Source organism: Marinomonas pollencensis (assembly GCF_003387375.1).
GTDB classification, from domain to species: Bacteria; Pseudomonadota; Gammaproteobacteria; order Pseudomonadales; family Marinomonadaceae; genus Marinomonas; species Marinomonas pollencensis.
The window spans coordinates 1-40,458 of the sequence record NZ_QUNG01000020.1; the positions used below are offsets into that span (position 1 = coordinate 1).

35 protein-coding genes are annotated in these 40,458 nt (G+C 44.3%); 19 read left to right on the forward strand and 16 right to left on the reverse strand.

Annotated elements, in window-relative coordinates; translation table 11 throughout:
- Positions 1–652: 652 nt before the first annotated feature.
- Together DFP81_RS17385 and DFP81_RS17390 are read left to right on the forward strand one after the other, a co-directional pair.
- Entirely contained in the window at positions 653–1,618 is a 966-nt protein-coding gene (locus tag DFP81_RS17385) for a transposase (RefSeq protein WP_115899159.1), read from the forward strand.
- Positions 1,619–1,863: 245 nt separating this feature from the next.
- Positions 1,864–2,172 (forward strand): DUF1840 domain-containing protein, encoded by a 309-nt coding sequence (locus DFP81_RS17390; protein WP_115899160.1) that lies wholly within the window; start codon positions 1,864–1,866, stop codon positions 2,170–2,172.
- A gap of 411 nt (positions 2,173–2,583) precedes the next feature.
- Here DFP81_RS17390 and DFP81_RS17395 read toward each other — a convergent pair whose 3' ends face one another.
- Positions 2,584–4,077 (reverse strand): hypothetical protein, encoded by a 1,494-nt coding sequence (locus DFP81_RS17395; RefSeq protein WP_115899161.1) that lies wholly within the window; start codon positions 4,075–4,077, stop codon positions 2,584–2,586.
- 143 nt (positions 4,078–4,220) lie between these two features.
- Between DFP81_RS17395 and DFP81_RS17400 the strand changes: the two genes are divergently transcribed.
- Complete coding sequence (locus tag DFP81_RS17400) at positions 4,221–5,240, forward strand: phosphotransferase (protein WP_115899162.1); 1,020 nt, start codon at positions 4,221–4,223, stop codon at positions 5,238–5,240.
- 29 nt (positions 5,241–5,269) lie between these two features.
- On the opposite strand, the gene hrpB is transcribed toward DFP81_RS17400, so the two are convergent.
- Both hrpB and DFP81_RS17410 read right to left on the reverse strand, forming a co-directional pair.
- A complete protein-coding gene (hrpB, locus tag DFP81_RS17405; protein ID WP_115899163.1) occupies positions 5,270–7,786 on the reverse strand; it encodes an ATP-dependent helicase HrpB in 2,517 nt (838 codons plus the stop codon).
- 48 nt (positions 7,787–7,834) lie between these two features.
- Positions 7,835–8,131, reverse strand: a complete 297-nt coding sequence (locus tag DFP81_RS17410) for a 2Fe-2S iron-sulfur cluster-binding protein (protein ID WP_115899164.1) — start codon at positions 8,129–8,131, stop codon at positions 7,835–7,837.
- A 109-nt stretch (positions 8,132–8,240) separates the two neighbouring features.
- Between DFP81_RS17410 and DFP81_RS17415 the strand changes: the two genes are divergently transcribed.
- From DFP81_RS17415 to DFP81_RS17435, 5 genes are all read left to right on the forward strand, one after another.
- Positions 8,241–9,128, forward strand: a complete 888-nt coding sequence (locus DFP81_RS17415; RefSeq protein ID WP_115899189.1) for an AEC family transporter — start codon at positions 8,241–8,243, stop codon at positions 9,126–9,128.
- A gap of 44 nt (positions 9,129–9,172) precedes the next feature.
- Positions 9,173–9,724: a mechanosensitive ion channel domain-containing protein gene (locus DFP81_RS17420; protein WP_115899165.1), complete on the forward strand. Its 552-nt coding sequence runs from the start codon at positions 9,173–9,175 to the stop codon at positions 9,722–9,724.
- An 83-nt stretch (positions 9,725–9,807) separates the two neighbouring features.
- Positions 9,808–10,083 carry a hypothetical protein gene (locus DFP81_RS17425; RefSeq protein WP_115899166.1) on the forward strand — a complete coding sequence of 92 codons (276 nt, stop codon included), beginning with the start codon at positions 9,808–9,810 and terminating at the stop codon, positions 10,081–10,083.
- A 115-nt stretch (positions 10,084–10,198) separates the two neighbouring features.
- The gene (locus DFP81_RS17430) at positions 10,199–11,026 is read left to right on the forward strand and encodes an ion transporter (protein ID WP_115899167.1); all 828 of its coding nucleotides are present in this window, start codon (positions 10,199–10,201) and stop codon (positions 11,024–11,026) included.
- 111 nt (positions 11,027–11,137) lie between these two features.
- Complete coding sequence (locus DFP81_RS17435; protein ID WP_115899168.1) at positions 11,138–12,340, forward strand: methyltransferase; 1,203 nt, start codon at positions 11,138–11,140, stop codon at positions 12,338–12,340.
- Positions 12,341–12,697: 357 nt separating this feature from the next.
- Here the strand turns inward: DFP81_RS17435 and DFP81_RS17440 are convergent, their stop codons facing one another.
- Both DFP81_RS17440 and DFP81_RS17445 read right to left on the reverse strand, forming a co-directional pair.
- Positions 12,698–13,600, reverse strand: a complete 903-nt coding sequence (locus tag DFP81_RS17440) for an EamA family transporter (protein WP_115899169.1) — start codon at positions 13,598–13,600, stop codon at positions 12,698–12,700.
- 116 nt (positions 13,601–13,716) lie between these two features.
- Positions 13,717–14,523, reverse strand: coding sequence for a helix-turn-helix domain-containing protein (locus DFP81_RS17445; protein WP_115899170.1), 807 nt, complete (start codon positions 14,521–14,523; stop codon positions 13,717–13,719).
- A 239-nt stretch (positions 14,524–14,762) separates the two neighbouring features.
- Between DFP81_RS17445 and DFP81_RS17450 the strand changes: the two genes are divergently transcribed.
- Positions 14,763–16,181, forward strand: a complete 1,419-nt coding sequence (locus tag DFP81_RS17450) for a Na+/H+ antiporter NhaC family protein (protein ID WP_115899171.1) — start codon at positions 14,763–14,765, stop codon at positions 16,179–16,181.
- Positions 16,178–16,894, forward strand: coding sequence for an aspartate/glutamate racemase family protein (locus DFP81_RS17455; protein WP_115899172.1), 717 nt, complete (start codon positions 16,178–16,180; stop codon positions 16,892–16,894). The genes DFP81_RS17450 and DFP81_RS17455 overlap by 4 nt, the downstream gene beginning before the upstream one ends.
- Positions 16,895–16,943: 49 nt before the next feature.
- Here the strand turns inward: DFP81_RS17455 and DFP81_RS17460 are convergent, their stop codons facing one another.
- The 5 genes from DFP81_RS17460 to DFP81_RS17475 form a co-directional block, all read right to left on the reverse strand.
- Entirely contained in the window at positions 16,944–18,221 is a 1,278-nt protein-coding gene (locus DFP81_RS17460; RefSeq protein WP_115899173.1) for an O-acetylhomoserine aminocarboxypropyltransferase/cysteine synthase family protein, read from the reverse strand.
- 229 nt (positions 18,222–18,450) lie between these two features.
- Positions 18,451–19,137: a hypothetical protein gene (locus DFP81_RS17465; protein WP_115899174.1), complete on the reverse strand. Its 687-nt coding sequence runs from the start codon at positions 19,135–19,137 to the stop codon at positions 18,451–18,453.
- A gap of 154 nt (positions 19,138–19,291) precedes the next feature.
- The gene (locus tag DFP81_RS18535; protein ID WP_281272050.1) at positions 19,292–19,426 is read right to left on the reverse strand and encodes a hypothetical protein; all 135 of its coding nucleotides are present in this window, start codon (positions 19,424–19,426) and stop codon (positions 19,292–19,294) included.
- A gap of 1 nt (position 19,427) precedes the next feature.
- Complete coding sequence (gene cydB, locus DFP81_RS17470; RefSeq protein WP_115899175.1) at positions 19,428–20,423, reverse strand: cytochrome d ubiquinol oxidase subunit II; 996 nt, start codon at positions 20,421–20,423, stop codon at positions 19,428–19,430.
- Positions 20,423–21,838: a cytochrome ubiquinol oxidase subunit I gene (locus tag DFP81_RS17475; RefSeq protein ID WP_115899176.1), complete on the reverse strand. Its 1,416-nt coding sequence runs from the start codon at positions 21,836–21,838 to the stop codon at positions 20,423–20,425. Before DFP81_RS17475 ends, cydB begins: the two co-directional genes overlap by 1 nt.
- A gap of 402 nt (positions 21,839–22,240) precedes the next feature.
- On the opposite strand from DFP81_RS17475, the gene DFP81_RS17485 reads away from it, so the two are divergent.
- Both DFP81_RS17485 and DFP81_RS17490 read left to right on the forward strand, forming a co-directional pair.
- Complete coding sequence (locus DFP81_RS17485; protein ID WP_245959208.1) at positions 22,241–24,136, forward strand: sensor histidine kinase; 1,896 nt, start codon at positions 22,241–22,243, stop codon at positions 24,134–24,136.
- Positions 24,137–25,504 (forward strand): sigma-54-dependent transcriptional regulator, encoded by a 1,368-nt coding sequence (locus tag DFP81_RS17490; protein ID WP_115899179.1) that lies wholly within the window; start codon positions 24,137–24,139, stop codon positions 25,502–25,504. It abuts the gene before it with no gap.
- A 133-nt stretch (positions 25,505–25,637) separates the two neighbouring features.
- Here the strand turns inward: DFP81_RS17490 and xseA are convergent, their stop codons facing one another.
- Entirely contained in the window at positions 25,638–26,990 is a 1,353-nt protein-coding gene (gene xseA / locus DFP81_RS17495; RefSeq protein WP_115899180.1) for an exodeoxyribonuclease VII large subunit, read from the reverse strand.
- Positions 26,991–27,084: 94 nt separating this feature from the next.
- Between xseA and guaB the strand changes: the two genes are divergently transcribed.
- The 3 genes from guaB (at position 27,085) to DFP81_RS17510 (ending at position 30,739) form a co-directional block, all read left to right on the forward strand.
- The gene (gene guaB / locus DFP81_RS17500; RefSeq protein ID WP_115899181.1) at positions 27,085–28,551 is read left to right on the forward strand and encodes an IMP dehydrogenase; all 1,467 of its coding nucleotides are present in this window, start codon (positions 27,085–27,087) and stop codon (positions 28,549–28,551) included.
- Positions 28,552–28,683: 132 nt separating this feature from the next.
- Complete coding sequence (gene guaA, locus DFP81_RS17505) at positions 28,684–30,261, forward strand: glutamine-hydrolyzing GMP synthase (RefSeq protein WP_115899182.1); 1,578 nt, start codon at positions 28,684–28,686, stop codon at positions 30,259–30,261.
- A gap of 139 nt (positions 30,262–30,400) precedes the next feature.
- A complete protein-coding gene (locus DFP81_RS17510; protein ID WP_425453676.1) occupies positions 30,401–30,739 on the forward strand; it encodes a tyrosine-type recombinase/integrase in 339 nt (112 codons plus the stop codon).
- A 26-nt stretch (positions 30,740–30,765) separates the two neighbouring features.
- On the opposite strand, the gene DFP81_RS17515 is transcribed toward DFP81_RS17510, so the two are convergent.
- The 4 genes from DFP81_RS17515 to DFP81_RS17530 all read right to left on the reverse strand — a co-directional run bounded on the left by DFP81_RS17515 (position 30,766) and on the right by DFP81_RS17530 (position 34,527).
- Positions 30,766–31,209 carry a hypothetical protein gene (locus tag DFP81_RS17515; protein WP_115899183.1) on the reverse strand — a complete coding sequence of 148 codons (444 nt, stop codon included), beginning with the start codon at positions 31,207–31,209 and terminating at the stop codon, positions 30,766–30,768.
- Positions 31,202–32,530, reverse strand: a complete 1,329-nt coding sequence (locus tag DFP81_RS17520) for an AAA family ATPase (RefSeq protein WP_115899184.1) — start codon at positions 32,528–32,530, stop codon at positions 31,202–31,204. Before DFP81_RS17520 ends, DFP81_RS17515 begins: the two co-directional genes overlap by 8 nt.
- Before the next feature lie 211 nt (positions 32,531–32,741).
- Positions 32,742–33,674, reverse strand: coding sequence for a sce7725 family protein (locus DFP81_RS17525; protein WP_115899185.1), 933 nt, complete (start codon positions 33,672–33,674; stop codon positions 32,742–32,744).
- Positions 33,640–34,527 carry a sce7726 family protein gene (locus DFP81_RS17530; protein WP_147299462.1) on the reverse strand — a complete coding sequence of 296 codons (888 nt, stop codon included), beginning with the start codon at positions 34,525–34,527 and terminating at the stop codon, positions 33,640–33,642. Before DFP81_RS17530 ends, DFP81_RS17525 begins: the two co-directional genes overlap by 35 nt.
- Positions 34,528–34,555: 28 nt before the next feature.
- On the opposite strand from DFP81_RS17530, the gene DFP81_RS18395 reads away from it, so the two are divergent.
- The 3 genes from DFP81_RS18395 (at position 34,556) to DFP81_RS17545 (ending at position 37,193) form a co-directional block, all read left to right on the forward strand.
- Positions 34,556–35,224, forward strand: a complete 669-nt coding sequence (locus tag DFP81_RS18395; protein WP_220343035.1) for a hypothetical protein — start codon at positions 34,556–34,558, stop codon at positions 35,222–35,224.
- Positions 35,225–35,319: 95 nt separating this feature from the next.
- The gene (locus tag DFP81_RS17540) at positions 35,320–35,763 is read left to right on the forward strand and encodes a DUF6932 family protein (protein WP_115899186.1); all 444 of its coding nucleotides are present in this window, start codon (positions 35,320–35,322) and stop codon (positions 35,761–35,763) included.
- Positions 35,760–37,193, forward strand: a complete 1,434-nt coding sequence (locus DFP81_RS17545; RefSeq protein WP_115899187.1) for a helix-turn-helix transcriptional regulator — start codon at positions 35,760–35,762, stop codon at positions 37,191–37,193. Before DFP81_RS17540 ends, DFP81_RS17545 begins: the two co-directional genes overlap by 4 nt.
- 108 nt (positions 37,194–37,301) lie before the next feature.
- On the opposite strand, the gene DFP81_RS17550 is transcribed toward DFP81_RS17545, so the two are convergent.
- The gene (locus tag DFP81_RS17550; RefSeq protein WP_115899188.1) at positions 37,302–39,893 is read right to left on the reverse strand and encodes an AAA family ATPase; all 2,592 of its coding nucleotides are present in this window, start codon (positions 39,891–39,893) and stop codon (positions 37,302–37,304) included.
- 184 nt (positions 39,894–40,077) lie between these two features.
- Here DFP81_RS17550 and DFP81_RS18275 point away from each other — a divergent pair, with 184 nt between their 5' ends.
- On the forward strand, positions 40,078–40,254 hold the full coding sequence (locus DFP81_RS18275; RefSeq protein WP_181903131.1) for a hypothetical protein: 177 nt from the start codon (positions 40,078–40,080) through the stop codon (positions 40,252–40,254).
- Positions 40,255–40,458: the final 204 nt, after the last annotated feature.

Consider the following 40,458-nt stretch of genomic DNA (forward strand, 5'->3'; position numbering starts at 1 on the left):
ACCGTGTGGGGCTCTTATGAAGAAACGCATGTGAGAGTAGGTCGTTATTAAGGCTCTTTTATCTAGGACAGGCATAGTTAAAATCTAGCAATCATGCGCCTTACAGGCTTTTTGAGATGCAGAGATGGTCTGGTGTAGATTGGATAAGCTTGTGGGCACTTTTATCTAGGACAGGCATAGTTAAAATCTAGCAATCATGCGCCTTACAGGCTTTTTGAGATGCAGAGATGGTCTGGTGTAGATTGGATAAGCTTGCCCCACTAAATACTCTCTTCTATCTAGAAATATATTCAAGACAGGCACCTATAAAAGCTAACGAATACAGTGCCTTAAGTTTTTCATCGAGGTTAATTACGCCAGATGTGCAGGGTCGGCCTCCTTAAACAGTCGTACAGCCTTCAATTAGCCACAACACTTGTCGTTTAAGGACTCTGACCCTCATCGTCACTGACAAGTTTGCTGGCACCTAATGCCCTTGATAGTAGGCCTAGGTACTCTTTTATTTATGACAGGCACAGATAAAAACCACTATTTTATCTAAGACAGGCACAGATAAAAACCAGCAACCACAAGCCTTCAAGGCCTTTTTCGGTTTATTCCCCGTATCTCTTCTATACTTAATGTTTGTTTTCTCAAGGAAGAGGAACGAGTTATGCCAATGCCCCGATGTCAGCAAGTCTGCTTAGACGACACCCCGTATTACCACTGTGTTGCTCGATGTGTGCGGCGCGCATTTTTGTGCGGTGAAGACCCGCAGACCGGCGCCAGTTACGAGCACCGACGAGGCTGGGTCGAACGGCGTTTGTTGTTTCTTGCCAGTGTCTTTTCGATTGATGTGTGTGCTTATGCGGTGATGAGTAATCATCTTCATCTGGTGCTTCATATTGATTCAGAGAGAGTGAAAAATTGGTCTGTCGTTGAGGTGTTGGAACGTTGGCATAAGCTGCATAAAGGCACGACCTTCACTCAACGATACCTCCTTGGGGGCGCACTGCCTGCGTATGTGATTGCGCTAGCAGAAGCCGCTGCAGAAATCTATCGTGAACGTTTAATGGACCTAAGCTGGTTTATGAAAGAGCTCAACGAACCCATCGCTCGGCGAGCCAATTTGGAAGACGAATGCACCGGGCACTTTTGGGAGGGGCGCTTTAAATCCCAGGCATTGCTTGATGAAACAGCGCTGATGGCGTGCATGGCTTATGTGGATTTAAACCCAGTCAGGTCGGGCATCAGCGACAGACCTGAAGACTCGGACTTCACCAGCATCAAGAAGCGTATCGCGGCCGCGAAAAGCTCGAATCAACCGACAATCTTATTTCCATTTGTCGGCAATCCTAGACAGGAAATGCCCAATGGTTTGCCTTTCAAACTGACAGATTATTTGGAGTTGGTCGACCTGACAGGGCGCATAGTAAGAGAAAGTAAGAAAGGCTCGATTGATGCTTCTTTGCTTCCGATCTTACAGCGACTGAATATATCCTCTGAAAACTGGCTTTGTATTGCCACTGAATTTGAAGCGAGAACAGGTAGAGTTGTTGGCCAAGAGTTATCTATTGACCAGTACTGTGACTCCCACCAAAGAAAGCGGCATCGTAAAAGTACTCAGCTGCTCATTTAAGTAAAGTCGTCCATTAGACTGGCGTTTATCAGCTTCTGGCTGAGGCGTCTCTATAGTCAAAAACAGCCAAATAGCCTTGTTATTGATGAATAGTGTGATATTTGAACACAGAATCGCTCTTTTATGGTTTATATTTTGTGATGAGAGTAATGAATGTATTTGGTGGAGCGCTCTATACATTGGTTTTACTGGCTTCATGAAGTGCCTGTCTCAATTGTTCCTTTTACGCTCAAGGAGGTTTCTTTATGTTGATCAAATTTTATAGTGAAGAGTCAGCACCTTTTGTCATGTTTGATAGTGCTGCTAGTCAACTGCTTACCATAATGGGTCATACTGATAGTAGGGAGGGTTCGGTTAGTACTGAGGCACTAGACTCTGCTTTGAACCGCTTAGTTCAAGGTGTTGCTAACGAAGAGGATAAAGTAGCGAGCGCTCACTCGAACGACTGTGATGAGCCGCAAGAAGTCTCGCTATCAGCTCGTGCGGCACCACTGATTGCTATGTTACGTCGGGCCAGTGAAGCTGGCGGTTACGTGATGTGGCGCCCAGACTAACACTAGTACTATGATATATTAATAAGACAGGCATTTAGAAAAGCTAACAAATACAAGGGGTTTGGACTTTGTTTGTTTATCCCTCTCTCTTTAATATCTAATTTTTGTTGGTGTCAGGGAAGAAAGAACGAATGATGCCAATAACAATGCTAGTGCCAAGACGCCAGCAAGTATGATCAGGCATTTTGTCTAGTTTTGAGTGTTTACTTCGACTACCTTGCTCATTTTTTAGAGTGGGGCTTTCGCAGGTGCATTTCTACAATACTGGATTGTTATGCACAAAGCCTAGTAGCACTTTTTTGCTGTTAATAACTTAGGCGCTTATCCACTGCAGCTTGGCTTTATAAGGCAAAAAAATGGCCTCACCTGGGTGAAGCCATTAGGTATAGTTTCTATTGTTCAAAAGAGTGTTTAAGAGGGTTCTTTAGGCACTAGATTGTACTCATCATCTTTTGCATAGATACGCTGCATATAGATGCCGGCAATAGCAAGGAAAACACCTGTTACAGCGCTAATGAAAGCCAGAGAGGAAAACCAAATCAAGGCGACTAATCCAACCATAGATTTTGGTACTTCGATGGCTTGATCTTTATCACTAATATAAGCCGCAAGGCGATAAATTTGGTTAGAGTTAACTAAACGATTAATATCGTGTCGGATAAGACTTTGTTGTTGTTGGATTTCGTAAATGTCATCATCAATGGCTTTAACTTCCACTTGAATTTCGTCATATTGAGAGAGTTGCTTATCTTTTTCCTGTGCGGCTCTAGTGACAGTTGAATTACGGTTTTGGCCTGCCAACTGTAGAACTCTTGCATAACTGTTTTGATAAGCAGAACGTTTTTGTTCAATGTCTTGTACTTTATCTAGAATTTGCTCTTCTAGATAAGCCATGCGTTCACGACCTAGGTCGATGCGCTTTTGGTAATCTCTACCGAGTACTTGCAGTTGGTCTTGCAGCTGCTGTTCGCTTTGAGTTTGTTTCGCCAAGGCATCATCGCCAATGGTGCGATCAGATACGGTATAAAGGCGGTCTTCTTTTTCTGAAATCAATCTGCGATATTTATTCTCAACCTGGGTTCGAGTGAAAAAATTAGCTTCCTCCATTTTGACTCGCATTTCTTCTTTTAGCTGATTTAGCTCTGCTTGAAGTTTAGCTCTATCTTCTTCTGATCCGCTTACATAACTATTGAGAAGTCCTCTTAAGCGTTGCTGTAATACATCCCGCTCTTTGTCCCACGCATCGTATATCTCTCGTTCTTTTTTATTTAATTCAGCTATTTCTGCTTGGTATTGTTGAGTAACTGAGTCTTCTGAGCCCAATTTAGCGATTTGACTATTAACATGCGCCCGTTCTCTTTCTAACGTAATGTAGTATGAGTCATTGGCTTTTCGGATGCTGGTTTGGTAATTCTCGTCGACTTCCATTGGATGGATAATATCGATGTCAGCTTTGCGACGGTTTAAAACATCGACTTTGTCTTGTAGTAACAGAGCTTCATTCTTCCTATCATCAATAATGATGTTGAGTCCTGAGAAGTTGCGTTCGAAGCCGTTGAGCATAGTCTCGAAAGTAATGGTGGCGAGCATGATTAAGCCAACGAAAAATAATAAGCGCCAAGAGCGATGTTTAGCGTACATCATAGCCGTAGCTACGGGGATTTTAGCCGCTTCTACTACCGCGACTAAAACAAATGGCAAAGCAGCGACTAAAATGCTGCTGTAGTCGCCAAAGTGAAGTTCTCGATCTGTTTTATCTAGTTGTGTGTAAACTGAAAAAGAGACGATGATAGAAATTAAGAACCCAATACTGACCGCTAGGATTTCAACAACCCAAGCGAATTTGACGAGTCTTACACCGATATTAAAAAGTTCTCTATTTGAAAGCTTGTTATGGGGTTCCATGTAAAATTATCCAGACAGACTAGGTTAAATGACAATCGCTAACTTTTTCTCGAAAGTAATGCGCTCAGTATTTTCGTACCATATTATGACAATCCATAAGAAAATCGTCAGAAACTTGCATATTATTAGCACAGAGCATACCAATGATCCCAGATATTTTTATTAAGAGGCAGTTAAATGCCCAACATGTTAGCTATTTAACCAGAATACAATCGCTGTGGAGTGGCTATGGAGAAATTGCAAAATATCAGGTTAACAGTGGTGAGCAAACGAAAACTGTCATTTTGAAGCATATAAAAATACCCGATTCTGTTACTCATATACGTGGCTGGCATTCTGAATTAGCGCATCAAAGAAAGGTAAAGTCGTACCATGTAGAGGCTGCATGGTACCAACATTGGGCAAGTCGTTGTTCTGATGAATGTCGCGTAGCTGATTGTTATGGTGTGTATTTTAGCGAGGAAACGGGGAATCAATATTTATTGCTGGAAGATTTGGATGAAGCGGGTTTAGCAAATCGTCATACTCAACTGGCGGTAGAAGATTGCTTGGTATGCCTTAATTGGCTTGCTTATTTTCATGGGAGTTTTTTGCATCCGGTGGGTCAGCAGAGCCTTCCTGAGTCAGACTGGCCACAAGGATTATGGCCGACAGGGACTTATTGGCATTTGGCCACGCGCCAAGATGAATGGCGGGCTATGGAAGACGGCCTTTTAAAACAAAAGGCTAATGCTATAAGTGAGTGCTTACTAAAAAGCAATTATCGCACTTTAGTTCATGGCGATGCCAAAGTCGCCAATTTTTGCTTCTCAGAAGATGGACGGCAAGTTGCAGCGGTGGATTTTCAATACGTTGGAATGGGGATAGGCGTGCAAGATGTGGCCTATTTTTTAGGCAGTGCGCTATCTGAAGAAGACCTAAATACGGCTTTGCCGTATTTATTAGAGCATTATTTTGCTGAGCTAGCACAAGCTATCGTGGCTCGAGGCGAGTCGCAAGACCTTGCGACTGCAGTCCTTGAGGAGTGGCAGTCGTTATTTACTCTAGCATGGGCTGACTTTCATCGTTTTATTGCAGGCTGGTGTCCTGATCATAAGAAAAACAACGCATTTAGTCGGGCTATTACCGCGCAGGCTCTGGCAGAACTGACCGCCGAATATTAGTTCTACTTGATCATTCGAAGTTGCTTATATTACTGGCCTAAAGCACGTTTCGTTTTTGCCGTCGCCTGTGCACTCATTGGATCATCAGGCCAGGGATGCTTAGGATAGCGGCCGCGCATTTCTTTCTTCACTTCAGGGTAAGCTTCACGCCAGAAAAAAGGCAAGTCGAGCGTAACGGCTAACGGTCGCTTCGCGGGGGATAGCAGCTCTAATTTGAGGCTTTGCCCAAGCACAGTCGGAGAACGGCTCATACCAAATACTTCTTGTAGCTTCACGCTTAAGGTGGGCGGCTGTTTACTATAATCGATAGTGTGCTGATTTCCAGAAGCGACGGATAATTTTTCTGGCACCATATCAGCGAGTCGTCTCTGCAGCGCCCAAGGGAGACTGTCGAGTAATATTTGTTTCAAAGCGAGTTTATTTAAGGCCGCTTGAGTGGTGATGCCTTCAAGATAAGGTCCGAGCCAATCATCGAGATTTGCCAGCAACCCGGTATCGCTCATATCAGGCCACTGCTCCTGTTTATCGTACTGAGCAGCAAATTGCAGACGTGCTTTCAATTGCAGGCTGTCATTATCCCAAGGCAGTGAGTCTAACCCGGCCTTGCGTATCTGAATGAGCATGGCGTCACGAATCTGTTCTGGCTTAAGCTGACTAGCTTTTTTACGCTGGATACAAAGTTTACCAATCCAATTTTGCAGCTCACTAATCAAACGGCCTTCTTGTTTCGACCACTCCAAATGATCTCGTGCTAAAAATAGATGCGGTAACAGGGTTTTTGAGAGGGCTATATCAAGTGGTTGCGACAGAAAGATCCGATCTGCTTCTTGACCTTGATGGCCACCGATATCGAGGGCAACAAGCCAATCAGATTGTGCATTGGTGTCGTATTTATCTAAGGTCGCGATACGACCATTCGCGAGTTTGAAGCGGACTTTGTCGGCTTGTTGGTCAAGGCGCATGCCGATGCGATCAGCAAAAGCGCCGGCTAACAATAAACCTAATATAGAAGAATCTGGTACTGAGATGGCCGTACTGTTTAGGGGCAGTTTTTGACTGCGTGTTAGCCATTGCTTATAAGACTGTTGATAAATAGCTCTAGGACGTCGAGTCGCGGCTGAAATAGCGTGATTCAACCATTCTAAGCGATTCGAAAAGTCACTCGATTGCTGAGTAAAAGGGTCGCCTTCGGATAGCAGGGCACAGGCTTGGCAAGCCACTTCACTTTGCTGCCAGCGTTTACCTAAAATAAGCAGCTGCGCCAAGCGAGGGTCTAAACCAAGTTTTGCCATATTCTGCCCGTGTGCTGTCAGTTCGAATCTGTCTCCCTCTAGCGCATTAAGTGAGCGCAGTAAATCGACGGATTGTTGCCAATGGCTTTCTGGCGGTGGCGTCACCCAATCTAACTCCAAGCGCTCTTGTGCTCCCCATTTTGCTACTTCTAGGGTTAATGGGCTGAGATCGACACATTCTATTTGAGGTTGCGCCTGCGGTGCCAAGCGCGATTGTTGCTCTTCGCTCCACCAACGGATACAGATGCCGGCTTCGGTGCGCCCCGCACGGCCCATTCTTTGTGTGGTTTCGGCTTGTGTCGCACGGCGAGTATGTAAGCGAGTGGTGGCAGTGTTCGCATCAAAGCGGGCCTCCCGACTCAAACCGCTGTCGATCACAATACGGATACCGTCAATGGTCAAACTGGTTTGGGCAATGGCGGTGGCTAACACTATCTTTCGCTCAGGTGCTATGGCAGGTTGAATCACAGCCTCCTGCTCTTTTAGACTTAGCTCGCCGTAGAGGGGACGAATTTTAGCTTCTGGATCACTGCCTAAACGTTGCTGTAACTGAGTGGCCGCTTGGCGGATTTCTTTCTGACCCGGTAGAAAAACCAATATGCTGCCGGTGTGTTCACGATAGGCCTGATAGGTCAGGCGCACGACTTCGTCCACTACCTCGGTGGTTTTTAAGGACTTATTAGCATAATGGGTTTCGATTGGAAAACCACGACCATGGCTGGTCAGAGTGGGGCAGCCTAAGCGTGATTCTAATAAAGCCGTGTCTAGAGTCGCCGACATGACGAGCAGTTTTAGAGGGTCATCATCACGATACAGCTCGCGAGCTTGCAAACATAAAGCAAAAGCCAAATCAGAATGAAGGTTTCGCTCATGAAATTCATCAAAAATCACCAGAGCGATATTATCTAAGCTTGGATCATCTTGCAGCATACGTGTTAATACACCTTCGGTGACCACCAGTAGCTGTGTGTCGTTACTTTCCTTACCCTCGTGCCGAATACGATAGCCGACACGTTTACCTAATGGTTCCTGCAATGAATCAGCAAGTCGTTTGGCGGCTGTTTTCGCCGCCAAACGCCGAGGTTCTAGCATCAAAATTTGACGCCCTTGTCGCCACGCTTCATTCATCAACTCTAGAGGTACTACCGTGGTTTTACCTGCGCCGGGTGCGGCTTCTAAAATGGCTTCATGGGACTGATTCAGTTGCGCTTTTAACGTTGGGATTAAATCGTATATGGGCAGAGAAGAGGACATAACAAGGCTCGTAAAATGACTCATCTCATGATACTTGTTTTTTGTCTGTTATCGAACCTTCACTTTGGGCTCTGCGATGGTTATGTCTGACTGGCAACGAGCAATACAAGGTAAGAAGTAGCCCTGAGCTAATTCTTTTTGGTTTAAGCCCCTTGGCTGCTGTTGCCCATAGTCGACTTCACCACTGAGTAATGGCGTTAAACAAACACCACATACGCCATTAGTGCAGGCGTGTTTAATGGGAATTTCATGCCTTATAAGCACCTGTAGAACGGTTTCATCTTGGGAGATCGATAAGTTCTGTGACGTGCTAGGGAAGGCAAGATGAATTTGTCTATTTTTCATTTTTACTTATCCTTTATAACCCATGGTTTATTATTAGTCGTTGCCTTAAATATTGGTGTTTCTCGCTAACAAAGGTAAGCTAGTGGCCTTTCAAATCGTGAGTTGGCATATGGACACGTCAGAACTATTCCTACAGATTCTAAATACCGTTTTTCCGTTAGTCAGTATAGTGTTAGTTGGATTTTTATACGCTCGTATACGGCCAACGGACATGACAGTGGCTAACCGATTAAATATGAGTGTGTTTATTCCTGCTCTCATATTTTCAGTGATGGCTGCCAAAGAGTTCCATATTGCACAATATCAAGGTCTTATTGTTGCCGCTGCCTGTGTTGTGTTGGGCTCAGGGTTATTGGTATGGCCTCTGTGCCGATGGTTGGGTGTGTCGGCTAAAACTCTCGTGCCGCCGATGATGTTTAATAACAGTGGTAATTTAGGCATTCCTTTATTAGTTCTTGCATTTGGCGAGAAAGCCTTACCGATCGCAGTGGTGCTGTTTCTCACTGAAAACTTACTGCATTTCACCGTTGGCATGTATTTATTAGACCCAAAAACCAAGCTGACTAATATTCTAAAAATGCCCATGATCATTGCCACCATTTTAGGCTTGATTTGGAGTCTACAAGGCTGGACTTTAGTCCCTGCCATTAGTGTTTCGGTTGATATGCTTGGGCAAATATCTATTCCCCTGATGCTGTTTGCACTTGGAGTGCGAATGACAGAAGTCGATTTAAGCCACTGGAAGCTAGGTGTGATTAGTGGCCTGTTATGCCCTTTAAGTGGGGTGATCATCGCGTTTATTTGGCAGCTAATGGTAGGGTTATCGGCAGAAAACTTTGCCTACTTATTAGTCTTCGCGTGTTTGCCGCCTGCAGTGCTGAACTACATGGTCGCCGAGATTTATCAGCAAGAACCTCATAAAGTTGCTTCTATGGTGTTAATTGGTAATTTAATGAGTCTAGCAATTGTGCCATGTGTGCTGTTTTATGCATTATAGCGATGTTATTCCGTTTAACATGACAAAGAGATAAAGAGAAAACCATGATTCTACAAATTGGATTAGTCATCCTGCTTATTATTGGCTTTGTGATTATTAGTCGCATAATTAACAATAGTATTGTTTTGTTCGGTAAGAAAAAAGCCGTTGCAGATGTGCGTGTTAGTTATGTGATTAAGATGCTGCAGTTGGGGCTAATTGCCATTGGCGTATTATTAACTTGTTTGATACTTGGTGTCGGCTATGGGCAGTTAGAAGTGTTCTTTTCATCTGTCTTTGCTGTGGTTGGTATTGCTTTATTTGCCCAGTGGTCAATTCTCAGTAATATTACCGCGAGTTTGATTATATTCTTTGGCTTCCCCTACCATGTGGGTGACTGGGTAAAAGTGGTGGATAAGGATGAAGAGATTTTAGGGCAAATCATCGATATCTCAAGCTTCCATGTCATTATCCAAAGGTTATCTGGTGACGTCGTTACTTACCCAAATAGTTTGATCTTACAGAAGCCTGTGATTCGCTTTGCGGATGAAAAAGCGGCGCGCCATATGAGTCAATATATGGAAAAATTAACGGATCAGCAAGACACTCAGTCCTGAACAAAAATCAACCAATGTTTTTGGTTGTACCGAGTTTTGTGTCATAATTGATCTCTCTGATCCATCATATTAGAGAGTAGGCTATGCAATCTGATCCCAAAGCGTTGTTAAAGAAGAACGATGAGCTAATTCAATCTGATGTGCTTAAAGTGAAATCCCATGTCCAGCGCGCTCAAGATGATTGGGTTTTGCATACCTTAATGATTGAGGGCTACGATGTGCCTTTTCGTTTTAAACGTCAGGGCAAGTACCGTACGTTACGTGGTGCGCGCGTTAATCTCACCTATTATCCCACTCAAGAAATGGTGGCTGGTATACCTGTCGAAATCATGAAAGTGGTTCGAGTTAAACGGAGCTAGTGCTTTTTTAGCTAACGCAATAAAACGATTATTTTCTTCTGGTATGATGAACTTCGCAACGGCTTGACGGTCTTTCATGTCGAGTTATTTTGAGTTTATTTAGGTAGAGAAGTTAATGGAAATGAGTCGTTCAGGAAATGCCTTCGCGCTGGTAAAGCGGGTAGAAAAAAGCGTTTGGTTCCAAGGTTTTATCATCAGCATCATCATTATTGCTGCGCTCACCGTAGGCGCCAAAACCTACTCTTTACCTTCTGGGGTGGAGCTGGCGATTAACTACCTGGACACCTTCATAACAGTCTTCTTTTTAGTGGAAATTAGCCTCAGATTTTTGGCGTGTGATGACAAATGGCGCTTCTTCAAAGACCCTTGGAATATTTTTGATACCGTGATCGTGATCGGCAGCCTAGTGCCCATGTCAGATACAGATATGGTGCTGGTGGCGCGCTTACTTCGAGTTTTTCGTGTTTTACGTTTGGTTTCTATTATTCCTGACTTACGCTTTTTGATTAATGCCTTGATCAAAGCGATCCCGAAAATGGGCTACATTGCTCTGCTGATGTTTATTATCTTCTATATCTTTGCCGCAGTAGGTTCGATCTTCTTCGAGCATATTAACGACAAGTTATGGGGCGATATTGCCATTTCTATGCTGACTTTATTCAGGGTTGCGACGTTCGAAGATTGGACAGACGTCATGTATGAAACCATGGATGTGTATCCATTAAGTTGGATTTTCTACGTGGTGTTTATCTTTTTGACCGCGTTCGTTTTCTTGAACATGATGGTAGGTGTCGTACTGGATGTAATGACACGTGAAACCGCCGAGAAAGAACATGATGCCCAAGAAAATAACCACCAAGCTCTAGTGACACAAATTAGTGAGCTGCAACAACAGGTGGCACGTTTAGCGGATAAAATAGAGGCACAAGACAAACAGAAATAATCAGTGAGAGGCGCCTATCTAGGTTGAGCTTTGCTATGACAATAGGCAAAATAGCGCGCCTCTGGCACCCTGAGAAACAGGTCGTGCTCGCTTCCCTTGAGACTATCTAAAATGGCGCTCCAAGACGATTTTATACAGCTTGATAGATGGTTGAAAAAGCATCAAGCACTGTGGCAATTCGATTCCTTCGCACAATTAGCCATCCCATGGGAAGGCGCGTACCCTGAGCTCGCTCAATATTTGCAACGGGTGGACTTCACCCAGTTAGACAATGTCGACTTCTATCATGCCGTTTATTTGATGGAGCCGAGCTTAATCACGCCATTAGATTGGCAAGATAACCAACGGTTAAACGCCCCTCAAAAAAGCATCCCATCTCGACGTGTACCAAGCTATTTTTCGACCGGTATCAAAGGCAGAAAATGGGCACAAATAGACGCTTTCGTTCGTCAGACACCTCTGGCCAAAAATTATCTTGAGTGGTGCGCAGGCAAAGGGCATTTAGGCAAATTGCTTGCCTATCAAAGTGGCCACCCGGTGCACAGTATAGAGTGGCAAAAAACACTCTGTGAGGCTGGAGTAAAAGAATCCCAGCGGTTGCAATTAGAGCAAAAGTTTAGCCAGGTTGATGTATTAAAAGACGCAGGAGTTGATGCCCTAAGTAACACGGATTGTGTAGTGGCACTGCACGCCTGTGGTGATTTACACCGGCGTTTACTGAAGCAAGCGACGGCGGCAAAAGTGGGCCAATTGTGCCTTTCTCCTTGTTGTTATCACCTAACCTCAGACGCTGTTTATCAGCCATTATCACAGCTCGCTACCAGTTCTCTACTGAGCTTACGCAAAGCGGATTTAAAATTGGCTGTGAAAGAGGTCGCCACTGCTGGAGAAAGAGAAAAACGGCTTAGAAAATTAGAGCTGACTTATCGCCTAGGCTTTGATTTATGGCAACGCGAAGTGCGTTGCAAAGATGAATATCTTCCTTTGCCTTCAGTACAAAAGTCGCTGTTAACACAAGGCTTTGACCGCTTTTGTGAATGGGCAGCAGACCAGAAAGGGCTAAGCGAAGCCTTAACTCAAACGCCTATTGCTGACTTTGAAAACGGTGGAGAGCAACGCTATCAAGAGGTGCAAAAAATTGAAGCGATTAGTCAGTTATTCCGTCCTGCCCTAGAGTACTGGTTGATACTGGATCGCGCACTTTTCCTTGAAGAACAAGGCTATCAAGTAGAAATAGGCCGTTTCTGTAACAAAGAGCTAACGCCTAGAAACTGGTTTATTAGGGCTCAAAAAGACACCCCCGAGTGTATCTAATAAAGGCTTCAAGCCAGCTGTTGTTTTGTGTTGGCTCGAAAATTTCCCCTAGCCGGCGTCTCACCAATAATCGCCGTACAATACAGAGTCAAACTAGCCAGCTCACTGACTGGAGTAATCCTTTTCCCGGCGGCCAGCTCGCGTGCCGTTTCTGATAAATCGAACCCTATTACAGAGAAGGAATGATTCACCAACCGGTCTGCTATCTTGTGTCATATTTTGCCATTATCGCAACATTTAATAACAGAGGCAGGAAGCTAAGCAGAATAGTTTGGGTTGAGTTTATTGAAAGGACTTAGGAAAGAGAGCAATCAGTGAAGCCCAATGATTGAGCTTCACTTTCTCGTTTTGTGCTGGCTATAGCACTTCTTGTGCTTTGCGTTTACGTGCCAGTAGGCGCCCACCTAAGGTGTTGAGTATTAGTCCTAACAAGACAACCAAGATGCCAACCCATTGCATTGGGCTTATGTATTCTGATAGCAAAATAGCCGAAGAGGTGAGACCAACCACGGGCACTCCTAGGGTTAATGGCGCAATCGTAGCAGCGGGATAGCGCGACATTAGGTAACTCCATAACCCATAGCCTGCGACAGTCGCAAAGACGGATAAGTAGGCTAAGGTTGCCATGGTTCCCCAGTTAATGGCGTATAGGCTCTGTTCCATGGCATCGGGTCCATCGATAAACCATGAACAGATAAAAAATGGTAAAGGTGGAATCCAGCAGCTCCAAATGACCAAATTGACGTTGGCGTGATAGCCTTTCTTACTGATGACCTTGGTGCTGATATTACCTAATGCCCAACAAGTAGCAGCGACTAAGGTTAAGCCAAAACCAATCAAGGTCATGCTGGAGTTGTCATTTTCAAGGGCGATGGTCGCCAGACCACCGGCGGCAATAGCAATGGCAATAACTTGATAAGGACGAACGCTTTCCTTTAAGAATACAACCGCAAATAACAGAGTAAAAATAGCTTGTGACTGCAGAACTAAGGAGGCCAAACCGGCAGGCATACCAAACTCCATCGCGGAAAATAAGAAAGCGAACTGCCCGAAACTAAGTGGTAGGGCATATAAAAACCACCATTTAAGCGGCGTCTTTGGGCGTTTGAAAAAGAGTGATCCAATAACAGCGACCATCAAAAAGCGTAATCCACCTAACATCATAGGAGGAAGGTCATCTAACCCCCAGCGTATCACAACGAAGTTGAGCCCCCACGCGATAATAATAGTGAGAGCGATCAACAAATCCCTAGGTGTCATTGAAAATTCCTTGTCCTTAAGATGGCTTGAATCGTTAGCTTACGTTGTTTACCGACAAGCGCCAATGTGCAGATTAGAAAAGAGTGCAGAATACAGGTTGGGAGTGAGTCGAAATGCTAAGATTTTGCCCTAAACTGCCAATGGTCATTGCTTCCTTTATTGTTAATCATGTCGACAATGTGCTCGCCAATTTCTCTATCTTGGGGCTCATAGAGCCGACATTTTGTGAGTGTTTTACGCAAATCGATATTAGTGCCTAGGTATTCCATTAGTATCCTTGAACTGCATGGCATGCGTTCGTCACTGGCAGAGACACCCATGCGCAAACCGTGTAGCCAATGAACGCGATTTTTAAAGGTAGGATAGAGAATGGTCTGGGTTATTTCATTAACCGTAAGAGATTCATAGTCCATCATAAAGATGCGATCAGATAAGTAATACGCCATGCCAAGATATTTACAGTGGCAAACTTCATTGTTTGCTTGCCCAGTTAAACGCTCGGTACGTTGATAGACGACTGTATCACCTTGTTTTGTTAGGCAAACTAAGGATTTTAATATTTTTCCTTGGTTCCCCATCGAATAATAATATTCAAAGTAATACCCCAAATATTTATCAAGATGGGAACCTGAACGCTCTTCTAGTTGCTTAAAGTGAGCCTGTTTAGTGTCACCTTGCTGCGTTATTTGCCTTGGGTTGGATTCAACCAGTTGCTGAAATTGTTGATGAGGAAGGTGCAGTTCATGTTCCGCAATATCAAAGAACTCACAAATACGTCTTAGTGTATTGGCGGCTGGCCGATGCCGACCGCTTAAATAACGATTGAATTGAGAGCGACTAATACCCAACCGTTGAGACACTTCGCTAATGGATTTGTAATAGCTGCATAGCAATCTGAGATTCAGGGCAACATCTTCGTTCATGAGTTTTAGCCTAATAAAACAACGATCAATAAGCATAACAGGGTAATTATGCTTTGATAAAGACGCAGTTTGGTGTGATTTATGAGACAAAATGAGCCAATTTAGGCTGGGTTGTCAAATGTCGTGGCTTGTCCCCATTTGCTCTACTTAAAAACAATGAACGCCAGAGTACGGGCTTTAGCACGTAATCATAGTGGTCATTAACATTATAAATAAGAGCAAATACAAAAGGACAAACAATGACAGAGCAAAAAAAGTTAACCTTCTATGGTGGGCCATGGGTTTCCTTCTTGCCCATATTAAGTTTTGTGGCCGTGGCTATTTATGTAGCAATCGCCCTTGATGAAGCCACTATACAAGGTATGTGGGTGGGGATTCTCGCAGGCCTATTAGTGACCTTCTTATTGGCTAAAGATAAATCGGTTTACACGGAAACCATTATGTCAGGGATGGCGAGTAAAGTGGCTATCGCTCCCGTAGCCGCTTGGATATTTGCCGGTATTTTCGCTACCGTACTGCGTTCATCCGGTTTAGTAGACGGCATTTTATGGGCAGCCTATCACACAGGAGCTACAGGGACGGCTTTTGTTGCCGTCAGCTTTATTGCTAGCGCACTTTTTGCTACTGCAGCTGGGACAGGCTTTGGCACCATAGCGGCAGGCATGGGAGTGTTATATCCAGCGGGAGTATTGCTTGGAGCTGACCCCTTGCTTATGGCGGGTGCGATTGTTGGCGGCGGAGCCTTTGGTGATAACTTAGCGCCTATTTCAGATACAACTATTTCATCCGCGGCAAGCCAAAACACCGACATTGGAGGCGTGGTACGTTCACGTTTAAAATATTCACTGGTTGCAGGTGCGATTACCTTAGTGCTGTTGGTGGTATTTAGCTTGCTGCAGAGCGGAGCGTCTGGGCGTGTTCCATATGAGCAATTGGCTGAGCATATGAATCCAAAAGGGTTAATTATGCTGCTTCCTGCGTTAGTCGCTATTTATGTAGCGATGAAAAAAGGTGATGTGATTTTTGCCACTAGCGTTGGCATTCTATTGGGAATGTTAGTCGCCGTACTGTCCGGCTTGAACACGGTAGAGTCCTTTATTTCAGTTAAGGATGGTGCCTTAATCAATGGCGTAGCAGGCTGGATGGCTGACCTGTCGATTCTTGTTTTACTGTTAGCTGGTGGTATTCGTCTGATGTTAGATGGCGGCGGCAGTGATAGGCTTATTGCGATATTGAAGAATCTAGTGCGAACCCCTAGAGGCGCTGAGGCATCTTCTGCCATATTGTCGCTTTTCTTATCTGCCATGATGAGTATTAATGCTCCTGCTATTTTAGCGGTGGGACTTTCTTACGCAAAGCCGGTCGGCGAGCGCTTTAAATTACATCCTTATCGTCGCGCCAATATTATCGATAGCATGGCCTGTACCCTAGTTTATTCTTTACCTTGGTCTGCTGCATTATTGTTTGCGTCGGGTTTATCCGTGAAAGCATCTGAGGCTTTTCAAGGCGTACCTCCATTAACACCGCTTGAAATGACCCCTTGGATTTTCTATGCCTGGGTATTATTAGCGGTAATGACATTTTCCATAATGACCGGCTGGGGACGACGCTTTATGGACGGCTCAGAAGAGCAAAAGGATGGGGAGGTGATGTCATGATGGATTTTGTTGTTAGAGCGAGAACCAAGATTGGCATTATTACTGGGTCAGGCCCAGACGCGGGTTTAGATTTGTGGCAGAAGGTATTGCGGGCTAATAAGCAGATGATAGGAGACCATTATAGAGGGGATCTTGATGCGCCTTTTGTGAGTATTATTTCTGAGCCTGTGCTGGGTCTCTCGATGGAACTTGAGAAAAACGATGCTCAGGTGTGGTCTGCCTTATCGGATGTGGCGAAAGAGCTAGATCGACAAGTGGATTACTATGCTATTGCCTGCAATACATTGAACTATTACCAATCCCAACTTGGTGCTCTGAGTCTGCGTGCTCAGTTGGTCTCTTTTAGTGAGGTGGTGAAGCAAAAACTGCTCGCTGATGGCATTCAAAAAGTTGCATTGTTAGGGGCTGATTCCGTGACCGATTTAGGTGAATGGTCCCCTTATCGGCAATTGACTGAAGTGGCGGAAGTAGAAATACCTAAGTCTGACGGAGGTTTGCATCAATTAATTTATGATGTAAAAACTTTTGGCGGCGAACGTAAGGATATTATCGATAGATTTTCTACCTTGGTAGAAGGGTTGGAAGCCGACATGGTGTTATTAGCCTGTACCGAGCTGCCTTTAATTCCCATTAAGAGTAAGAAGTCGCTTATCGATGTCACGGATCTTGTAGCTAATGAGTTAGCCAAGCTCTCTTTATCATCCTCGCGCTAACTATTAGGTCGCTTCATTGAAGCGACCTTTTTTAACACAGAAATTCTCGCTAAGCTGTTACCGCGTCCAACGCCTGGCTAATGTCTGCAATAATATCGTCTATATTCTCAATCCCAACAGAAATGCGAATCAAGTCGGTGCTGACACCTGCTTTGGTCAGTTCCTCTTCATTCAGCTGGCGGTGTGTTGTCGTGGCAGGATGGCAGGCTAATGATTTCGCATCACCAATGTTCACCAGTCGTAGCACCATTTGTAAGGCGTCGATAAATTGCGTGCCTGCTGCTAAGCCGCCTTTTATACCAAAACTCAATACGCCAGATGCCTTGCCGCTGGTAATACGTTGGCTCAAGGTGTGGTATGGGCTATTAGATAGACCAGCGTAATTTACCCAGTTTACCTTATCGTGATTCTGCAAATAAGTGGCTAATTTTTCCGCATTAGAACAATGACGTTCCATACGTAAGCCTAATGTTTCTAAGCCTTGCATGATCAAAAAGGCGCTGTGTGGAGACAAAGCAGAGCCAGTGTTACGCAGTGGCACCACTCGACAGCGACCTATGTACGCCGCAGCGCCAAGTGCTTCAGTATAAACCACATTATGATACGAAGGGTCTGGCTCATTCATCATTGGAAAGCGTTCTTTATTGGCGACCCAATCGAATTTACCTGAGTCGACAATCATGCCGCCAACTGTGGTGCCATGACCGGCAATGTATTTGGTTAGCGAGTGCACCACAATATGAGCACCTAACTCAAATGGACGACACAAAAATGGCGTCGCCACAGTGTTATCCACAATCAGAGGAATGCCGTGTTTGTTGGCGATGGCTGCCAGTGCTTCGATGTCTACAATATTGCCCGCTGGGTTGCCAATGGACTCACAGAAAATAGCGCGAGTATTTTCGTCAATAGCGGCTTCAAAACCGGCAAAGTCATCCGCAGAAATCATACGTGCTTCGATACCACGGCGCGGAAAACTGTGGGCAAAGAGGTTGTAAGTGCCGCCGTACAGTTGACTGGTACTAATGATGTTAGAGCCTACTTCACAAATACACTCAATCGCATAGGTAATCGCAGCCATGCCAGAGGCAACACCTAACCCAGCAATACCACCTTCCATAGCCGCAACACGCTGTTCAAGCACATCAGTAGTCGGGTTCATAATACGAGTGTAAATATTACCCGGTACTTTTAGGTCAAAAAGGTCTGCGCCGTGTTGAGTATCGTCAAAGGTATAAGACGTTGTTTGGTAAATGGGAACAGCGGCGGCTTTGGTGGTTTCTTCAGAGGTATAACCATGATGAAGCGCAAGAGATTCTAATTTCATTGTAAGCAATCCTAGTCTTATTATTGAAGGGATCTAACGACACCATATTAACGCGCGATGGCGTTGAGAAAAAACAAATATTGCTCATGGTATATGACCTTCTATTCAAACTTGGGTATTTAAATGAAGTATGTACACAAGAGCCTATATGAGGCGGGAACAATGCTGATAAAACGCGTCACCAAAAGCGGCTTAGGGTTAGGATTAGCATTGTTCACAAGGAAAGTTATTAGCTTTGAGGTAGAAGCGTCGCATCAAAGGACTCGTAATTCTCCAACACGCCAAACCAAAAAGAGGAACTGATCATCTTAAATTTGCGTTCAAGCTTGTCACTGGCTAATGTTTCTATTTGCCAAAGAATGCCAGAAGCTTGTGGGAAATCATCGCCATTGAGTTGTTCTTCATAAAGGCGATGCATCAAGCCATTTTCATCCAGTCCACATGATAATAAACGCACTAAATTGGCGGCTAGATCGCTATCAAGCTGCTCTAGATCGACGGCATTTTTAGCATGGACAGTGATGGTGAAATCGACACCAGTCGGTTGTGCAAAGGTGCCATTAAACGCACTACGTAATAAGCCATAGGCATTAAAGAACCGCTCATGGAATTGGCAGTCTGAGTATTCTTCCCATAATCTATCATCGGCCATTTCATGGCTCAACTGATCGATTTTACCGGCGGTTACATCGTCAGAAAAAAGTGATGTTAATACAACATTGGCCGCGTCGGCGGGAGGTAAATCGCTTAAAGACATAAGACACATGTCTTTAAGATCGGCATCGGTTAACTCTTCTAAGCCATCGTCCAATTCCATTTGGGTCATAAGCGTGAGGTATTGTGAACGACTCCAAGCATTGGGAATGGCTGAAATCTTGTGAAATGAATCTAGTTCAATAGAGAATTTTGCAGACATGTGTGCCTCCAATAAAAAAGTCGCAGAAACGTGACTTTGTAGTAGCCAAGCTAAACCGTATTGACTTTTTATACAAGAAAGCTGAGCGTAAAAGGAGCAACAGGCGATGAAAAAAGCGGCCCGAAAGCCGCTTTATTATTGACGCTCTATAACATTAAATAAACAGCAGTACTGCTAAGTTCATTACTCTTGAAATGAGCAAAAGACCGATAAAACCAACTAGGTAGAGCAGGCAGAACCATTGCCAAGGTTTCAGTTTATCGGCTTTGGCTTTGAGTGTTTTCCACATATTAGTAACCCTCCTGATAATCTTCGACTTTGCCGGCAAAAACTCGATATCCCCACAGCGTATAGATGCAGATGACGGGGATAAAGATACACACGCCTGGTAATAAGAATTGCAAGCTGGTGGTTGGCGATGCCGCTTGCCATAAGGTCAACTGGCGTGGGATTAAGTAAGGGAACACGCTAACGACTAACCCCGCTAAGCCCAACAAGAACAACAAAATACCACACCAGAAAGGGCGCGATTCATGGCGATGGTTGTGCAAATCCTTCCAAGACACAAAGGCCGCAATGGCACAAAAAATAGGCAAGGGTGCTAGGAATAAAAAGTGACTGTCAGAGAACCAGCGCGCTTTAATCTCAGGCTGAGTCAAGACGGTCCAAATACTCACAACTGCCATAGCGATCATCACCATGATCAACAAGACTTTAGCCAGTTTGGCTGCGTGTGCTTGGATCACTCCACGGGATTTCATGTACAAGTAGCATGCGGCTAACATAGCGTAGCCCGCCATCACGGCAAATCCAGTAAAGATGGTGAACGGCGTGATCCAGTGCAAACTAGACATGGCTTCACTGCCTTCAGGGATTCCTTGCACTATGGTGCCCAAGACTAAGCCTTGGCAGAATGCTGCCACCGCAGAACCTGCGCTGAACGCAAAATCCCAATAGGGGCGTGAACGATCAGACTTAAAGCGGTACTCAAAGGCTACACCGCGGAAAATCAACGAAAACAGCATCAGCATTAGTGGTATATAGAGGATAGACAATAGTCCAGCGTAAGCGGCTGGGAAGATGCCATATAACAAGGCGCCTCCCATCACTAGCCAAGTTTCATTGCCATCCCAAACGTGTGAAATAGACAGCATTAAGTGGTCGCGCTCCCCTGGCTTGTCAAACCAGGGGTATAAGATGCCAATGCCCAAATCAAAACCATCAAGGCAGACATACATGAAGATGCAGAATCCCAGTACTAAGAAATAAAATAAAGGTAAGTCCATTACTTCTCTCCCTCGTGATCTTCATGTTTCAAGTTTTTCACCCATGCCAAGGCATAGCCAGGTGCGTTCATACCAATTAGGTGTTTTTCCAGAGTCGCCATTTTAGGTGGCCCTTTACGAATCAATTTGCGCATAAAGTAGAGATACACAAGCGATAGTAAGAAGTAGATCACCCCAAACATGGTCAACGAAAACAGCACTCGCTCAGCAGGGAGAGGGGACACCACATCTGCAGTGCGAACTAGGTTATACACAACCCAAGGTTGGCGTCCTACTTCGGCCACATACCATCCGGCAATGGTGGCGACCACACCCATTGGCGTAAAGAAAGTCACCGCACGTAAGAACCATTTATTCTCATACAGTCTGCCTTTGCGGCGTAACACCAAGGCCGCTAGAGCGATGGCTACCATGCCCATACCAAGCCCAACCATCACACGGAATGACCAAAAAATTAATGGAACATAAGGACGATCTTCTTTTGGAAAAGCTTTCAAACCAGTTACTGAACCATCCATTGTATGGGTCAATATCAAACTACCCAGATGTGGAATTCCTAATGCGTAATCGTTCTCTTCAGTTTCCATATTAGGCATGGCAAACAAGAGTAATGGCACTTCGCTTTCTTGGGCTTCCCAAATGCCTTCAATGGCAGCCAGTTTTGCTGGTTGGTGCTCTTTCACTTCTAAGCCAGATTCATCGCCCACTTTGACTTGCAAGATAGTCAGCACTAAAAGCATCCACATGGTCATGGATAGGCCTTTTTTGGAGAAATTCATGTGCTTTTTCTTTAACAAATAAAACGCGCTTACCCCAGCGACTAACAATGAAGCTGTAATCATGGAAGCTAAAAACATATGAGTCAGGCGGATGGGGAAAGAAGGGTTAAAAATAACCTGCATCCAGTTGTCTACATGGAAAACGCCATCGACCATCTTGTAGCCCTGTGGTGTTTGCATCCATGAGTTGGCCGCCATAATCCAAGTAGAAGAAATCCAGGTGCCGATGGCGACAACCAGAGTCGAAACAAAATGGACTTTGCGACCGACTCGTTGCCAACCAAACAACATGACACCCAAGAAACCAGCTTCAAGAAAGAAGGCTGTCAGTACTTCATAGGCCAGTAGTGGCCCCAATACAGGTCCGGCGATTTCAGAAAATTTAGAAAAGTTAGTGCCAAATTCATAAGACATAACGATCCCACCGACCACGCCCATCCCAAAGGTGATGGCGAACGGTTTGATCCAAAACTTGGCTAACTGCAAATAGCGTGGATCATGGGTCTTTAGCCAGAGCCCTTCCCAGATAGCGATCAAGGTTGCCAAGCCAATGGTTATGCTTGGAAAAATAATATGAAAGCTGACGGTAAAAGCGAATTGAATACGCGATAGCATCGCTGAGTCAAAATGTTCCATAGTGATACCTAAGTAAAACAAAAGACGAGATGGAGTAGGGCAACACACGCCGCTCTACTCCTAGCCTAAGAGCGCCCTAAATTAAGACTTCTTTAGAAACAGCTGTTTAACGGCAAGAGGAGAAATGGCTAGGCAAAAAATGCTCGCCAGCGTGATGATTTCAGTCATAAAAGAGGCAGTATTCATGGTAAGTACCTTGTTAATTGCAGTGATATTGATGTAGATCAATTTATCTATGGCATTGCAAGGCAGAGGCCAACTTTTTATATTTTTTAAGTTGTTGATTTTTAAAGGTTTAAAAAATAACTTTGAATAAGCTGTCAACAAAGTTTACGATTGCAATCTCCTTCTGGTGTCAACGAGGTTTACAGTTTGGCGATATCTTTGATGTTTGAAGTGTCAATGTTAGTTTCTAGCGTGTGCGGCCTATTGGTGGCTACGTGGCTGCTTTGGCGCGCACAAAAGCAAGGCGAACTTCAGGCGCTGGCAGGCTTTGCCATTATGATGGCGATTTGGTGCTTTGGTCATGTGGCTCTGTTTCAGGGTTATCAACAAATGGGGATCCATATTATTTTGGCGAACCCATTAATGCCGACCTTCTTTTTGCATTTTGCTATTCGATTTGTCTATGCCGGTACGGTTAAAGAGCGATGGCTGAAGCGCTTGGCGCAGAAGCTGCCATGGTTTTACGTAGTGAGTATTGCGGTCGTACTGCAAAGCTGGTGGGTGGGAGCAGGGGCGGCAAGCCAAACATTAGACACGCGCTCTTTCTTTATTTTCACGGATGCCGGTGCCTTCAATCTGGCGTATACCATTTTGATGGGAATGCTTGCCCACGGCGTTCTGTTGTTTGGCTGGTATCGTCATACGGGCAATAAAAAGCGCTCTATTCTGGCCATGTTTGGGGTGGGTGCCTGGGGCTTGTTACTGGCCACCAGTTTTGTTTTTCCGTCTTTTGGCATTAGTTGGTTTCCTTACCCAATGCTGCTGTTGCCAACGTATTTGCTGTTGCTTGTGTATGCAGTAGTGCGTTATCAGATTTTGTCTGTCAATGCCTTTGCTAACCGAGCCTTACTGTGGCTGGCTATGATGTTGGTGATTCTATGCTTAATTTCTGTAATAAGCGTGGTATCAGGACGTGTTGGATTACAGGCTTTAGCCAATGTGCCTAGCTGGCAATTATGGCTCTACTCACTAGTGACCTTAGTCGTCTCGGCATTAATTTATCAGCCGCTAAATCGTTTGATTTCTCGTCTTATCTACCCAGGAGCGGTACTCAACGAAGGCGTTTTAGAGACCTGGTCAACACAGTTAAAAGATGCCCATGATTGGGCAGAATTGATTGAAGTAGGTGAGCGTTTACTCTCTTCTCAGATAAGGCAAAGCATAACAATAAAAGTAGAAAATCAGCATAAAGAAACACATCAAGAAAGCAGCGCATTGGCGCTTATTGTGAATCGTAATGAGCAAGGTTGGCACTCTGTTCTAGTGGGTTGGAATGACGCCAGCCCAGGTATGCGTTTAACCGCCGAAGTGTTTGGTTCTTTATTTTCGACTAGCTGTGGTTTGTTGGAGCGTTCTCTCGCTTTGGCGGTAGCTGAGCGGAAGCGCTTAGATGAGCAGCATCTTGTTGAGCTCGGCAGCTTATCGGCGGCGGTGGCCCATGAATTACGTAACCCACTCAACATTATTTCTATGGCAGCTTATGACGCGCCTGCAGAAACACGCCAGCATATTCAAACTCAACTGAAACGAGCAGACCGATTAGTCAGTGACATGTTGGTTTACTCTGGTGGGTTAGCTTTGCAGAAAAGTAAGGTGCCTTTGCATGCGCTGGTGGCGAGCATTGTGGCGCAATCGAACTTGGCTGACATTAAATGCCAGCTAGACATAGATGAAACCATCGAATTGACCGCAGATTATCAAAGAGTGCAGCAGGTGTTTGTTAACCTAATAGATAACGCGGTGGCGTTTTTGCGTAATCAAGCGGATGGCAAATTGGCCATTCAGGCACGAGTCAGTGCCGAGGCTGTGGTGATACAGGTGCATAATAATGGCCCTAAAATAGACGAAGCATTAACCGGTGAAGTTTTGTTTCAGCCATTTGTCACAAAACGTGCTGGTGGCAGCGGCCTTGGTCTTGCCATTGTACGGCGCATATTAGACGCTCACCAAGGTCGTATTTTGCATCGCTCTGATGCCGGCTGGCCTGTGACCTTTGAACTCTCTTTTCCTTTAGCTTCGTCGACTTCTCGCGACGAGACAGTGTCTGGCACAACGCCAGTAATAGGCAATTAAATGACGCAAAATAAAATTCTCTTAGTCGACGATGAACCTGCTTTTCGTGAATTAGCAAGCCGCTGGTTAGCGGGCCAAGATTATCAAGTAAGAACCGCAGGCAGCCTAGAAGAAGCGCGCCAGGCGATGGTAGGTTTTGATGCAGACTTGGTGCTGCTTGACCTGTCCATGCCGCCGCATTTTGACCCTCAAATTACACTGGAATCCATGGTGGACTTTGAGGGCCGCCCAGTGATTATTATTACCGGTCATGCGGACCGAGATTTAGCCTTAAAGGCCGTATCTCTAGGAGCTTGGGACTTTATTGCTAAACCCATCGACCCAGAAATGCTGGCCGTGGTAGTGCGTCGTGCCATTACCAAAACAACGTTAGAAAGGGAGTTGAATCAGCTTAAAAAAGCAGGCCAGTCTGCCTCAGGTGCCGCCGCTTATATTGGTCACTCTGCTAGCTCACAGAAGGTGCGAGCTTTGATCGAGCGTATTGCACCAACCGATGTGCGAGTGCTGGTCACGGGGCCTTCTGGTACCGGCAAAGAAGTGATTTCCCGCACTCTGCACGAGCTAAGTCATAGATCCAAAGCACCTTTTGTCTCGGTTCATTGTGGCGCGATTCCTGACGAACTGTTAGAAAGTGAACTATTTGGTTATGTGAAAGGCGCTTTTACCGGAGCAGAGAAAGACAAAGAAGGTCTATTAAGCCTGGCCAATGGCGGCACCCTGTTCTTAGATGAAATCGGCGAAATGCCTCTCACCATGCAGGTGAAAATGCTCCGTGTTTTACAAGAAGGTACCTTTTACCCTGTCGGTGGACGCGAGCAAAAACATATCGATGTGCGAGTCATATCAGCAACCAATGCTGACCTAGTGGAAAAAGTGCGAGAAGGCAGCTTTCGGGAAGATTTGTATTACCGGATCAAGGGCGTCAACATCGAGACACAATCCCTTGCCGAACGCCATGAAGACGTGCCCGTTTTGTTACAGGCTTTTCTCGCCAATTTGAGAGAGAAGCAAGACAAAACGTTGCAATTAAGCGCCGAAGCCATGCAATGGTTCCGTCAACAGGCTTGGCCAGGCAATGTACGTGAGCTGAAAAACGCCTTAGAAAGTGTCGCCTCGATCTGCCCTGCAGGGCATATCACCATGGACGATATTCATTTGCTGTACCCATCGACTGGCGCATATGCTGCCCCAGCCATAGGGACAACGCCTGACAGTGACGCCACCTTAGATGAACAAGTACGCGCACTGGAAATACGATTGATTCAAAAAGCCCTCGCCACAACCCAAGAAAACCGCACCCAAGCCGCAAAACAACTCGGTCTATCGCGCCAAGGCTTGATCAAGAAAATAGAACGATATGGGTTGTGAGGGCTTCTGGCTTATAATTTAAAGAAACCAACAGGTAAAGCGACTCTTCGCGCCTGCGCGTGGAGCGTACCTGTTGGTTCTGTTTAGGCGCCTAAATAAGTGCCTAGATAAGCGCCTAAAAAGAGAAGCCACATTAGCCGATGGCTTTCGTCCCCGCCACGGTACAGTCGATTTCCCCGTCTTGCACTCGAACCTTAATAGAGTCGCCTTTTTCTATCTCGTTGACCGAACGAATGACTTGTTTGTCTTTAGAGGCAATAGCGTAGCCACGCGACAAGGTATTGAGTGGGCTGACCAGGTTGAGCTTGTCGATGAGGCGAGCAAAGCTGGTTTGTTTGCTGGTTAGGGTGTTGTTTAATGCCAATGCTAAGCGCGCGTCTATATCGCGTAACTTTTCTTTGTTTTGCTCTATGCGTCGCGCGGGTGTGCTCTTTTGCAATCTGTGCTCAAGGTTTTGCGTTTTGACTTTGTGTTGTTGGATTGTCCGTTCAAGGCTCTGTTGCAAGCGGCGCTTGAGTTGATCCAATTGATTCTGCTGTTGATCGATACGCTCTTTAGGGTGACGAATACGCTTGATCATGAAGTCCAGCTGTTGCTGGCTTTGTTCCAAAATGCGCGACATACGTCGAGTGAGCTGGCTTTCTTGCTGGGTTATTTGGCGAATCAGCTGAGCCTTGTCAGGGCTTAATAGTTCAGCAGCGGCCGTTGGGGTGGCTGCGCGAACATCGGCGACAAAGTCGGCAATGGTAAAGTCCGTCTCATGGCCAACGGCAGAAACAATGGGTGTTGTGGCCTGAAAAATCCTGCGTGCTAGCGCTTCGTCATTAAAGCTCCATAAGTCTTCTAATGAACCACCGCCACGACCGAGAATAATGGCATCAAAATAACCGCTGTCATCGGCTCGGTTGAGCTGCTTTAAAATGTTCTTCGCCGCGTCTTGGCCTTGTACCAGTGAGGGCAGGATAGTTAACTCTGTCAGAGGGAAACGACGACGAAAAGCAATAATCATATCGCGTACAGCGGCGCCCACCGGTGAGGTAATGATGGCGACGCGCTCAGGTTGAACGGGCAGTGCCTTTTTGTGCTCAGGAGAGAATAGCCCTTCTGCTTGTAACGAGTTTTTTAATCGCTCAAAGGCTTGTTGTAAGGCGCCTTCGCCGGCAGACTCCATGCCTTCTACGCTGAGTTGACAATCACCCCGTGGGCCATAAAAAGTCACGCGAGCTCGTAGGCGTACTTTATCGCCATCTTTGGGCTGGAAGCGCACAGCACTGTTCTTGCTTTTAAACATAGCGCAACGGATTTGTGCTCGGTCGTCTTTAAGCGAAAAGTACCAATGACCCGAGCCAGGTTTGGCTAAATTGGAGATTTCACCTTCGACTAATATCCAAGGTAAGCTGGCTTCGAGAAGTTGTTGAATTTGTCGGTTTAGTTGCGAGACGGTAAATGCGGTTTCTTGTGCAGGGCTAGTTGTAAATTTTTTCATCAATCTCTCGTGGTTTTGATTTACCGAATGCGACTATTGGAGTAGAATTACTTGCCATCTTAACTCCCCTTGTTGGCATTGGAAACTCCCCATTATGTTACGAATCGTGCAAGAAGCTTTAACGTTTGATGACGTTTTGCTCATCCCCGGCTATTCCGAAGTTCTTCCTAAGGATGTTAGCCTTAAAACGAAAATCACAAAAGACATCGAGCTGAATATTCCGCTTACCTCTTCTGCGATGGATACCGTTACCGAACACCGCATGGCAATTGCTTTGGCTCAAGAAGGGGGCATAGGCATTGTCCACAAAAACTTGACCATCGAAGAGCAAGCGCAAGAAGTGCGTCGTGTTAAGAAATTTGAAAGCGGTATCGTTCGAGACCTTGTTACGATCAATCCTGAAGCCAGCGTTCATGAGCTAATGGCTTTGACTGCTGAAAACAATATTTCTAGCGTACCTGTTGTTCAAGGTACGGATCTAGTCGGTATTGTTACAAGCCGTGATGTTCGTTTCGTTAAAGATTTCGATAAGAGTGTTGCTGATATTATGACGCCAAAAGAGCGTCTAGTAACGGCACTTGAAGGCGCATCTGCTGGCTCTATCCGTAAGTTACTTCATGAAAACCGCATCGAAAAAGTATTGATCGTTAACGATCAGTTCGAACTACGCGGCATGGTAACGGTTACCGACTTCAATAAAGCAACGACTTACCCGAATGCATGTAAAGATGCAGAAGGCCGTCTACGTGTTGGTGCCGCAGTTGGTACTGGTGCGGACACTGGCGATCGCGTTAAAGCATTATCTGATGCTGGCGTTGATGTTATCGTTGTTGATACTGCCCACGGTCATTCAAAAGGCGTAATCGATCGCGTTCGTTGGGTAAAAGAAAACTTTCCTCACATCCAAGTTATCGGCGGCAACATTGCAACAGCAGAAGCGGCGATTGCATTGGCTGATGCGGGTGCAGACGGCGTTAAAGTAGGTATCGGCCCAGGCTCTATCTGTACGACTCGTATCGTTGCTGGTGTGGGTGTTCCACAAATCAGTGCGGTTGCGAACGTGGCAGAAGCGATGAACCCACGCGGCATTCCTGTTATTGCTGATGGTGGTGTTCGTTTCTCTGGTGATATCAGTAAAGCCATTGCAGCAGGCGCGAGCGTTATCATGGTAGGTGGCTTATTGGCCGGTACTGATGAAGCGCCAGGCGAAGTTGTATTGTTCCAAGGTCGTTCTTACAAAGCTTACCGCGGTATGGGCTCGCTTGGTGCGATGTCTCAAACTCAAGGTTCTAGTGACCGTTACTTTCAAGAGTCAAGCAGTGTTGAGAAGTTGGTTCCAGAAGGCATCGAAGGTCGTGTTGCTTCTAAAGGACCAATGGCGTCTGTTATCCATCAGTTGATGGGCGGCGTACGTTCTTCTATGGGTTACACTGGCTCTGCCGATATTGAGACTATGCGTACGAAAACACAGTTCTCAAAAATCACTGGTGCTGGTATGCGTGAAAGCCACGTTCATGACGTGACAATCACCAAAGAAGCGCCAAATTATCACGCGGGTTAATCGCGGATAAATTGTCAGCGAGATGGGGCGTATATTACGCCCCATCTTTATTTGATTGCTCTTACTATTATTCATTACTCTAGTGTCAAAAGAGAACGTCTTATTGAATTAGGGTGAAAGGACAGGCTAACAATGTCGCAAGATATCCACGCTCATAAAATACTTATTCTTGATTTTGGTTCACAGTACACGCAATTGATTGCGCGCCGCGTGCGTGAGATCGGTGTTTACTGTGAAGTCCGTGCTTTTGATATGGAAGATCAAGAAGTTATCGACTTCGATCCTAAAGGTATCATCCTTGCGGGTGGCCCTGAATCTGTGCCTGAGCCTGGTTCGCCACGCGTTCCTGAAGCTGTGTTCACCTTGGGTGTGCCAGTGTTTGGTATTTGTTACGGCATGCAAACCATGGCGGAACAGTTGGGCGGTAAAGTTCAAGGTTCTGAAATTCGCGAATTCGGCTATGCGCAAATCCGCAAACATGACGGCCCTGCGTTATTCGAAGGCATTCAAGACCACGAAGCAAACAATGGTGTTGCTATGTTGGATGTTTGGATGAGCCACGGTGACAAAGTAGTCGAAATGCCTCAAGACTTCGTTTTGATGGCGTCGACTGACAGCTGCCCAATCGCAGCAATGGCTAACGAAGCGAAAAAATTCTACGGTGTTCAATTCCACCCAGAAGTCACTCACACACTACAAGGCGGCAAGATCCTTTCTCGCTTTATCGTTGATATTTGTGGCTGTGATACTTTATGGACACCTGCCAACATTGCGACAGACGCGATCGAAAGAATGCGTGAGCAAGTGGGCGACAAACAAGTTCTACTCGCGCTATCTGGCGGTGTGGATTCTTCTGTTGTGGCGGCGCTATTGCACAAAGCCATCGGCGATCAATTGACGTGTGTATTCGTAGACAACGGCTTGCTTCGTTTACACGAAGGCGATCAAGTGATGAAGATGTTCGCAGACAACATGGGCGTTAAAGTCATCCGTGTTGATGCTGAAGACCTTTTCTTGGGCCGTCTAGCGGGCGAAGCTGATCCTGAGAAGAAGCGTAAAATCATTGGTAACACCTTTATTGAAATTTTCGATGAAGAGTCTTCTAAGCTGAACGACATTGAGTTCTTGGCGCAAGGTACTATTTACCCAGACGTTATCGAGTCTGCAGCGTCTAAAACGGGTAAAGCGCATGTCATCAAGTCTCACCACAACGTGGGTGGCTTGCCAGAAGACATGAAGATGCAACTGGTTGAGCCGCTACGTGAATTGTTTAAAGACGAAGTGCGTAAGCTAGGTGTTGCACTTGGTTTGCCACACGACATGGTTTACCGCCACCCGTTCCCAGGGCCAGGTCTTGGTGTGCGTATCTTGGGTGAAGTGAAAAAAGACTACGCCGACATTCTTCGTCGTGCGGACGCTATCTTCATCGAAGAATTGCGTCGCTCAGGTTGGTACGAAAAAACCAGCCAGGCTTTTGCTGTCTTCTTGCCAGTGAAATCCGTTGGTGTGGTAGGCGACGGCCGTCGTTATGAATACGTGGTAGCACTTCGTGCGGTTGAAACCATCGACTTCATGACAGCGCGTTGGGCTCACCTTCCATACGAATTGTTGGAAACGGTATCTGGTCGTATCATCAATGAGATCGAACACATCTCACGCGTGACTTACGATGTATCGTCTAAACCACCGGCTACCATCGAGTGGGAATAATTCAGCGCTAGGTAAGCCCTTGCACTGAACAGCAATAGACACTCTAAAGCCCGCTATCTAGCGGGCTTTTTTGTGTCTAACGGCCAAATAATTTGGCACTGTCTAGCAGCTTCAAGCACGGTTTGACCTGGGTATAGCGTTGAAGACCTTTGCTGGCGGCTCAGAATATGTTTTACCGTCTCACTACGACACCGACCAACCCATGAGTAACGCCACGATTAACCTGGTGCTGAAATACACCTTCCAGGCTGCCCAGAAAGATGGCATACCGATGGAAAAGTTCGGCCCACACGACCTACGCCGCACAGCAAGCACCTTGCTCCATGAAGCGGGCTATTATAACAGTGACTGGATTGAGAAATGCCTAGCTCACGAACAGAAAGGTGTTAGAGCCATTTACAACAAAGCCGAGTACCGCGAGCAGCGCGCGGCTATGTTGCAGGATTGGGCGGATATGATTGATGAGTGGGTTAGATAGTTATCAAGTCCGAATAAATATCCTTGTCAGGTATGTTTTTTTTCAGATATAGAAAATCTATGTAGGCTGTCTAGAAAAACAATATAAAATGTATTCTCAGATAGATATCCTGCTACCCTGGGAAGTCCCCCCATACCTTCAATTACACCCCATGCAACGTTTGCATCTACATAAGATGGGACAAAAAAATCTGACTTCTCAGGGAATCCAGACGAGTAAAGCTTGATTTGTTGTTGTGTGCAAGCTTCTGAACGGGTGAGTTTGGATAACTCATTTAATCTTCGCAGTAATATAGTGAGTAAAGACTTATTATGCCAAAGATCAAGGGTTTCGCATTTCCCTTTAGGTTGAGTTTGATCTAGGTCTTTGAAGCTAAATGTTAGTAGCTCTCTAGCTGCTATTACTTTCCGCTCATCCCTTGTCTCTTCTCTACGGTTTCGAGGAGATTTTTTGCTTCTATCTTTAGCCATTGAGCTTTTCTCCTAACTCGGAGATATCTTTGAATAGAGGAATCGCCCCATATTTACCCTGAAGGTAGTCTTTACTGTAGCTGTTTCCTTTTCTGGCATAGTGCTCTTTATATTCAACTAGTGAATAAAGTTCAGATTCATGTCGTTCATTTTTTTCGACAAACCAGATTTGATCTCTTCTAAATAACTCTTTAGTTAATAGGTTTGTGTCGTGACAAGTTAATATTATTTGGCTAGATCCGAAACTTTTCTTGTTGTATAAATCTATAATGAACTTGCAAAGTAAAGTATGGAATTTGTTGTCGAACTCATCGATTATGAGGATTTTATCATTTGCCATGACGTCATAAATTGGGCCGAGAAGATATATTAGCTTCTGAGTTCCTTCTGACTCCATAGATAAGGGTATTGAGTACATCTCTCCGTTACCCCCTTTTTTAACTACTTCGATACGCTTTTCTTTTATTTTGTTTTTTTCTAAAAAGCCTTCTAGTTTGCTAACAACATCTAGTAACTCTTCATTCTTAATGCTTTTGTTTTTTTTATTTATGGGGAATTCTTTATCAAACTCAACAATATTTATTGAGTCAATTTGAAATGATTTGAGGATATCTAAGGCCCAAGCTCTAAATGATTCGTCTTTCTCAAAGAGGTTGGTTGTGAAGTCTCTAAAGCCAAATTCTCTTAGTCCTGATATTGTATTAACCTTTTTGAACCAGTTAAATACAATGTTTGACTTTTCACCATCAAATTTAGCTAGAACTGAAACAAATGGGACAGAGGTTTTTGTCTTCTCAATTACTATCTCATCACCTTCTTTTCTTGTGAAGATTTTGGCTTCTGAGAAAGAGCGATTATTGAATTCTAAGGTTTGTTTTTTTCTATGAAATAATAGTGTTTCTCGAGACGACTTTGTCCAGTACAGCCATTCTTCATCTATGCTGTCATTTTCAATGGAAATTCCATACCTGTATAGGTTTCCTTCAGCAAGAAAGCTGACCTCAAATTCACTTGGGAAGTCAAAAAAATCCTTTTTAAGTAAAAATGGGATAATATTCGATGTTGTCTCGTCACTATTTGTGTCAAGTGACCTAACCAAAAGTGATTTTAGTGCACCAATTGCCATGACTACGTTGGATTTCCCGGAACCATTTGCTCCAAAGATTGCGGCACTTTTGAGTATCTCTTTTATTCCAAACTGATTGATCTCATAGGTGTTATCTAGTTCTACACGCTCTTTAGTAGATGTAGATGCAACCATACTGAACTCTTGCATCTGATTAAATGAGGTGAAATTTTGAACTGAAAAGTCTACTAACATACCTTGGATTCCTAAATTTAGGTGTTTACTAAGGCTGAATCTATCACTTATGTTTAATTTTTGCAAAAAATTAACATTTTTTTGCTCTTAGTGATGTGTTTCTTTTGCGATTGAGCGTAGATGGGCCTGTCATGGCTGAGTTGTGCTTCCAAAGACTTGGTAAAATTCATAGGAGGCACCCATTTAAGATGCTCCCTATGATTAAGTCTAGCTAAAGAAAATTAGCGATTGTTTCAATATGGTGCATCATACTTAACTTCTTAGGCACAGCTAGTCCTGGGTAGCTTCGGTTTTGATGTATATTTATGTACTCTTGAAAACCTAAAGTGTTTTGATCAATGCTTGGCTTTGCATTTGCGAAGTCAATCATTTCCTGCAGTGCTTCTTTAAATTTACCTGCAGGGTCACTCTGGTCATTAGGATTTTTAATTGACAAGCTATGTTTCACATACATGTTTTTATTTGAGTTATCTATGAATGTGATATGGATAGCAATAACAAAAGCTGGCCCACCAGATGTTGACCAAACATTATCAATTGTTAAGAAGTCTCCAAAGCCAATTTGGTGCTGAATCAAAGGCTGCTTAAAAGTCAAATGAGCATCTGAGAAGAATTGCGGGGTTCTACTATAGTCTGCGTTACGCTTTTTTGATGGAAATGAACTTTCAATAATGACGCTATTTGGAAGGGAATTACTGAAAGAATGAGAGTAGCTAGTAATACCCCGAATTATATTTGCTACTGATCTTGATGTGTAACTATTTATGTTTGATGGTATGTCTTCTTCTATTAGTAACGAAAAAGATATTTCATCTGATGCCAGCTGCTGCAGAAGTTGTTGGGTGTGCGCTAGGTTCTGGTTGCTTATCCTAATACACGGGATGAAGGATACAGAGTAATTATTTGAAATTTCAGTATACAACGAATCAGGAGAATCGCTTGCAAGATCCCCTACTTGAGGGTTGACTATGATGTGGGGGGTTACTGAATGGTTATTTAATACCTCAACAGCAGAGCATAGTCTCTTAATATCATCGGTTACAGGCTCAATGATCGGACGAACTTTTTTAGGGTTAAGTCTAAGAGCGACTTCTTTTAGGGCCAGAAGCTCATACTGTTTGCCCCTCATGTATGGGAAGTACATTACACATCTCCTTGTTCAAATTATTTAAACGCGATAAATAAAATAAGATAGAGTCCTTTTCTTTTGTGTGAATATTATAACTAATTCCAAGGTTTTTCATTGATCTTGGTAGCCGACTCACGAAGTTATGATCATTTTTCCTATAACGCTTAAGAACCTTTTTAAAATACTCGTTTGCATCCGCATTATTGGCGTTGCAGAATATTTCCTTACACTGGCTGAATAGGTCTGTTGGAGAGCATGATGGTATATAGCCAATAATAAGTTTTGCAATCTCAGTATATTCTTCTTTTCGCAGTGTGTGGAACATTAAATCGGTATCAAAATTTGTGTTTAAAGGGGCTTCAATTTTTCGGCTTAGCTGCTTTCTTTCGTTTAAAATTAATATCCCAAACTTAGGCATAGACTCATGTATTTCGAGTAACTTGGCAAGGTGTGTCTCGTGAGTCACTACGTATGTTTTATCAAATGATGAGGTATAAGAGAGAAGCTGCTCTGGAAGCCGTTTTAAAGAATCAAATTTTGTTTTTATTTCATAACAGGTTGAATGGCCATTGATGATTACACAATCAGCTTTGCTTGAGCCGATTCGTAACTCACTTAACATGCTTGCAGTGTTAAGTGAGTGAGTCCCCAACAATATATTGTTAGCAATTATATTCTTTACCACATATTCATTCGGATAATGCTTACATAGCAATTTATAGGACTCTTCGAATATATCATGAAGAGTCTGTGCAGCTTTCAACGAAGGGAACTCACTGGTGATCCTTTGCACTAGCTCAAGGTCACCTGCAGCGACCTTTGAGATATTTGAGCTGGTAAAAATTTTTGCGAGCTGCCTGTAATTCATTGCTTCATACCATAGTGAGCTCCTAGAAATGCTCGTTACTAAATATACATTTCAGTCTAGGACACCAAATTCCAAATTACGACCCATAAAGGCTCAACCCCATCAAACATCATATCAAGATGAATTCTTTTCTGATACAGGTGAAACGCCTTTTGCTCAAGCCGCTGGCTTCTCTGGCGGCGAGTATCACGCTCCTGGTGAAGAATCTGTGCCTGAGAGTAACAGCGAAACCACTTCCAGCGAGCAGGCTCATACATCAAGTGGCTTTGTGGCTAGTGCGGCCAACGCGGGCCGAGTGGCTGCCGGTACCGCATCAGCACTTGCCAGAGGTATGGGTTCTAAAGCAATGGGTGGTTTCCAGAACAAAGTCAGCCAAACCGCCGGTGGCCGTTTGGCCTCATCTATCCGCGAAAGCATGGACACAGGCAGTGATTCGATGGGAGACCAAGAAGAGGAAGGCTCCAGCGATGGACTATCGCCATCTTTCGGCGGCCAAGAAGGCTGGATAAACCAAAGCGGTGGTTTTAGTGAGCTATCTGAATCAGACCAAGAAGAAGCTCGCCAGGCCCACGCCGACAGGCAAGAACGCGACCCTGAGAAACACACGTTTGATGTAGAGGATTACGTTGACTACGCCCAAGAGAAGCAAAGGGAACGGAACGAAGAGATAGCGAGTTTTGTGGGGAGGAACCGTTGAGTTGGTTACATATGACAACAGGTAAACCTATTGACTTAGGTTGCTTACTTAGGTAAAAGAGCTAAACTTTTATTACACAACAATAAAGTTGGGTTATGATTCCGGATTTTAATGATAATGGTAATCTGCCAGCAGGCATTCATTACTGTTCCGCTCAGGAGCTCTTCGGCCGATTCGGCTATAACGCTAAAAGAGCGTGGCTACTAGACGGGCTTAGCTTGTTAATTAAAAACTTAGAAGCTGCAGGATGCACTCTCATTTATGTCGACGGTAGTTTCGTGACGGAGAAGGAGTTTCCTGGCGACTACGATATGGCTTGGAGTATTGCAGGTGTTGATCCCAGTAAGCTTGATCCCTGTTTACTACTCTCATCGGATAAAGACCGAGACGAGATTGAGCTTAGATATAGAGGCGATGTTTTTCCTGCAGAAATCCCCGAAGGTCGAAGCGGAAAGACCTTCCTTAATTTTTTTCAAGAAGATAAGAATACAGGTGAAAAGAAAGGGATTGTGGCAATTAAAATTGGAGGTAAGCAATGATTAAGAACTCAAAACAACTAGCTCTTACGCGGAGTAAAGTTAGAGATTTTGATGCTGCTATCCAAGAAATCGGTGAAGGCAGTAGCGATATTCATCCTCTGTTAATGCAGGCTCAAAAAAATGCTCTTATATTTCAAAGAGATGATTTGGTGCGTGATATTGAAGAGTACGAACAGCTTCTTTCTGGTGAGTTTGCTGTTTTTGATGTCGATAACATCGCCGACTTACCAAAAGCCCTTATTCGGTCAAGAATCTATCTAGGTCTAACGCAAAAAGACTTAGCAGATAAGCTTGGGATGAAAGAGCAACAAATACAGCGCTATGAAAACTTAGAATATTCTTCTGCGAGCTTTTCGACCTTGCTATCAGTGATTAATGCTTTGGATTTAAAGGTTACTGAGGATGTTTTTTTACCAAAGGCGTCAAGAACGCAAAACCTTTTAATTAGTAAATTATCCGATGCGGGCCTAGATAAAGCCTTTATTGAAAAGCGTATTGCTCCAAGAGATATAATCAATTTTGATTGTGATACTTGGGTTGATCGTGTCTGTGAGAAGGTTAAAGCTATCTTTGGATGGAGCAAAGAGCAGCTATTAGGAGATGAGTCACTATCGATGGGACGTGATGGGGCTTTAGTCGCTAGGTTTAAAATGCCTGCAAGTGCTAATCAACAATATGCAAGTGCGTATACTCAGTATGCCTATACTGTTGCAAGATTAGCTGCTAAATATTTTGATAAACCAAAACTTAAACTTTCGGATGATCCTTATGTTGTTAGACAAGAGGTGCAAGAGAAGTATGGTGATCTTAGCTTTGAATCTCTTTTATCCTATGTATACAGTAAGGGCGTTATTGTATTAGGGTTGAATGACTCTGGCGCGTTCCATGGTGCTACATGGAGAATTGAAAGTCGAAATGTAATAGTCGTTAAGCAAAAGACTTCACACTCCTCTCGTTGGTCCTTCGATCTATTACATGAGTTTTATCATGCTACGCAAAAGCCTAGCTTGTCAGAGTTCTCTTTGATCGAGCTCAGTGAAACTAGTGATGAAAGACGGTTAGATGCTGAAGAACTGGAGGCAAACGTATTTGCTTCAAAAGTTCTTTTGGGCCTAGACGCTGAGGAATACGTACAAGAATGCTTTGCAAATGCTAAAGGGAATATCGCTTGGCTGAAAAATTCTGTCATTCAAGTATCTAAAAAGTATGACCTAGATTGTGGTGTATTGGCTAATCAGGTTGCCAACGAGCATGATATTATGGAGAGGAAAGCAGGAAGGAAATCCACTTGGTGGGGAACTGCCCATAACTTGCAGAGCAACAATTCTAGTCCGCGAGAAATATGTAATTCAATTCTTAAAGAAAACATCTCGGTAGAGTCTATGAATGATTTCGATCGAGAGTTCTTTGAACAGGCTATATATAACTAGGCCAGGATTTTTATTGCAAAATCCTTTAAAAATATACAGTTATATAGATAGTTAAAGCCCGCTTATCAGTGGGCTTTAACTTATTTAATAGACATTAGTTTATGTCTTCTAGGTTCTTTTTCGATTCTGTTGTAACTCGTCGAGAAAGTCTTGAATAGCTTTTAAATCAGACTCGATTTCCTCAATTGTTGGGTATGGGGTCCCCATAGCAGGAGCACTGTCGTGGCCTGTAAAATAAGTACTACACTTACTCATCGCATTATCAACTACTGAAATATCTGCAGCGGATATATCAACAAGGCGTGACAGGCGTTGCGTATAAACTCCGCGCTCAAACCTATTGACTACCTTATTTAGTAGTTTCTCTTCCACTAGACGCTCCCATGCCTCTCTTAATAAGCCATAGAATCCCTGAGTTTCTTGGCGAAATACTGTTTCAGTATCTTCGAGATAAGTCTTCCTTAAGTCTCTCAACTTTGTATTTAAGCGCTTTATCCGTTTGGAGGTAGTAAGTGCTTCCCATGGGGCACTATCCCTTACTATTCCTGAATATTGCCTTGATCGCTCTAACGTGAGACTTGAATGCAATGCATTATGAATCTCGGCCTGTTCGAGTAAAAGCTTGAAGAATACAATGTCATGAGTGAATACTATTACCTGCCTCGAAAGAGACTCTTTGACGAGTCTTGCGGCTACTTTGCTACTCCACTGATGACTTAAAGAGTTTACTGGATCATCAAATACAATGGCAGAAAGACGTTTATCTGCTTTCATCTCAGCTAAGAATGCAGCTATAGCAATGCATCTCTGTTCGCCCTCACTCGCGACCTTAGCAACGATTGGCTCACCAGAATTTGCTATTGATAGTTTAAATTGCTGATGACCACCAGAGTTCCTTGTCTGTACATTTACAGAGAACCTAGTGAATCCGAACTGTTTTAGTTCGTTGCTAAATGCCTCAGTAATCGGTTCTATAACACCTTGCTGATAGATTGTAGAGGAAAGGTCTGAAACTCTACGGGTGTTGCATTCTCTTTTTATCTCACTCAACTTATCTACAATTCTATACTGGCGAATGTTTTGAAGTATTGGGTCGCTATTTTCAAGAATGTACTTTTTGTCTATGAACTCCTGTAAGAGAGCCTCTTTTTTATTGATAAGGTTAGTTAGGTCCTGGTTCGTCTTAACTTGTGCTATTTGCTCGTTTAAGTGTTGAATCAGTGCGGCTATGTCGGTAGTTGAGGATACATCTAAGCTCGATTGAATGTCGGGTAATTCTAAGGATGTTGTAAACAACTTCTGTCGTACTTTGAGCTCTTCAAACAGGGATGTAATTCTGTCTTTGATACCTGGCTTCAGTTTATTAGCATCTTCTAGCCCGGCTTTGTAATCTTCTAAGCTAAGTGTCTGTGATGAAATCATTCTTAGCGCATTATTAAAGTCGTTATAAGCAGCTGCTGCATCCTTAGCAGCATTATCAGCTAAGAACTTGTTCAATAAGCCTAGTCTTTCGCCGCTGCTTTCTGATATCTCTTGAAGACAAAGAGGGCAATAGTCACCCTCGATGGGTGGAAAGTGGTTGGAGTTTGGTTCACTTTCTATGAATGTTCTCGCCGCACGCCACAGATTTTGCCAGTTTATGCCTGTTACGGATTCTAAAGGTAAGCCTTTCAGGGTGGCTTGCATTATTTGGTCGGCAGCCCTTTGTTTTGTAATGTAGTCCTTCTGTAGCTCTTTTAGCCTATCAAAAGCCTTATCTCCCAAATATCTGAGGGTATTGAGCATAAACCGTTGAAGCGGTTCTACGGTAAGCAGCTGTTGATTCAGGTTTGTTCTTAAACTTTCGGGGGTCTGAAGCTTATCTTTTGCTATTTCTTGTCGTAAAGGCTCTATATATGCAAGCTCTTCCGCCGTTGCTTTGAGAGCGTGTACATCATCTTCTTTCGTGTTTGATGATATATTTGCGAGAAATTGTGATACATAAGTGCCTGATTGTAACGGTCGTATCTGAACGAGCCCCTGGCCAGATTTTAAATCCTTATCGACCGCATCTCTTACATACGAAATGGTCTTTGTTAATTCCGTTAATAAATTCAAACCTGATGGCTTGAATCCTAAAACATCTTCTTTGTTAACGTAATGGTGAGAAGATTCGGTATCGAAAACTCTGATAGCTTTTAAAGATTGGATACTTGAAGAGTTTGAAGTCCAGTGGTGCTGCTCGTTTCTGCCATTAACAAGTAAGCTAAGAGTGGCACTAGGTAAAGAGTGAGGGCTCGGCTCGAATACATTCCCTAATATTTGGGGAAATGTTCCACGAGTAAGACATGCATGCTTCATTATACTGGAATAACTGGACTTTCCCGCTCCATTATCGCCATACACAATGAATAGACCTTCTTGGGATAAATTAAGCGTTTGGTCCGCAATGAGTGAACCAACCCCGGTGACATTAGACAAAGAGAGCAATTTCACTTCCTCTTGCTCACTTGTATGCCCGGTGAAATCTATTTGTTGATCAGTATAGGGGGGAGTAATTCCTGTTACGCTTTCTAATTTATGCTCAATTCGAGCCATTTTATAGATATCTGCTAAGTCTTTCTGTTCTAACTCTCCGTGATCGAGAGCAAGCTTGATGCTATGCTTCCACCAGTTTGGTTTGTCTTGAATCCATGCTTGAATTTGCTCTATAGGCGTCACTTTTCTCTCCTTTCCTTGTTTTACTTGCGAGTAAAAATAGTGCTACTTGCATTGCTAAGCATAAAGATACTATGTTTTTGTTTAACTACGCTTACTATTAATGTGAAGGGTAGATTTACCTCATTGGTTCCTTCAGCCAGGATGAAAGGTGCTTTGAGAGGAGACAACGAGTGGGAAGTGATGAATGCTTGTGTATCAATTAACAGATGAAGAGCGTAAGGAGCTCCGTCGTGACATGGCTGAGTCCTCTGCTTGGGCACGTGCTGAGTTGAAGCGTCGCCGGGAAGAAAAGGCGAAACAAAGCGCTGAACATGGTACTAATAATGGTACTACTACAGAGCCAAGCCCCAAACAGCCGTAGTTAAAGGGCTTGCGGCCCTCATTGACGATAGAGTGGGAATAATTCAGCGCTAGGTAAGCCCTTGCACTGAACAGCAATAAACACTCTAAAGCCCGCTATCTAGCGGGCTTTTTTGTTTGCCCAGCGAAGCTGGCAAACCCGTCAGGTTGAAAGAAACCTGTCTTACCCCGACTGAGGGGAAGAGAATCCGAATCGCAAGGGCGT

What these genes read in the sequence shown, in the direction of transcription:
- DFP81_RS17385 (WP_115899159.1), top strand. Translation starts at nt 653, where the DNA reads ATGCCAATGCCCCGATGTCAGCAAGTCTGCTTAGACGACACCCCGTAT.
- DFP81_RS17390 (WP_115899160.1), top strand. Translation starts at nt 1,864, where the DNA reads ATGTTGATCAAATTTTATAGTGAAGAGTCAGCACCTTTTGTCATGTTT.
- DFP81_RS17395 (WP_115899161.1), bottom strand. Translation starts at nt 4,077, where the DNA reads ATGGAACCCCATAACAAGCTTTCAAATAGAGAACTTTTTAATATCGGT.
- DFP81_RS17400 (WP_115899162.1), top strand. Translation starts at nt 4,221, where the DNA reads ATGATCCCAGATATTTTTATTAAGAGGCAGTTAAATGCCCAACATGTT.
- hrpB (WP_115899163.1), bottom strand. Translation starts at nt 7,786, where the DNA reads ATGTCCTCTTCTCTGCCCATATACGATTTAATCCCAACGTTAAAAGCG.
- DFP81_RS17410 (WP_115899164.1), bottom strand. Translation starts at nt 8,131, where the DNA reads ATGAAAAATAGACAAATTCATCTTGCCTTCCCTAGCACGTCACAGAAC.
- DFP81_RS17415 (WP_115899189.1), top strand. Translation starts at nt 8,241, where the DNA reads ATGGACACGTCAGAACTATTCCTACAGATTCTAAATACCGTTTTTCCG.
- DFP81_RS17420 (WP_115899165.1), top strand. Translation starts at nt 9,173, where the DNA reads ATGATTCTACAAATTGGATTAGTCATCCTGCTTATTATTGGCTTTGTG.
- DFP81_RS17425 (WP_115899166.1), top strand. Translation starts at nt 9,808, where the DNA reads ATGCAATCTGATCCCAAAGCGTTGTTAAAGAAGAACGATGAGCTAATT.
- DFP81_RS17430 (WP_115899167.1), top strand. Translation starts at nt 10,199, where the DNA reads ATGGAAATGAGTCGTTCAGGAAATGCCTTCGCGCTGGTAAAGCGGGTA.
- DFP81_RS17435 (WP_115899168.1), top strand. Translation starts at nt 11,138, where the DNA reads ATGGCGCTCCAAGACGATTTTATACAGCTTGATAGATGGTTGAAAAAG.
- DFP81_RS17440 (WP_115899169.1), bottom strand. Translation starts at nt 13,600, where the DNA reads ATGACACCTAGGGATTTGTTGATCGCTCTCACTATTATTATCGCGTGG.
- DFP81_RS17445 (WP_115899170.1), bottom strand. Translation starts at nt 14,523, where the DNA reads ATGAACGAAGATGTTGCCCTGAATCTCAGATTGCTATGCAGCTATTAC.
- DFP81_RS17450 (WP_115899171.1), top strand. Translation starts at nt 14,763, where the DNA reads ATGACAGAGCAAAAAAAGTTAACCTTCTATGGTGGGCCATGGGTTTCC.
- DFP81_RS17455 (WP_115899172.1), top strand. Translation starts at nt 16,178, where the DNA reads ATGATGGATTTTGTTGTTAGAGCGAGAACCAAGATTGGCATTATTACT.
- DFP81_RS17460 (WP_115899173.1), bottom strand. Translation starts at nt 18,221, where the DNA reads ATGAAATTAGAATCTCTTGCGCTTCATCATGGTTATACCTCTGAAGAA.
- DFP81_RS17465 (WP_115899174.1), bottom strand. Translation starts at nt 19,137, where the DNA reads ATGTCTGCAAAATTCTCTATTGAACTAGATTCATTTCACAAGATTTCA.
- DFP81_RS18535 (WP_281272050.1), bottom strand. Translation starts at nt 19,426, where the DNA reads ATGTGGAAAACACTCAAAGCCAAAGCCGATAAACTGAAACCTTGGCAA.
- cydB (WP_115899175.1), bottom strand. Translation starts at nt 20,423, where the DNA reads ATGGACTTACCTTTATTTTATTTCTTAGTACTGGGATTCTGCATCTTC.
- DFP81_RS17475 (WP_115899176.1), bottom strand. Translation starts at nt 21,838, where the DNA reads ATGGAACATTTTGACTCAGCGATGCTATCGCGTATTCAATTCGCTTTT.
- DFP81_RS17485 (WP_245959208.1), top strand. Translation starts at nt 22,241, where the DNA reads ATGTTAGTTTCTAGCGTGTGCGGCCTATTGGTGGCTACGTGGCTGCTT.
- DFP81_RS17490 (WP_115899179.1), top strand. Translation starts at nt 24,137, where the DNA reads ATGACGCAAAATAAAATTCTCTTAGTCGACGATGAACCTGCTTTTCGT.
- xseA (WP_115899180.1), bottom strand. Translation starts at nt 26,990, where the DNA reads ATGAAAAAATTTACAACTAGCCCTGCACAAGAAACCGCATTTACCGTC.
- guaB (WP_115899181.1), top strand. Translation starts at nt 27,085, where the DNA reads ATGTTACGAATCGTGCAAGAAGCTTTAACGTTTGATGACGTTTTGCTC.
- guaA (WP_115899182.1), top strand. Translation starts at nt 28,684, where the DNA reads ATGTCGCAAGATATCCACGCTCATAAAATACTTATTCTTGATTTTGGT.
- DFP81_RS17515 (WP_115899183.1), bottom strand. Translation starts at nt 31,209, where the DNA reads ATGGCTAAAGATAGAAGCAAAAAATCTCCTCGAAACCGTAGAGAAGAG.
- DFP81_RS17520 (WP_115899184.1), bottom strand. Translation starts at nt 32,530, where the DNA reads ATGTTAGTAGACTTTTCAGTTCAAAATTTCACCTCATTTAATCAGATG.
- DFP81_RS17525 (WP_115899185.1), bottom strand. Translation starts at nt 33,674, where the DNA reads ATGTACTTCCCATACATGAGGGGCAAACAGTATGAGCTTCTGGCCCTA.
- DFP81_RS17530 (WP_147299462.1), bottom strand. Translation starts at nt 34,527, where the DNA reads ATGAATTACAGGCAGCTCGCAAAAATTTTTACCAGCTCAAATATCTCA.
- DFP81_RS18395 (WP_220343035.1), top strand. Translation starts at nt 34,556, where the DNA reads ATGCTCGTTACTAAATATACATTTCAGTCTAGGACACCAAATTCCAAA.
- DFP81_RS17540 (WP_115899186.1), top strand. Translation starts at nt 35,320, where the DNA reads ATGATTCCGGATTTTAATGATAATGGTAATCTGCCAGCAGGCATTCAT.
- DFP81_RS17545 (WP_115899187.1), top strand. Translation starts at nt 35,760, where the DNA reads ATGATTAAGAACTCAAAACAACTAGCTCTTACGCGGAGTAAAGTTAGA.
- DFP81_RS18275 (WP_181903131.1), top strand. Translation starts at nt 40,078, where the DNA reads ATGCTTGTGTATCAATTAACAGATGAAGAGCGTAAGGAGCTCCGTCGT.